This window comes from Dactylosporangium sp. NPDC000555 (assembly GCF_040300025.1).
Lineage (GTDB): Bacteria > Actinomycetota > Actinomycetes > Mycobacteriales > Micromonosporaceae > Dactylosporangium.
Map to the genome: position 1 here is coordinate 1 of NZ_JBEPDB010000055.1, position 57,671 is coordinate 57,671.

The 57,671-nt window shown below is 70.3% G+C and carries 49 protein-coding genes, 1 tRNA gene and 1 pseudogene (1 of these 51 running past the window's edge); 20 read left to right on the plus strand and 31 right to left on the minus strand.

Annotated features, from left to right (window positions below; genetic code table 11):
• A partial coding sequence (locus ABT297_RS28025) for a carboxypeptidase-like regulatory domain-containing protein (protein WP_350554931.1) occupies window positions 1-1,755 on the minus strand: 1,755 nt, incomplete at its 3' end.
• 298 nt (window positions 1,756-2,053) lie between these two features.
• Between ABT297_RS28025 and ABT297_RS28030 the strand changes: the two genes are divergently transcribed.
• The 5 genes from ABT297_RS28030 to amcA all read left to right on the plus strand — a co-directional run bounded on the left by ABT297_RS28030 (window position 2,054) and on the right by amcA (window position 6,909).
• Window positions 2,054-2,407: a sterol carrier family protein gene (locus tag ABT297_RS28030; RefSeq protein ID WP_350554933.1), complete on the plus strand. Its 354-nt coding sequence runs from the start codon at window positions 2,054-2,056 to the stop codon at window positions 2,405-2,407.
• 220 nt (window positions 2,408-2,627) lie between these two features.
• Complete coding sequence (purF, locus tag ABT297_RS28035; RefSeq protein ID WP_350554935.1) at window positions 2,628-4,193, plus strand: amidophosphoribosyltransferase; 1,566 nt, start codon at window positions 2,628-2,630, stop codon at window positions 4,191-4,193.
• A 60-nt stretch (window positions 4,194-4,253) separates the two neighbouring features.
• Window positions 4,254-5,408: a phosphoribosylformylglycinamidine cyclo-ligase gene (purM, locus tag ABT297_RS28040; protein WP_350554937.1), complete on the plus strand. Its 1,155-nt coding sequence runs from the start codon at window positions 4,254-4,256 to the stop codon at window positions 5,406-5,408.
• A gap of 228 nt (window positions 5,409-5,636) precedes the next feature.
• Window positions 5,637-6,728, plus strand: a complete 1,092-nt coding sequence (gene amcB / locus ABT297_RS28045) for a cyclophane-forming radical SAM peptide maturase AmcB (protein WP_350555027.1) — start codon at window positions 5,637-5,639, stop codon at window positions 6,726-6,728.
• A complete protein-coding gene (gene amcA, locus ABT297_RS28050; protein ID WP_350554939.1) occupies window positions 6,712-6,909 on the plus strand; it encodes a multiple cyclophane-containing RiPP AmcA in 198 nt (65 codons plus the stop codon). Before amcB ends, amcA begins: the two co-directional genes overlap by 17 nt.
• 227 nt (window positions 6,910-7,136) lie before the next feature.
• Here amcA and ABT297_RS28055 read toward each other — a convergent pair whose 3' ends face one another.
• A complete protein-coding gene (locus ABT297_RS28055; RefSeq protein ID WP_350554942.1) occupies window positions 7,137-7,364 on the minus strand; it encodes a DUF3073 domain-containing protein in 228 nt (75 codons plus the stop codon).
• 220 nt (window positions 7,365-7,584) lie between these two features.
• The gene (locus ABT297_RS28060; protein ID WP_350554944.1) at window positions 7,585-8,643 is read right to left on the minus strand and encodes a Glu/Leu/Phe/Val dehydrogenase dimerization domain-containing protein; all 1,059 of its coding nucleotides are present in this window, start codon (window positions 8,641-8,643) and stop codon (window positions 7,585-7,587) included.
• A gap of 144 nt (window positions 8,644-8,787) precedes the next feature.
• On the opposite strand from ABT297_RS28060, the gene ABT297_RS28065 reads away from it, so the two are divergent.
• Both ABT297_RS28065 and ABT297_RS28070 read left to right on the plus strand, forming a co-directional pair.
• Window positions 8,788-9,627: a DUF8083 family protein gene (locus ABT297_RS28065; protein WP_350554946.1), complete on the plus strand. Its 840-nt coding sequence runs from the start codon at window positions 8,788-8,790 to the stop codon at window positions 9,625-9,627.
• A 580-nt stretch (window positions 9,628-10,207) separates the two neighbouring features.
• A complete protein-coding gene (locus ABT297_RS28070) occupies window positions 10,208-10,417 on the plus strand; it encodes a BldC family transcriptional regulator (RefSeq protein ID WP_033365012.1) in 210 nt (69 codons plus the stop codon).
• 117 nt (window positions 10,418-10,534) lie between these two features.
• Here the strand turns inward: ABT297_RS28070 and ABT297_RS28075 are convergent, their stop codons facing one another.
• Window positions 10,535-10,924: a PPOX class F420-dependent oxidoreductase gene (locus ABT297_RS28075; protein ID WP_350554948.1), complete on the minus strand. Its 390-nt coding sequence runs from the start codon at window positions 10,922-10,924 to the stop codon at window positions 10,535-10,537.
• A gap of 111 nt (window positions 10,925-11,035) precedes the next feature.
• Here ABT297_RS28075 and ABT297_RS28080 point away from each other — a divergent pair, with 111 nt between their 5' ends.
• Both ABT297_RS28080 and soxR read left to right on the plus strand, forming a co-directional pair.
• Entirely contained in the window at window positions 11,036-11,734 is a 699-nt protein-coding gene (locus ABT297_RS28080) for a glycosyltransferase family 2 protein (protein WP_350554950.1), read from the plus strand.
• 14 nt (window positions 11,735-11,748) lie between these two features.
• Window positions 11,749-12,177, plus strand: coding sequence for a redox-sensitive transcriptional activator SoxR (soxR, locus tag ABT297_RS28085; protein ID WP_350554952.1), 429 nt, complete (start codon window positions 11,749-11,751; stop codon window positions 12,175-12,177).
• On the opposite strand, the gene ABT297_RS28090 is transcribed toward soxR, so the two are convergent.
• Window positions 12,178-13,137 carry an NAD(P)H-quinone oxidoreductase gene (locus tag ABT297_RS28090; protein ID WP_350554954.1) on the minus strand — a complete coding sequence of 320 codons (960 nt, stop codon included), beginning with the start codon at window positions 13,135-13,137 and terminating at the stop codon, window positions 12,178-12,180.
• Between the two features lie 834 nt (window positions 13,138-13,971).
• On the opposite strand from ABT297_RS28090, the gene ABT297_RS28095 reads away from it, so the two are divergent.
• A tRNA-Ser gene (locus tag ABT297_RS28095) sits at window positions 13,972-14,059 on the plus strand.
• Window positions 14,060-14,224: 165 nt separating this feature from the next.
• On the opposite strand, the gene ABT297_RS28100 is transcribed toward ABT297_RS28095, so the two are convergent.
• The 7 genes and pseudogenes from ABT297_RS28100 to ABT297_RS28135 all read right to left on the minus strand — a co-directional run bounded on the left by ABT297_RS28100 (window position 14,225) and on the right by ABT297_RS28135 (window position 19,489).
• Window positions 14,225-15,751, minus strand: coding sequence for a hypothetical protein (locus ABT297_RS28100; protein ID WP_350554956.1), 1,527 nt, complete (start codon window positions 15,749-15,751; stop codon window positions 14,225-14,227).
• A pseudogene (locus tag ABT297_RS28105) lies at window positions 15,741-16,121 on the minus strand (hypothetical protein); the annotation flags it as partial. The gene ABT297_RS28100 and the pseudogene ABT297_RS28105, both read right to left, overlap by 11 nt.
• Before the next feature lie 270 nt (window positions 16,122-16,391).
• Window positions 16,392-16,688, minus strand: a complete 297-nt coding sequence (locus ABT297_RS28110) for a ribbon-helix-helix domain-containing protein (RefSeq protein ID WP_260725846.1) — start codon at window positions 16,686-16,688, stop codon at window positions 16,392-16,394.
• Window positions 16,685-16,975: a hypothetical protein gene (locus ABT297_RS28115; RefSeq protein ID WP_259860220.1), complete on the minus strand. Its 291-nt coding sequence runs from the start codon at window positions 16,973-16,975 to the stop codon at window positions 16,685-16,687. The genes ABT297_RS28110 and ABT297_RS28115 overlap by 4 nt, the downstream gene beginning before the upstream one ends.
• Window positions 16,976-17,351: 376 nt before the next feature.
• Complete coding sequence (locus ABT297_RS28120) at window positions 17,352-17,684, minus strand: type II toxin-antitoxin system death-on-curing family toxin (RefSeq protein WP_350554959.1); 333 nt, start codon at window positions 17,682-17,684, stop codon at window positions 17,352-17,354.
• Window positions 17,681-17,887, minus strand: a complete 207-nt coding sequence (locus tag ABT297_RS28125; protein ID WP_350554961.1) for an Arc family DNA-binding protein — start codon at window positions 17,885-17,887, stop codon at window positions 17,681-17,683. Before ABT297_RS28125 ends, ABT297_RS28120 begins: the two co-directional genes overlap by 4 nt.
• 540 nt (window positions 17,888-18,427) lie before the next feature.
• Window positions 18,428-19,489 (minus strand): FAD-dependent oxidoreductase, encoded by a 1,062-nt coding sequence (locus ABT297_RS28135; protein ID WP_350554963.1) that lies wholly within the window; start codon window positions 19,487-19,489, stop codon window positions 18,428-18,430.
• A 54-nt stretch (window positions 19,490-19,543) separates the two neighbouring features.
• Between ABT297_RS28135 and ABT297_RS28140 the strand changes: the two genes are divergently transcribed.
• Window positions 19,544-20,110 carry a TetR/AcrR family transcriptional regulator gene (locus ABT297_RS28140; RefSeq protein ID WP_350554965.1) on the plus strand — a complete coding sequence of 189 codons (567 nt, stop codon included), beginning with the start codon at window positions 19,544-19,546 and terminating at the stop codon, window positions 20,108-20,110.
• 371 nt (window positions 20,111-20,481) lie between these two features.
• Here ABT297_RS28140 and ABT297_RS28145 read toward each other — a convergent pair whose 3' ends face one another.
• The 7 genes from ABT297_RS28145 to ABT297_RS28175 all read right to left on the minus strand — a co-directional run bounded on the left by ABT297_RS28145 (window position 20,482) and on the right by ABT297_RS28175 (window position 29,451).
• A complete protein-coding gene (locus ABT297_RS28145) occupies window positions 20,482-21,240 on the minus strand; it encodes a 2-phosphosulfolactate phosphatase (protein WP_350554967.1) in 759 nt (252 codons plus the stop codon).
• Between the two features lie 4 nt (window positions 21,241-21,244).
• Entirely contained in the window at window positions 21,245-23,665 is a 2,421-nt protein-coding gene (gene purL, locus ABT297_RS28150) for a phosphoribosylformylglycinamidine synthase subunit PurL (RefSeq protein ID WP_350554969.1), read from the minus strand.
• A complete protein-coding gene (gene purQ / locus ABT297_RS28155) occupies window positions 23,662-24,342 on the minus strand; it encodes a phosphoribosylformylglycinamidine synthase subunit PurQ (RefSeq protein ID WP_350554971.1) in 681 nt (226 codons plus the stop codon). The genes purL and purQ overlap by 4 nt, the downstream gene beginning before the upstream one ends.
• Window positions 24,339-24,596, minus strand: a complete 258-nt coding sequence (purS, locus tag ABT297_RS28160) for a phosphoribosylformylglycinamidine synthase subunit PurS (protein WP_350554973.1) — start codon at window positions 24,594-24,596, stop codon at window positions 24,339-24,341. The genes purQ and purS overlap by 4 nt, the downstream gene beginning before the upstream one ends.
• Window positions 24,597-24,791: 195 nt before the next feature.
• On the minus strand, window positions 24,792-26,222 hold the full coding sequence (purB, locus tag ABT297_RS28165) for an adenylosuccinate lyase (protein WP_350554975.1): 1,431 nt from the start codon (window positions 26,220-26,222) through the stop codon (window positions 24,792-24,794).
• Between the two features lie 18 nt (window positions 26,223-26,240).
• A complete protein-coding gene (locus ABT297_RS28170; RefSeq protein WP_350554977.1) occupies window positions 26,241-27,842 on the minus strand; it encodes a hypothetical protein in 1,602 nt (533 codons plus the stop codon).
• A gap of 307 nt (window positions 27,843-28,149) precedes the next feature.
• Window positions 28,150-29,451 carry an acetyl-CoA C-acetyltransferase gene (locus ABT297_RS28175; protein WP_350554979.1) on the minus strand — a complete coding sequence of 434 codons (1,302 nt, stop codon included), beginning with the start codon at window positions 29,449-29,451 and terminating at the stop codon, window positions 28,150-28,152.
• A gap of 92 nt (window positions 29,452-29,543) precedes the next feature.
• Between ABT297_RS28175 and ABT297_RS28180 the strand changes: the two genes are divergently transcribed.
• Genes ABT297_RS28180 through ABT297_RS28200 form a run of 5 tightly spaced genes read left to right on the plus strand, consistent with a single transcriptional unit; the run spans window position 29,544 to window position 35,688 of the window.
• Window positions 29,544-30,857, plus strand: coding sequence for a 3-oxoacyl-ACP reductase (locus tag ABT297_RS28180; protein ID WP_350554981.1), 1,314 nt, complete (start codon window positions 29,544-29,546; stop codon window positions 30,855-30,857).
• Complete coding sequence (locus ABT297_RS28185; protein WP_350554983.1) at window positions 30,857-31,750, plus strand: MaoC family dehydratase; 894 nt, start codon at window positions 30,857-30,859, stop codon at window positions 31,748-31,750. Before ABT297_RS28180 ends, ABT297_RS28185 begins: the two co-directional genes overlap by 1 nt.
• The gene (locus ABT297_RS28190; protein WP_350554985.1) at window positions 31,704-34,058 is read left to right on the plus strand and encodes a hypothetical protein; all 2,355 of its coding nucleotides are present in this window, start codon (window positions 31,704-31,706) and stop codon (window positions 34,056-34,058) included. Before ABT297_RS28185 ends, ABT297_RS28190 begins: the two co-directional genes overlap by 47 nt.
• A gap of 32 nt (window positions 34,059-34,090) precedes the next feature.
• Entirely contained in the window at window positions 34,091-35,281 is a 1,191-nt protein-coding gene (rffA, locus tag ABT297_RS28195; protein WP_350554987.1) for a dTDP-4-amino-4,6-dideoxygalactose transaminase, read from the plus strand.
• A complete protein-coding gene (locus ABT297_RS28200) occupies window positions 35,278-35,688 on the plus strand; it encodes a GtrA family protein (protein WP_350554989.1) in 411 nt (136 codons plus the stop codon). Before rffA ends, ABT297_RS28200 begins: the two co-directional genes overlap by 4 nt.
• Here ABT297_RS28200 and ABT297_RS28205 read toward each other — a convergent pair.
• Entirely contained in the window at window positions 35,652-36,617 is a 966-nt protein-coding gene (locus ABT297_RS28205) for a glycosyltransferase family 2 protein (protein WP_350554991.1), read from the minus strand. The genes ABT297_RS28200 and ABT297_RS28205 overlap by 37 nt on opposite strands.
• Before the next feature lie 136 nt (window positions 36,618-36,753).
• Here ABT297_RS28205 and ABT297_RS28210 point away from each other — a divergent pair, with 136 nt between their 5' ends.
• Together ABT297_RS28210 and ABT297_RS28215 are read left to right on the plus strand one after the other, a co-directional pair.
• Entirely contained in the window at window positions 36,754-37,254 is a 501-nt protein-coding gene (locus ABT297_RS28210) for a GNAT family N-acetyltransferase (RefSeq protein WP_350554993.1), read from the plus strand.
• 340 nt (window positions 37,255-37,594) lie between these two features.
• Entirely contained in the window at window positions 37,595-39,196 is a 1,602-nt protein-coding gene (locus ABT297_RS28215) for an ABC-F family ATP-binding cassette domain-containing protein (protein WP_350554995.1), read from the plus strand.
• Between the two features lie 83 nt (window positions 39,197-39,279).
• Here the strand turns inward: ABT297_RS28215 and ABT297_RS28220 are convergent, their stop codons facing one another.
• The 3 genes from ABT297_RS28220 to ABT297_RS28230 all read right to left on the minus strand — a co-directional run bounded on the left by ABT297_RS28220 (window position 39,280) and on the right by ABT297_RS28230 (window position 42,539).
• Window positions 39,280-40,068, minus strand: coding sequence for a hypothetical protein (locus ABT297_RS28220; protein ID WP_350554997.1), 789 nt, complete (start codon window positions 40,066-40,068; stop codon window positions 39,280-39,282).
• An 86-nt stretch (window positions 40,069-40,154) separates the two neighbouring features.
• A complete protein-coding gene (locus tag ABT297_RS28225; RefSeq protein ID WP_350554999.1) occupies window positions 40,155-41,381 on the minus strand; it encodes an FAD-binding oxidoreductase in 1,227 nt (408 codons plus the stop codon).
• A 165-nt stretch (window positions 41,382-41,546) separates the two neighbouring features.
• On the minus strand, window positions 41,547-42,539 hold the full coding sequence (locus ABT297_RS28230; protein WP_350555001.1) for an alpha/beta hydrolase family protein: 993 nt from the start codon (window positions 42,537-42,539) through the stop codon (window positions 41,547-41,549).
• A gap of 124 nt (window positions 42,540-42,663) precedes the next feature.
• Here ABT297_RS28230 and ABT297_RS28235 point away from each other — a divergent pair, with 124 nt between their 5' ends.
• Window positions 42,664-44,742 (plus strand): S9 family peptidase, encoded by a 2,079-nt coding sequence (locus ABT297_RS28235; protein WP_350555003.1) that lies wholly within the window; start codon window positions 42,664-42,666, stop codon window positions 44,740-44,742.
• A 300-nt stretch (window positions 44,743-45,042) separates the two neighbouring features.
• On the opposite strand, the gene ABT297_RS28240 is transcribed toward ABT297_RS28235, so the two are convergent.
• The 8 genes from ABT297_RS28240 to ABT297_RS28275 form a co-directional block, all read right to left on the minus strand.
• On the minus strand, window positions 45,043-46,011 hold the full coding sequence (locus ABT297_RS28240; protein ID WP_350555005.1) for a threonine ammonia-lyase: 969 nt from the start codon (window positions 46,009-46,011) through the stop codon (window positions 45,043-45,045).
• Window positions 46,012-46,082: 71 nt separating this feature from the next.
• Window positions 46,083-47,057: a TAXI family TRAP transporter solute-binding subunit gene (locus tag ABT297_RS28245; RefSeq protein WP_350555007.1), complete on the minus strand. Its 975-nt coding sequence runs from the start codon at window positions 47,055-47,057 to the stop codon at window positions 46,083-46,085.
• A gap of 2 nt (window positions 47,058-47,059) precedes the next feature.
• Window positions 47,060-47,470 (minus strand): roadblock/LC7 domain-containing protein, encoded by a 411-nt coding sequence (locus ABT297_RS28250; RefSeq protein WP_350555009.1) that lies wholly within the window; start codon window positions 47,468-47,470, stop codon window positions 47,060-47,062.
• On the minus strand, window positions 47,470-50,208 hold the full coding sequence (locus ABT297_RS28255) for a sensor histidine kinase (RefSeq protein ID WP_350555011.1): 2,739 nt from the start codon (window positions 50,206-50,208) through the stop codon (window positions 47,470-47,472). Before ABT297_RS28255 ends, ABT297_RS28250 begins: the two co-directional genes overlap by 1 nt.
• Before the next feature lie 161 nt (window positions 50,209-50,369).
• Window positions 50,370-50,789 (minus strand): hypothetical protein, encoded by a 420-nt coding sequence (locus ABT297_RS28260; RefSeq protein WP_350555013.1) that lies wholly within the window; start codon window positions 50,787-50,789, stop codon window positions 50,370-50,372.
• 103 nt (window positions 50,790-50,892) lie between these two features.
• Complete coding sequence (locus ABT297_RS28265; RefSeq protein WP_350555015.1) at window positions 50,893-51,111, minus strand: hypothetical protein; 219 nt, start codon at window positions 51,109-51,111, stop codon at window positions 50,893-50,895.
• Window positions 51,112-51,171: 60 nt separating this feature from the next.
• Window positions 51,172-56,916, minus strand: a complete 5,745-nt coding sequence (gene pulA / locus ABT297_RS28270) for a pullulanase-type alpha-1,6-glucosidase (RefSeq protein WP_350555017.1) — start codon at window positions 56,914-56,916, stop codon at window positions 51,172-51,174.
• An 83-nt stretch (window positions 56,917-56,999) separates the two neighbouring features.
• Entirely contained in the window at window positions 57,000-57,449 is a 450-nt protein-coding gene (locus ABT297_RS28275) for a MarR family winged helix-turn-helix transcriptional regulator (RefSeq protein WP_350555019.1), read from the minus strand.
• 75 nt (window positions 57,450-57,524) lie between these two features.
• On the opposite strand from ABT297_RS28275, the gene ABT297_RS28280 reads away from it, so the two are divergent.
• A protein-coding gene (locus ABT297_RS28280) for a PadR family transcriptional regulator (RefSeq protein WP_350555021.1) crosses the window boundary here: on the plus strand, window positions 57,525-57,671 show its 5' portion. It continues 195 nt past the right edge of the window; 147 of the gene's 342 nt are visible here — the first part of the coding sequence; its start codon is at window positions 57,525-57,527; the stop codon falls past the right edge of the window.

The following is a 57,671-nucleotide window of genomic DNA, read 5'->3' on the forward strand; positions in this document are numbered from 1 at the left end:
GTAGCCGCCGGCCGACGGGCCGCCGGGGCCGTACCCGCCGCCCGCTGACGGGCCCTCGTAGCCGCCGCGCTGGTCGTAGCCGCCGGCCTGGGGGGCGCCGCCGTTGTAACCGCCGCCGGCCGACGGGCCGTCGTAGTTGTTGGCGCCATAGCCACCGCCGCCGGAGGACGGGCCATAGCCGCCGCCGGACGAGGGGGCGTCGTAGCCGCTCCCTCCGCCATAGCCACCCTGACCACCGGGACCACCCGCGCCGCCCGGGCCGCCGGAGGACGGGCCGTAGCCGCCGGCCGTCGTGGGCGCGCCCTCGTAACCACCGCGCTGGTCGTAGCCGCCGCCCTGGCCGCCACCGTTGTAGCCGCCGCCAGCAGCCGGGCCGTCGTAGTTGTTGGCGCCGTAGCCGCCGCCGTAGTTGTTGTTGGCGCCGGTGCCCGGCTCGTACCGCTGCGTCGCATCGCCGTAACCGCCACCGCCACCGGCGTAGTCGGGCGCATACGGGTCGACCGGCGGGCGCGACGACGGGCCATAGCCGGCCCCGGCGCTCCCGCCACCCGGGCCCGCGGTGCCGCCCGAGCCGCCGTAGCCGCCGCTCGCGAAGCCCGCACGGTCGTTGTAGCCGCCCGCCGACGGGTAGCCGCCGGCACCGGGCGGGGGCGCAGCGTACGGATCGGGCGGCACGTCGTCGAACACCTGCCCGGAGTGCACGATCGCGGTCGCGTCGTTGGCGCCCGCGCGGTTGACCATCGTCGGGGCGGGGCCCATGGCGCCGACCATCGTCGGGTCGGCCTGCGGGCCGCGGTAGGCGGGACGCTGCGTGGGCACGCCGCGGCGCGGCCCGGTGTCCTCGTCGTCCTCGCCATCGTCGTCGTCACCGCGGCGGCGCAGCAGCAGCACGATCGCCACGACGCCGAAGCCCACCAGGAGCACGCCGAGCGCGATGAGGATCCAAGAGGAGAACCCGCCGCCGCTAGCGTTGTTCGCGGCGTTGGTGGTCGCGCTGTTCTGGGGCATGACGCCGCCGCTGGACTGGCTGTCGGTAGTCAGGTCGCCGGCGGTCAGCGGCGGGGGCGGCGACTGGGACTCGGCGAGCGAGGGCAGCCCGAGATTCACGCTGTTGGTGGCCTTGCCGGCGGTGCCGGTGACCTGCTTGGTGAAGTTGTCGTAGCCGGTCGCCCCGGCGCTGATCTTGATCGTCCCGGGCGCGATCGGGCTGGCCTCGGAGCCGGGGAACCGGAAGGTGCCACGCTCATTGGTGGTGACCTGCTTGCTCCGGCCGGCGGAGTCCTCCAGCATGACGGTCGCGCCCTTGATCGGCTTACCGGTCGCCGAGTCCGTAATCGTCCCGGAGACCTCGGTCACAGTCGTCACCGCCGCGGCCGACGTGGGGGGCGGCGTCGTCGCCGCCTGGGCCTTGAGGGTGACGTTGAACGACTTCGTGTCGGAGCCGCCATTGGTGACGATCACCTGGCCGCCGCCCTGCTTACTCTGCCCGGCCGGAATCTGACTCTGGGCCGGCGGCGCGACGCGGAGTGGCAGATTCTTCGTGGCGCCGCTGTCGACATCGATGGTGCAGTCGAGGCGCGTCCCGCCGCCGGTGCAGCCGTCGGGTGGGTTCGAGATCGACAGGCCCAGGTCACTCGGCAGGTCAATGGCGAGCTTGGCGTTCTTTGCGTCGGCATCGCCGGTGTTCTTGACCTGAATATTGACCGTCTGCGCTCCACCCCCTACCGTCAGTGTCAGGTCTGGGGCGCCACTCACAGTGACGTTGGGACCGGCAGCGAATGCCGGTGTTGCTATGCCGACCAGAGCGCTCGCCGCCAGAACAGCCACCGCCCCCGCTCTGATCAGCAGGGTTCGTCGGTGCGCAGTCACGTCACACCCCTCCGGATCTTGACATTCACCCGAGCGTCGCTGCCGAGCATGTCCGTCTACGGTCCAACATGCGAGCGAAACTCGCCTTGCATGGTGCGCCGGAGCAAACTATGCCCTGTCGGGCGGGGTCGGCGAAACCCGTGACGTGTTGCGATCGCCCCGGAGGCGGTCGTATCGTCCCGGTATGTCCACTGCGCACCGATATTCCGCCACGGTGCAAAACGTCCTTGATGCCCTTGAAGAAGGGGTCGAGCCCGGCCGTCCCGCCCTGCGTGACGCCGTCCGGGAACTCCTCGCCGACCTGCGGACACGCGCGCCAGGACGTTCGGTGGAGGTGCGGATTCCCCCGTACGGCGCGATTCAGTGCATCGAAGGGCCGAGGCACACGAGAGGTACGCCACCCAACGTCGTCGAGACCGACCCGACCACGTGGATCGAGATCGCCACGGGTCGGAAATCGTGGCACGAAGCCGTCACCGCCGGGAAGATCAGCGCGAGCGGGGTTCGAGCCGATTTATCGGCTTATCTGCCCTTGTAACTACCTAAATCGTCAGGCAGACTGCTCACCAACGGCGCACAAATTGTGGCTCTGCGTCATGCCCGAAACCTCGCGTACACTGTTCCCCGCGAAGGCGGCGCAGCGTGCGGCGCCGAAACAGCAGCCGGCCCGAAAACCAGCTCTGCGGCCGCGTCCACCTCAAAGCCATCTTGCAGCCATCTCAACAGCCAATCGGCAACTGCGACGACAGGAGCGGCACGTGCCCCGAGGCGATGGCCGGTTGAGCCACGAGCTCGACCCCCAGCGTCCAGGTCCACAGGACAAGTGTGGAGTGTTCGGCGTCTGGGCGCCGGGCGAAGAGGTCGCGAAGATGACCTACTACGGGCTGTATGCACTGCAGCACCGTGGGCAGGAGGCGGCCGGCATCGCGGTGTCGGACGGAACCGGCGTCGTGGTCTACAAGGACCTCGGCCTGGTGTCGCAGGTCTTCGACGAGCCGACCCTGGCGAGCCTGCGCGGCCACATCGCGATCGGCCACGCGCGGTATTCCACCACCGGCGGATCGACCTGGGAGAACGCGCAGCCGACGCTGCGCTCGACGCGCGGCGGCGACGACCGGGCCGGCACCACGATCGCGCTGGCGCACAACGGCAACCTGGTCAACACCGCCGAGCTGGCCCGCCGGGTCGCGGAGCTGCCAGACGTCGAGCCCGACGCGATCAACTCCACCAACGACACCGCCCTGGTGACGGCCCTGCTCGCCGCGCGCCCCGACCTGTCCGTCGAGGCCGCCGCGCTGGAGGTGCTGCCCACCCTGCGCGGCGCGTTCAGCTTCGTCTTCATGGACGAGGACACCCTTTACGCGGCACGCGACGTCAACGGCGTGCGCCCGCTGGTGCTCGGGCGCCTCGAGCACGGCTGGGTCGTGGCGAGCGAGACCGCGGCGCTGGACATCGTCGGCGCGAGCGTGGTCCGCGAGATCGAGCCGGGCGAGCTCATCGCGATCGACGAGCACGGGCTGCGCTCCAGCCGGTTCGGCACGCCCGACCCGAAGGGGTGCCTGTTCGAGTACGTCTATCTGGCCCGCCCCGACACCACGATCTCGGGGCGCAACGTGCACGCGGCCCGCGTCGCGATCGGGCGCACGCTGGCACGGGAGCACCCGGTCGCGGCCGACATGGTCATCCCCGTGCCGGAGTCCGGCACCCCCGCCGCGATCGGCTACGCGGCCGAGTCCGGCCTCCCGTTCGGTCACGGCCTCATCAAGAACGCCTACGTGGGACGCACCTTCATCCAGCCGTCCCAGACGATCCGCCAGCTGGGCATCCGGCTCAAGCTCAACCCGCTGCGCGACAACGTGCGGGGCAAGCGGCTCGTCGTCGTCGACGACTCCATCGTGCGCGGCAACACCCAGCGCGCGATCGTGCGCATGCTGCGCGAGGCGGGCGCGATCGAGGTACACGTGCGAATCTCCTCACCGCCGGTCAAGTGGCCGTGCTTTTATGGCATCGACTTCGCAACCCGCGCGGAGCTGCTGGCCAACGGGCTCGACCTGGACGGCATCCGCCGCTCGATCGGCGCGGACTCGCTCGGCTACGTGTCGCTCGCCGGGCTGGTCGCGGCGACCGAGCAGCCCGCGTCGCGGCTGTGCAGCGCGTGCTTCGACGGGCAGTATCCGATCGAGCTACCGGCCGACAACGTGATCGGCAAGCACGTCCTGGAAAGCGTCGCGCGCGCCGCGGGGGCCGCGCCGACCACGACGGACGGTGGCGCGGTCAGCGTCGCCGCCAGTTTGGGCGGCTCCGGCGCGCTGCTGCGACCGTGACCGCCCACCCGAGACATACCGCGGTGGCCGCCGCCGCAGAAGGCAATCAAAGGGGAGAAAGTGACGCACGTGGATGAGCTCGCCGACAAGGCCGGTCAGACCGGTCAGGGCAGCACCCCCGAGCGGCAGCTGTGGACGGCCGGCAACGGCCGGGGCCGCCGTAAGACCGTGACCTATGCGGACGCGGGTGTGTCGATCCACGCCGGCGAGCAGGCCGTCGAGCTGCTACGCACCAAGGTGCACCGGACGCACCGGCCTGAGGTCATGGGCGACATCGGCGGGTTCGCCGGGCTGTTCCGGCTCGACCTGAAGAAGTACAAGAGCCCGATCCTCGCCTCCTCGACCGACGGCGTCGGCACGAAGCTGGCCATCGCCCAGGCCCTGGGCATCCACGACACGGTCGGCATCGACCTGGTCGCCATGGTCGTCGACGACCTGGTCGCCTGCGGCGCCGAGCCGCTGTTCCTGCTCGACTACATCGCCTGCGGCGAGGTCGTGCCCGACCGGGTCGCCGAGATCGGCGCCGGCATCGCGGACGGCTGCCGCTATGCCGGCTGCGCGCTGCTGGGCGGCGAGACCGCCGAGCACCCCGGCGTGATGCGCCCCGACGAGTACGACATCTCCGGCACCGGCGTCGGCGTCGTGGAGGAGGACGCGATCCTCGGCCGCGACCGGGTCGAGGTCGGCGACGCCGTCATCGCGCTGCGGTCCACGGGACTGCACTCCAACGGCTACTCGCTGGTCCGGCACGTGCTGCTGGGCGCCGGCCGGATGCGGCTGGACAGCGTCATCGACGAGTTCGGCCGCCAGCGCACGCTGGGCGAGGAACTGCTCACCCCGACGCGGATCTACGCCAAGGACTGCCTTGACCTGATCAAGGAGGCCGACATCCACGCGTATGCGCACGTCACGGGCGGTGGCATCCCCGGCAACCTGGTCCGGGTGCTGCCCGAGCACCTCGACGCGGTCGTGGACCGTGCGACGTGGCGGCCGCAGCCGATCTTCGAGCTGGTGCGCACCAAGGGGCGCATCGAGGACTCGGAGATGGAGAGCACCTTCAACATGGGCATCGGCATGATGGCCGTGGTCTCCGCCGAGGACGCCGACCGCACGCTGGCCTTCCTGGCCGGCCGCGGCCTGGACGCCTGGCAGGTGGGCGAGGTCATCGAGGGCACCGGCACGGTGCAGATGGTCGGATCGCACACCCGCGGCTGAGGCCGCGCACGCACGGCACACGACTGAACGAAACGGGGGCGGCTGCCGGGACAACCGGCACCGCCCCTTTGTGCGTCATTGAAGAAGAACGCTGTCGAAATGCGTGGGAACGGAGAAGTCTCTCGCTTATTCGATCAACTGGGGCTTACCGCGGCGTAGGGATGGACCTAGGCTGAAGCGACACGTCCCTACACCCAAAAGGAGGATGGGGCGGTGTCGTGGAGCGGCATGCGGGGGATCTCGCCGATCCCGAGTTATGTTGTGCTGCAGCCCACAACCCTGTGCAATCTGGACTGCACGTACTGCTACCTTCCCTTCCGGGCGCGCAATGACCGCATGAGCCCCGCCGTGGCCGCGGCCGTGGCCGCCTCGGTCAACCCATGGGCGGCGGCCGACGAGCGCTTCTCGGTCGTCTGGCACGGCGGGGAGCCGCTGGCCGCGGGGCGGGATGCCCTCGCCGAGCTCATGGCGCCGTTCGAAAGCGTCGAGCACCACGTGCAGACGAACGCGACCCTGATCGACGACGCGTGGTGCGAGTTCTTCGCCGAGCGCGGCGTGCGGGTCAGCGTGAGCGTCGACGGGCCGGAGCCCCTCAACCGGGAGCGGGTCAACCGGGCGGGCGCCCCGGCGTACCGAACGATCTTGCGCGGCATCGAGGCGCTCCAGCGGCATGGCGTGCCGTTCTCGGCGCTCTGCGTGGTCGCCCAGCCCAGGCCGGGGCTGGCGGCACAACTCTACGAGTACTTCCTCGACCTCGGCTGCGACGTCCTCGGGGTAAACATCGAGGAGCAGGAGGGCGTCAACGCGCGCGCCAACGACTTCGCCGACGACGCCGTGCGGACGTTCTGGGCGGAGCTGGTGGCCGCGTGGCGGCTCGAGCCGCGCATCCACGTGCGCGAGATCGAGTGGACGCTGCGGTACGCCGGAGCGGTGCTCGCCGGCACGGCCGACGGCATCCTCCCGGGCGCGCTCGACCCGATCCCGACGATCGCCGCGGACGGGCGGGTCTTCCTGCTCTCGCCGGAGCTCGCCGGGTTCACCGACGCGCGCTACGGCGACTTCTCCTCCGGCAGCGTCCTGCGCACCCCGCTCTCGACGATCCTGGCCGGCGCGGCCACCTCGGCGGGGTGGGTGCCGGAGTACCTGCGGGGCGTCGAGGCGTGCCGCACGAGCTGCCCGTACTTCGGGTTCTGCGGCGGCGCGCACGCGGCCAACCGCTACTTCGAGCACGGCAGGTTCGACGGCACCGAGACGAACCACTGCCGGAACAGCAAGATTCGCCTTCTGGAGGGAGTGCTGGACCATGCCGAAGCATGCTGACCCGGTCACCGAGCGCGTCAACGAGGCCGCGGACGGACTTCGTGTGTTGCTCGAGGAGGCTGCCATGGCACGGGCCGCCCGCGCGGAGGCGAGCGAACAGGACGGCACGAGCGCCGTCTGCGCCTGGAACCACTTCGAGAACATCCCGACGTTCTACAACTGGAACAACCGTCCCCGTTGAGGGCTATTCGCGTCGTAGTGGCCGCCCGGTCCGATTCGGTCCGCATGAAGCCGACCGAGCCGGGCTGGGCATGGCGGCCCCGCGGTGGTTGGGAACCACCCCGGGGCGATGCCTACGCCGAGACACCCGCATGGCGGTCCGTCGAGAGAACGGCTGCCGTGCGGGTGCTGTGAACACGACTCGGGCACGTGGTTGTCCACGTGCCCGTGAGCCGGGTTGACCGATGGTCAACGACCCCGTGAGCGCCAATCACTGTCGCTAGAGGGGTCGTCGTAGTCGTCCTCGTCGTCAGCCTCATCATCGACTTCGCCACCATACTCTGCGTAGTCGTCGCGTGACTTAGGGCCGCCCGCCGCGAGCTCGCGCTGCAACGCTTCGAGGTCGGTGTTGGGGGAGTGATACTTCAGCTCCCTGGCCACCCTAGTCTGCTTGGCCTTCGCACGGCCGCGCCCCATGGCTCGACCCCCTCGCACAGAATTACGGGGCAGCCATTACCGGCAGGCCCCGACAACGTCAGGCATCTCTCGTGGCTCTTACGGTACATGTCGCGGGCACCTTTCGGCATCTCGCCCCTACCGACCATTTCGGTGGCGTTGCTTACCCGACCGGACCGGTCGGGTAAGCACCATCTGTCGGGTGGGGTCGTCACGCCCGCTCTGCGCCTCGGTGCATGGTTTACACCAAGATGGTACGAAGCCTTCCGACTTCGGCCATTCGCTGTTCGGCGAGCCGGTCCGCGGCCAGCACCGGCGGCACGTCCTCGGCCTCCGCGAGCTGCAGAATCTGCCGGGTGGTGTCGTAGATCCGCCCCGCCCGTTCCTTCGCCCGGGCGAAGTTGAAGCCCTCGATCTCGTCCGCCACCTGGATCACCCCGCCCGAGTTGACCACGTAGTCGGGCACGTAGAGCACGTCACGCTCGGCGAGGAGCTTTTCCACCCCCGGGTGGGCCAGTTGGTTGTTGGCCGCGCCGGCGACGATCTTCGCCCGCAGAACGGGGACGGTCTCGTCGTTGAGGGCGCCGCCCAGCGCGCAGGGCGCGTAGACGTCGATCGCCGAGGCGATCAGGTCCTCGCTGCTGTCGACCAGGTCGACCTGGGGGTACGTCGAGCTCACCCAGTCCCGGGCCCGCTCGGAGACGTCGGTGGCGACCACGGCGGCGCCGTCCTCGAGCAGGTGGCGGGTCAGGTGCTTGCCGACCTTGCCGAGGCCGGCGATGCCGACCCGGCGGCCGGCCAGCGACGGGACGCCCCAGCGGTGCTCGGCGGCGGCGCGCATGCCCTGGAAGACGCCGTAGGCGGTCAGCACGGAGGAGTCCCCCGCGCCGCCGTGCGACTCGGAGCGGCCGGTGACGTACTTCGTCTCCTTGGCCACGACGTCCATGTCCTGCACGTACGTGCCGACGTCGCAGGCGGTGTAGTAGCGGCCGCCGAGCGACTGCACGAACCGCCCGTAGGCGCGCAGCAGGGCCTCGCTCTTGTCCTTCTCCGGGTCGCCCCAGATCACCGCCTTGCCGCCGCCGAGGTCGAGGCCGGCGAGGGCGTTCTTGTAGGCCATGCCGCGCGACAGCTCCAGCACGTCGTGCAGCGCCTCTTCCTCGGTGGCATACGGGTAGAACCGCGTCCCGCCGAGCGACGGCCCGAGGGCGGTCGAGTACACGGCGATGATGGCCCGCAGGCCGGAATGCGGGTCGTGGCAGAACACGACCTGTTCGTGGTTGCTGGCGAAGACGCCCATGCATGCTCCCGAAGCGAAGCGCGGCCCGTCCTCATGAGACGGCACCGCAGACGGAGTGCGGTGATCCGACCCTAACCCCGACACGTGGCGGTCGGGTCGAGGGCGGCTTCGCGCCGCCAGGTCGTTTCGTGCGACGATCGGGCCGTGCCGTCGCTCTTCGCGTCATACCTGCGGGTGTACGAGCCGCTGGCCGCCTTCGACCGCGACTACCAGTTGTACTGGCGTCGCTATGTCAAAGAGGGGCGAGCGGTTGCGCTGTCCGACGGCCCCGGCCGGCAACGGACCGCGGTGCTCGAGGCGCTCGGCGCCGGCTGGACCCGGCTGCCGGCGCTGCCGGACGAGGCGTATGTCCTGGAGGCCGACGACACACTGCTCGTCTGCCCGTGGAACCTGCGCATCCGGGTCGCCGAGGCGGCGCTGACGGCGCGGGACGGGGTGCCCAGCGTCATCGCGGACGCGTTCGTACCTCCCGTGCTCGCCGGGCTCGCGCAGACCATCGTGGACGACTGGCGCAGCGGCGACCACGTGCTCGAGCGCGGGCTGCCTCGCGTCCACGAGCAGGTGGCAACCTGGGGCGTGCCGCTGCGCTGGTTCGTCTTCGTCGACCTCGAGGAGCGCGAGCTGTCGCTGCGCCCGGGACGGCGGGTCCTGCGCTACCGGACGGAGATCTCGAAGGCCCGCCGGCGGGCGCATCGGGCGTACGCCGTTCTTCGGCGAGCCATCGGAGACGCGCCGATCACGGTCGCCGTCGAGGAGACGGCCCGGTGGCTCGAGGAGTTCCACTCGCGATCGATCGTCGAGCTGGACTACGGCGGCCTCGTGAACCTCATGTCGGACGATGCCCTCGCCGCGGACGACTCCCCCGGGCTGGTCTCGGCCGGCTTGTCCGACGTCGCGCGCGGAGACGCGGACGCGGCCACCGAGGTCTACGAGCGGCTCGTCGACCGGTGGCGGGCCGTGCAGCTGCTGGAGCGGTGCAACTAAACCTGGCTTCCCACGTCGCAGGTCCGAACGTTTGACCTGCGGCGGCAAGTAGCCGGAACCGGTCGGGCGCGCGGGCGAAATTCGCCGACGAACGGGTCTTCGGGGTCTTGTCGCGGCCGGAGGTCGCGGGTCCTTGGCACCGCGGGCGTGGCAGGGAGGCGCCCCGGCGCCGACCGCTCTCTCACGGGAGGAACGGTCGTGCGTTGCGCGGACCGGAGCCCTGATTTGACGAAATTGAATGTCCGGTTCGTCACTCACCCAATCGGGTGTCACTCTCAGCAACCGAGTCGCACCCGACCGGTGTCCGTTATGCCTAATTGAATGAGGTTTATGAGCTACCCATCACCCCAGAGGGTGAGCTAGATTCGTGGTTAACCACTCACCCTCCGTCGCCACCGGTCACCTTTTATCCCATTTTGGACCGCCAAATTGGGAAAATTCACTTATTCATCATCCGTCCATACAGGGACCTTCAGCCGTTCGGCCCATGTCGGACATCGGGGACTAGCCGGACCATAGGAAACGCGTCGGCCGGCGGGACCCCGTCCGACGTTCCTGGGTACCTGTGGAGGAGTGACCGATGCCATCTCGCACGCATGAACCTGAGCCGTTGCTAACGCCGGCTGAGGTCGCGTCGATGTTCCGCGTCGACCCGAAGACCGTCACCCGTTGGGCGAAGGCGGGCAAGCTGAGCGCTATTCGCACGCTCGGCGGTCACCGACGCTACCGCGAGTCCGAGGTGCGAGCCCTGCTCCAGGGCCAGATTCCCCAGCAACGCCAGGGCGACTGACGCAGACAGTACCTCGCGTCACCGCCAGGCGCCAAACGCCACGCTCGTCTCCGCGACGCGCCCGGATCGTCACCCCCCGGTGATCCGAGCGCGTCGTTTCGTTTGAGGAGTACGCGTTCACACCAGCGTGATGCGGATGCCGACCGTGGCGTCGGCGCCGCGACGGCGGATGCTGGCCCAGACGAACAAGCGGCCGCTGAGGCCGTATTTCTTCTTGATCATCTCGCGGACGGCGGCACCGCCATCCGGGCCGAGCAGCGTCGCCCGGGCCGGGACCGGCTCGCCCTTCGCCACGCCCCGCACGTTGCACGGCGCGACGGTCACGGCGCCGTCGCGGCGGATGCGCTTGACCTTGCCGGAGTCGCCCACGGTCCACACCAGCAGTGCGTCCCCGTCGCGTGCGGCCCAGACGGGGGTGGGTACGGGCGTTCCGTCCCGGCGGAACGTCGTCACCAGGAGATACCGTTCCTCACCCAACTGCTCAACGGTGGCGGGAGTGTTCGTCATACGACACACGGTACGAGCAGCACAACTGCTAACGGCCGGCACGCGCCCGAGGTGACGGGGAGCTAGTCTGATGCTGCCCGAAGTTCAGCGCCAGCTGCCCCGGAGATCACAATGAAATTGTCGATCCTGATGCCGGTCTACAACGAGGAGGAACGCGTCGCCAACGCCGTGAAGCAGGCGCTCGACGTGAACTACCCGACGGAGACCGAGCTCGTGATCGTCGACGACGGCAGCCGTGACCGCACGGCCGAGATCCTCGGTGGGCTGAGCGACGACCGGCTTCGCGTGATCGTCCACCCACGCAACAAGGGCAAGGGCGCGGCAATCCGCACGGCGGTGGAGCACGCGACCGGGGACTACATGGTCATCCTCGACGCCGATCTCGAGTACGACCCGCAGGACATCCCGAAGCTGCTCGAGCCCGCGCTGGACGGCCGGGCCACCGTGGTCTACGGCAATCGGACGTTCGGGAGCCACAGCTCCTTCTCGTTCTGGTACGTCATGGGCAACAAGGCCGTCACGACCGCGGCCAATATGCTGTTCAACTGCTACCTCGGCGACCTTGAGACCTGCTTCAAGCTCATGCCGATCTCGCTGTACCGGTCGCTGCAGGTGCGCTCGGCCGGCTTCGGCATGGAGGCCGAGGTGACGGGCAAGCTGCTGCGAAACCGGCACCGGCCGTATGAGGTTCCGATCTCGTACCGCGCCCGCACCCGCGAAGAAGGCAAGAAGATCACTTGGAAGGACGGCGTCGAGGCGCTGTGGATCCTGTCTCGCGAACGCGTCCGCAAGCCGTACCGCCCCGTTTGAGCCGGCCGCCCGAGTTGCTGAGCATCGGAGAGCTCTCCGCGCGCAGCGGTGTCGCGCCGTCCGCCCTGCGGTTCTACGAGAAGCTCGGCCTCATCCGGTCCACGCGCACCAGCGGCAACCAGCGCCGGTACGAGCGCGCCGAGCTGCGCCGGGTCGCCTTCATCCGCATCTCCGCACAGGTCGGCGTACCGCTGGAAACCATCAAGGAGGCGCTCGCCTCGCTGCCCGCCAACCGCACGCCGACCAAGGCGGACTGGGCCCGGCTCTCGGCCGGCTGGCGCGGCCACCTCGACGAGCAGATCAAGCTCCTCGAGCGGCTCCGAGACACGCTCACCGGTTGCATCGGCTGCGGCTGCCTGTCGCTCAAGACGTGCGGCATCGTCAACACCGACGACGGCCTCTCGGCCAAGGGCTCGGGCCCGGTCATCCTCACCCGGCCCTGATCAGCGCGAAACCGTCAGCAGGATCTTGCCGAAGTGCTCGCTCGACTCGAGCAGCCGGTGCGCCTCGGCGGCCTCCCCCATCGGGAACCGATCGTGGATCAGCGGGCGCACGATGCCCTCCTCCACCAGCGGCCACACCTCTTCGCGCACCCCGCGGACGATCGCGGCCTTCTCCGCCGCCGGGCGTGAGCGCAGCGTCGTACCCGCCACCGTGGCCCGCTTGGCCAGCAACTGGCCCAGGTCCAGCTCACTGCGGCGCCCGCCCTGCAGCCCGATCACCACCAGCCGCCCGCCGACCTTGAGCGCGTCGACGTTCTGCTTCAGGTAGCTCCCGCCCATGATGTCGAGGATGACGTCGGCCCGCACCGACTGGCTGAAGTCCTCGACCGTGTAGTCGATCACGCGCTCCGCGCCCAGCTCCAGCAGCCGCTCCCGCTTGACCGCCCGAGCGGTGGTTACGACCGTCGCCCCAAGGGCCTTTCCCAGCTGTACCGCGAACGTCCCGACCCCGCTGCCGCCACCGTGCACGAGCAGCGTCTCCCCCGGCTTGAGCCGCGCCACGTCCACAACGTTGGAGAACACGGTCGCCGCGACCTCGGGCAGCCCCGCCGCGTCCACGACCGAGACCCCCTTCGGCACCGGCAGAACCTGGCCGGCGGCCGCGACGGCGAGCTCCGCATATCCGCCCCCGCCGATCAGCGCACACACCTCCTGACCCACGTGCCACCCGTGGACGCCCTCGCCGAGCTCACGGATGCGCCCGGAGACCTCCATCCCCGGGTACGGCGGCGCATCCTTGGGCGGCGGATAGTTCCCCTGCCGCTGCAGCGCGTCGGCGCGGTTGACGCCGGCCGCCGCCACCTCGATCAGTACCTCGCCCGCGGCGGGTGCCGGGTCCGGCACCTCAGTCCACCGCAGCACCTCGGGTCCACCTGGCCGTTCGATCGTGATCGCATGCACGGCTCCATCATCGTCTGTCCCACCACGGACGCCACCCGTGGTGGTCCCATCCCGCACGATCCCCGCCCCGATGTCGCCCCGCGCCCCGACCCCAGTCATGGGCCGTACCCTGGTCTGCGCTCGGCTCTTCCGTCGGGTCTTCGGTCGGGTCTTCGATCGGCGGCCCCGTCGGGTCCAGGCTCGTCATCGCGGTCGGTTCCACAGTCGGCGCGATGGTGCCCTGCGCGGCTCCGGGCCGCCGCGACTCCACGACGGCGCTTCGCGTCCGATTTGGGGTATTGCTTTCGCTGCCGTTGGCGCCTATTTCGCTACCGTTCGCGCCTGTTTCGCTACCGTTGGCGCCTGCGAGGTCCAGCAGCGGGACGGGCGCGGCCGGCAACGTCCCGAACGCGAGCGGCCCGCCGGTGCGGATCGGAGGTGTCGGCAGCGCGGCAACGGGCATGGCCACGCCCCCGTCCCCGCTCGCCGGTGGCGAGGTCCCAACGCCTTGGTCGTACACGGCAGCCCCGACCATCACCCCGATCGCAGCGACGCCGACCCCACCGGCGACGAGCCCGGCCAACGAGGGCCATACCGTCCGGTGGCGCCTGGTGACGTACGCCGCGCGAGGATCGTTGAAGAAGAGGTGCACAGTCCCGGTCCCCCGTCCGATCTGCCGTAGGCTCCGAGTCTGCGCAGATAACCCTTGGCAAGTGGGACATTTACGACATCATGCCCGAGAAGTCATCAGCCCGAGTTCCCCCACCTGGCCACCCAAGCGCCACGAACGACGTCCCTCACGTGGGTGACGAGGCCGGGCGGTCGGGGATCTGGCACACTTAGCGTCGTTCCACTGGAGGGCTCGCCTAGTGGCCGATGGCGCCGGTCTTGAAAACCGGTGAGGCGTTCCGCGTCTCCGTGGGTTCGAATCCCACGCCCTCCGCACAGCACAAGCAAGAACGCCCGCTGAGCAGCAGAAACACTGCCCAGCGGGCGTTCTGGTCTATCGGCCGGCTGTCCCGCTCGATCTCACCGAAACCCGCTTCGGCCCACTGGTTGTGTCATCACCGTGTCATCGGATGCCCTGAGGGCGAGGCCATGGCGCCAGTTAGGACGTGCTTGCCATGAGGCGCCTCCGCAGGTCCTGCGGCCGAGACATGAAGTCCAGCAGATACAGGTAGCCCAGGAGTGGTAGGTCGTGCGAAATCGTGCCGTCGTGATTCGCAAGAAGAGCGTTCGTCTCGGCTACTCGGCCGGCGTTCTTTGCGCCGTGGCCGTGAGTGGCGTCACGTAGTAGCTTGACGTATTTGGCAGCGGCGTTGACCTTAGAAAGCCCAAAAATCTTCATCTCGTCAGACTTGGTTGAGCTAGATCGGATGAAGAAGCCATCCTGGACAGACTTCAAGGCGGCAACGGCGCGTTCTGCGAGCGGCAATAGCACTTCGGCCGCAGTGGGGCTCATGGTGCCCCGAAGCCGAGTTAGTGCCCGCTCCGCTGTTACAAGATGAGCCGACTTCTCCACGCTTTGCTGACTGATTCGGTCGAGGATGTCGAGTACCGTGAACAGCAGGACCTGCTGTGCTTCTGCATCTCGATATGACGTGAGGATCGATCCGGTGCGCCGGAACAATTGCTCGGCTGTAAGTAGCTTCTGGTGGTGTCTAACTGGGTCATATGTGTTGGTCTTGTCGGCGAACACGACCGGATCGCTGAGAACCGAAAAGATCTCATTGAGCTGCTTGGTCCACCAAGCAATCGCATCGGAGCATGCTGCGGGGCTAAGCGTAGGGCTCGTCCACGTTCGCGACGTTTCGGTCGTTCGCGGAACGAGGTGTAACAGTTCGGCGGCTCCGGGGTTGAGCCCGGCAAGATGGCGCCCAAAGCTGTAGACGACTGCACCGAAGGTCCGGTGCGCCGAAAAGGCCCAGATCTGCGGCGTCATGCAGCCGATGAGGGGCGCAAGGTAGGCGTCGAAGGTGTAAATACCGTGTAGAAGTCCGTCTCCGCTAGAGAACGGTCGATCACCTTTGGCAAGACTGTTCTTTATATAGGTAACATCACCCGCTCTGAGTTGGTCATCGTGCGCGATGCGAAGAAGCACCGCAGGGAACTTCACTCTTCTCACTAGTGCTTCAGATCGGGTAACTACGTGCACGGCAGAATTTTCAAGAAGGTGCTCATTCGAATCGCCTTCGAGGGCCATGATGCGAAGCCCACGGTAAACGCCTTCGGCGGTTCCGGCGAGATCCTGCGGCCCTGCAACCATGGTTTGCAGAATCCACAGGTAGAACACGTCGACGATGGAATTTGACTTTAGAATGCGCTGCTCGATGTTATGTATCTGCTTCTGGGTGAACTGATCCAGGCTACTGCTTTCGCCCGCTCTTGTTGAGATTTGCGAAAGTGTGGGGAAGGTGCTGGATTGCTGGCGCGGCCCGGCAATGTTCTGGCTGGCGACGAGTGCTGGACGGTTGCGGTAATAGGATTCCTTAGTCTGAATCGAGAAGAAGCCGCTTTGCCGAGAGCTGCGTCGGACATGCAGATCTGCGCCGTTGAAGAACTCCAGCGGCATTCCACCCCAAAGCCATGCTGGCACTGCCACGTTGACGCACGGGATTGGTCGACTACTGCTCACAAAAGCAGCGTACTCCCGAGCTGTTATCGGGGCGACGCCTTATCGCACGCTGATCGTTGAGCGACCGGCCCGGTGAACTGGCTGCTAATTCCGGCAACGCGGTGCCGTGATTGCTTGCTGTCAGCAGAGCTGCTTCGATTCGGTGGCGGGCTGCTTCGTCTTGACCGTCGATGCACTTGGCGTAGACCTTGAGCAGGACATTTACGCTGTGCCCAGCCCCTTCGGCAACCTGGGTTGCCGGGACGCCTGCGTTAAGCCACAACGACACAGCCGCGTGCCGCAGATGATAAGGCACCTTCGCCAAAGGCGAACGCTGCTGAGACTCAGTGAGAGCGAGAAGGCGAGCCTGCCGCCACACTCGACTGTAGGTCTCTTTCGAGAAGCGAACGAACTTCGCGGCCTTTTCGAGGGCTTCTTCCCTGGTTGACCGATTCCGCCATTTAGGCGGCCTTTGTCGGTGCTATTGGCGCCCTGAGCGAGACGCGATCCTGAACTCTGTCCTCTCGTCCATCAACGTCCGGCGGCGACCTCGATACCCCATCGTGCGGTTGACGTCCAGTTCACAGGCGCTGCAGGTCCTTCCGAGCATCGTGGACTGGACTCGAAGGGACGGGCGGATTTCTGCCCACGCGGTCTGGGCCTACGCCGCTTCTCCTTGGTGCCGTTCCAGATATTCCTCGACCGCTGCCCGGATGATTCCGGATCGGCCGGCCCTGTCGCGGCCGGCAGCGCTGTCCAGTCTGGCGACCATGTCGCTTGGCATCTTCACTGTTACGACTCGTTCGACTGCTTCGCCGGCCGGGTCGACCTGGACGAAGGTTCCTGTTGGGCTTGTGGGCTTTGCCCACTCGCGCCAAGGAGTGATGTCGTCGGCCTCCAGCAGCCAGTTGGCGATCTCGTCCCTGCTCATACGGTCGAAGTCCGGTGTCCCGGTCATCGCTGATCTCCTCTCTGCATCCACTGCTGACCATCGGTGGCGCCAGCCGCACGAGCGCTGTGCACCCGCCAGACGAACGAGTCGTCATTGCGCACGAGGAGCACCCGTACGAGCACGCACGCGTCTGTCTCGGCCACGACGAGGAGCAACAGGTCGTTGTACGCCCGAAGCTGCGACCGCTCGTCACGATCCAGTACCTCGGCAACGTCGGCCACGTTCAGCCCATCCCGCAGGGTCGCCTGCGGGAGTTCGTCCGGCTGCGGCATCCGCCACTGCAACTCACTCATGGGGTATCAGTATTACCGGTAATACCGGCGATCGGTAGCCGATCGGCGGGATCGCCGCCCGGTGGCTCTGCGGAACGGTCCGGATCAAGGTCGCCTGGCCCGTGGCGGTGCCGCCTGCATCCGCGGTGGTCCCGTGCCTGAGGAGTGTCATCGATCTCCCAGTTCGGTCTATCGGCGCAGGTCAAGCCAGGCGCACGCTCTGGTCTTGAAAACCGGTGAGGCGTTCCGCGTCTCCGTGGGTTCGAATCCCACGCCCTCCGCCAAAGCTCAGCAAGACGCCTTGCCGCGCCACCGCCGAGGATCGTCGACGCCAGCGATGCGTGCGAGTAGCGCCCAGGGCAGCACGCCATGGGGTGCTACTCATCCCACCTATCCGTCAGGCGATGACACCGAGCCGACGCAGTTCAGCGGCGATGTCGGCCACTTCGACGAGTGTGCCCTGTGCAACAGCAAGCATCACAATGAAGGTGATCGTCGCAGCCCATGCCAGCCGCTTGTTCCCGTCGATGAGCGCATGGTTCGCGCACAGCGAGTGCAGCAGGGCGGCGGCTTTCTCGGCGAGATCCGGGTATGCCTCCTGGCCGAAGAGGTTCGTTTGCGGCCAGGCGGCAGCCGACGACAGCAGCCCGTAATCTCGGACTTTTGCAGGGCTTCCGATAACCGCCGCGGCGAAGTTGAGCAGGTCGTCGACGTGACGGTAGACCGTCACTTGGCGAGCCGGTCCAGCAACTCCCGGTGTCGTTCGGCGATTTCAGCGGCGATGGCCCCGACTGCGGCCTTCTTGTCGTGGTTCTGGACGTACTGGGCTACTGCGACGACGATGGTGGCGTTGGCCGAGCGGTGCTCAGCCGCGGCTACCTGCTTGAGGCTGTCGTGCAGCTCGCCGGGCAGGGTCACGGTCGTGGTCACCATACGAGAATAGTAGGACTTTCTTACTGCCTCGTCCGGATGGTCGTCAAACAGTCGCCACCAACCGACGGCACACCAGTCAGTCAGCCGCCAGTCGAAGATGTCCCCGCCAGACTACTGGTACTCCACCGTTGTCGCCCGCTTCCCGGCCGGTGCCACGAACGTCACCCAGCCCCACACAACGGCCCGGCTTCAGCGCCCGATCCGCCACCGGATAGCCGGCGCTGTCGAACTGCTGGTAGGTGATGTTCGACGGCTCGGCGACGGTCCCATCGGCGTACACGAGTGACCGCGGCCGTGTGTCCACGTAGATCAAGTCGTAGTCGGGGCCGGGGCTGTCGACACATACCTGCACGTCGGCGGATGCCCGTTCGGTGCCGGGCCGCAGACGGTAGGCGCGTCGGCTGAGCCAGCACGACGGCATGTGGTCCCCGCCGGGACCGCCGCCGAGTGCCAAGCCAAACTCGGGCCGCTGGGACTTGGCTGTGTGCTCGTCGTACCAACGGCTGACCTCGATACGACGTGGCGCTTCCTACGGGAGTCCTAACTCGGCGGGCCACCGAGCATGGCGGCCCGCAGCAGCGTGTCTCGCAGCCACCATGGTCGCAGGCTGGTCAGTCCGGCTGCTACGCCGGCGATGCTCGTCAGCCGTTGTACGGGACGGCGGCGCTGCCGGTCGTACCGCTGGAGCCCGTCCGCGACGGTCGGCGTCCCGCCCAACGCCTCGGCGAGTGCGACGGCGTCGATGAGCGCTTCGCAGGCGCCTCTGCCCAGATCGGGCGGCATGCCGTGTGCCGCGTCACCGATCAGCGCGACGTTGTGCCGCACGAAAGACGCCAGGCGCGGCACCGCGTACAGGTCGTGGCGCAGGATGCCGTCCTCATTGATCGCATCGAGAACCGGTCGTACCGGGGCCGCCCAATCCCCGAAACGGGAACGCAGCTCGGTGAGCTCGGCCCCGGGCGAGAACGCGCCCTCCGGTGCCGTGGTGCTGGCGTACCAATTCGTCCGGCCGCCTTCCTGCGGCGTCACGCCGAACTTCGCCCCCGCACCCCAGGTTTCGGTGAACGTGTCGGTCGGCATGCCGTCGAGCCAGCCACGCCAGGCGGTTCTTCCTGTATAGCGCGCACGCCAGTCGGTGCCGAACAGTCCGACCCTGACCCGGCTGAAGATCCCGTCCGCCGCGACGACGAGGTCATGCTTCCGACGCAGCGGATCGAGGTCGTGCACCGGTACGGCGAACTGCAGCACCGACGGATCGACCGCCTCGCACAACAGGCCGAGCAGCGCTGGCCGGGACAACAGGATGACCGGGTCACCGGTGCGCCGCTCAAGGCCGGCAACGTCGATGGCGGCGATGCGCCCGCCGTCGGGCCGCTGAAACGCGCCGGCTCGCTGGGGCTGGCCCAGCGCACGGACCCGGTCACCGAGGCCGATTCCGTCCAGCGCGCGTAGCGCCGCGGGCCAGATCCCCAACGCGGTGCCGGCACCCGACAGGTCGGGCTCCCGCTCGTACACAGTGGGGCGCCAGCCACGCCGGCCCAACGCGACGGCGGCAGCGAGCCCCCCGATGCCGCCTCCGATGATCGCCACGGTTCCCTTCATGCCCCGAATCTACAACAGATGTAGTTCACAAACTACTGATGTAGTGTAAGCAACATGCCGACCCGTCAAGAGCAACTGCTCGACGCCGCCATCGCGATCCTCGGCGCCCAGGGCGTCCGCCACCTCACGCACCGCGCCGTTGACGCCGCGGCCGGGCTGCCGGTCGGCTCCGCCTCGAACTACTTCAAGACGCGCGACGCGCTCGTCGAGGCCATCGTCGACCGCTTCGCCGCGCGCGAACAGGCCGCGTGGGAAACGATCGCCGGCGTGGTGCGCCCCAACACGCCGGATGAGCTCGCCAGCGCGCTCGCCGCGTTCGTGCACCGGGCCACCAACCAGGAACGGGCGACGACGCTGGCGCGGTACAGCTTGTTCGTGGAGGCCGCACTCCGCCCGACGCTGCGCGGGAAGCTCGCCGAGACCTCCGACGCCATTCGGGATTGGGCAGCGCAGTGGCTGCGGGATCTGGGCTCGGCCGATCCGCACGCAGACTGCCGGCTGATCCTCGACCAGCTCGACGGGATCATGCTGCACCGCCTCGCATTCCCGGACCCGGCGGCGGACCCGACCCAGCAAATCACCAAACTGGTACGCGCGGTGCTCGGCCCCACAGCTTCCTGACCGAGGCGGTCGCTCGGTCCGAAGCCCGGCCCGGCAACGGGTCCGCAGTCTGGTGATGGTGCCGTTTACGAACACAGCCTGGTCGAGGTGCAGGAGTCATTTAAAGAGCGAATTCGCAAGTCCACCCTGCGGGCAGACACGGCCCACACTCTCGCCGACTATGCGATTGCCAGCACCACATTCACCGTCCGAGCGGTGCAGAAGGACCTCGGAATCTCGTACGGCCGGGCCAACTCGCTCGTTTCCCAGCTGGTTCAACTAGAGATTCTGGCGCCGCTGAATTCCCCGGGGGGCTCCTACCGGCGATTCTATGCGCCAGAGGTGCTGGACGTAGTGGCGGGCCGCCGGTAAGCGATCAGAGAAGGTGGCTGTCAGGCGGCGGTGAAGGACTCGCCGTCGGTCATTACCGGGACCGTGTGGGAGGTGCCGGACTCGACGGCCAGGCGGACGTCCTCGGCGAAGCCCCGTTGGATCAGCTCCTGGCCGCTCACGCAGCGGCGGACCGCGGCCTCGACGTTGTGTACCGCGGCCAGGGCGGCCAGGGCGACGGCGGCCTCCACGGAAAGGGGTGCGCCGAGCATCGAGAGGCCGTCCAGGACCGCGGCCGCGCCCAGGAGATCCTCGACGCACGGGCGCAGGGTGCCGTCCTGCCACAGTTCGCCGGCGGCGATGACGCCTACGGCGTTCGTGGGGGTGCCGTAGCCGCTGGTGTGCAGCCAGCGGGCCACGGCCGGGGCGTTGCGCAGGCAGGCGGCGACCACCGGGACGCCCGTCGAGGCGGCCGCCGAGCAGATTGTCGCGCCGTTCGGGGATGGCAGGACCAGCTGGTCGACCAGGGGGGCGGACCGGAGGACGGCCGGGGACAGGCTCCACGGCTGTTCGGCGTTGACCTGATGGCGGCCCACGGCCACCGCGGCGCCCAGGCGCGTCGCATACGCGCGCGCCTGGTCGTTCCACGGGAACGGGTGCACGCGGATGCCCCGGCCCACGGCGATGTCGACGGCCGTCGAGAACGACAGTACGTCCACGACCACCAGGATCGAGCACACGCGTGCGAGCTCGGCGGCGCCCGCCGGGCCCCAGTCGAAGCGGGCGCCGGAGCCGGGCTGGCTGTGGACACCCTCCGCCATCGTGTCAGGCTTTGTCGTCGAGCGGGGCGTGCGGTACCTCCGGGGCCTCCACGGGCGCGAAGAAGGTCGGCGCGGGGGACGCCGGATCCGACGAGGACGCGGTGGGCGTGGCAGGGGTCTGGTAGGCGGGCGCCTCCGTCGAGACCTTGCCGAACAGGGCCGGCATCGTGCCCGTCCACGCGGCGCGCAGCTCGTCCAGCGCGATGGTGAACTGGCCGCGGACGTCCAGCGCGCGGCTGCGGCCGTCGACGGTGCCGATGACGGTGACCGGGAGGCCGTGCTGGGCGCAGAGGGCGGTGAACGCCTTCTCGTGGCCCCGGGGGACGGAGACGAGGGCCCGGGCCGTGGACTCCGAGAAGAGCGCCACGAACGGGTTCGTGTCCTCCGGCAGGGTGATGTTGGCCCCGCAGTCGTACCGCAGCGTCGCCTCGACGAGCGCCTGGGCCAGGCCGCCGTCGGAGAGGTCGTGCGCCGAGGAGAGGTGGCCGCGCTCGCCGGCCTCGGTGAGGACGGAGGCCAGGATGCGCTCGCGGGTGAGGTTGACGCGCGGGGGCTGGCCGCCGAGGTGCTGGTGGGTCACCCACGCCCACTCGGACCCGGAGAGCTCGTCGGTGGTCTCGCCGAGCAGCATGATGAGGTCGCTGTCGCCGCCGAAGCCCATTGGGACGCGGCTGCCGACGTTGCCCATGATGCCGAGGACACCGACGACCGGGGTCGGGTGGATGGCCTGCGAGCCGGTCGAGTTGTAGAAGCTGACGTTGCCGCCGGTGACCGGGATGCCGAGCTCCGCGCAGCCGTCGGCCAGGCCGCGGACGGCCTCGGCGAACTGCCACATGACCTGCGGGTCCTCGGGGGAGCCGAAGTTGAGGCAGTTGGTGACGGCGAGCGGGGTGGCGCCGGAGGCGGCCACGTTGCGGTACGCCTCGGCGAGGGCGAGCTTGGCGCCGTTGTACGGGTCGAGGCGTGCGTAGCGGGCGTTGCCGTCGACGGAGAGCGCGATACCGAGCCCGGTCTGCTCGTCGATGCGCACGACGCCGGAGTTCTCCGGCTGGGCGAGGATCGTGTTGCCCTGCACATACCGGTCGTACTGCTCGGTGACCCAGCTCTTGTCGCACAGGTTGGGGCTGGCGGCGAGGCGCAGGATGGTCTCGCGCAGCTCGACGCCGGAGCGCGGGCGGGGCAGGGTCTCGGCGCGGTCGGCCTGCAGCAGGATCAGGTCGGCCGGCTCGCGCATGGGCCGGGCGTACACCGGGCCGTCGTCGGCGAGCGAGCCAGGCGGCACGTCCACGACGGCCTCGCCGTGCCACGTGATGATGAGCCGGCCGGTGTCGGTGACGTTGCCGATCGCGGTGGCGATCACGCCCCAGCGCTCGGCGACGTGGAGCACCTCGTCGAGCTTGTCCGGGTCGACGATGAGCAGCATCCGCTCCTGCGACTCGCTGGCGAGGACCTCCTGCGGGTCCATCGAGGCCTCGCGCAGCGGCACCAGGTCGAGGTTGACGTCCATGCCGGTGCCGGCGGCGGCGCTGGTCTCGGTGAGGGCGCAGGTGAGGCCGGCGCCGCCGAGGTCCTGGACGCCGACGATGAGGTCCCGCTCGTACAGCTCGAGGCAGCTCTCGATGAGCAGCTTCTCGATGAACGGGTCGCCGACCTGCACGGACGGGCGGCGGGCCGGGCCGTCGCTGTCGAAGGTGGCGCTGGCCAGGACCGAGACGCCGCCGATGCCGTCGCGGCCGGTCTTGGCGCCGAGGAGCACGACCACGTTGCCGGGGCCGTGTGCCTCCTTGTTCTGCAGCCGGTTGACCGGCAGCACGCCGACGCACAGCGCGTTGACCAGCGGGTTGCCCTGGTAGCACGGGTCGAAGACGACCTCGCCGCCGATGTTGGGCAGGCCGAGGCAGTTGCCGTAGCCGCCGACGCCGGCGACGACGCCGGGCAGGACGCGCTTGGTGTCCTCGTGGTCGGCGGCGCCGAAGCGCAGCGGGTCCATGACCGCGACCGGGCGCGCGCCCATCGCGAGGATGTCCCGGACGATGCCGCCGACGCCGGTCGCCGCGCCCTGGTACGGCTCGACGAAGCTCGGGTGGTTGTGCGACTCGACCTTGAACGTGACGGCGATCTCGTCGGAGATCCGGATCACGCCGGCGTTCTCGCCGATGCCGGCCAGCATCAGGTCGGACTTGGGCGCCTTCTCGCTGAACTGGCGCAGGTGGACCTTGCTGCTCTTGTACGAGCAGTGCTCGCTCCACATGATCGAGTACATGGCGAGCTCGGACGTGGTCGGGCGCCGGCCCAGGATCTGGCGGATCCGCTGATACTCGTCCTCGCGAAGGCCCAGCTCCTCGTAGGGCTGTTCCTCGTCAGCCGTCTTGGCGGCCTGCTCGACGGTGTCGAACGGTCGGTCCTCGGCGGGGATGGCGGTCATACACGGGCTCCCAGGTGTGCGAGCACGGACGTGAAGATGCCCAGGCCGTCGATGGACGGGCCGGTGAGCACCTCGACGGCGTGCTCGGGGTGGGGCATGATCCCGACGACATTGCCGGCTGCGTTGGTGATCGCCGCGATGTCGTGCAGCGAACCGTTGGGGTTTCCGCGGATGTACCGCGCGACGACCCGGCCCTCGGCCTCGAGCTCGTCGAGCGTCCGCGCGTCGGCCATGTAGCAGCCCTCGCCGTTCTTCACCGGGATCACGATCTCCTGGCGCGGCTGGTAGCCGACGGTCCAGGCGGTGGCGTTGTTCTCGATGCGCAGGCCCTGGTCGCGGTTGCGGAAGTGCAGGTGCTGGTTGCGGGTGAGCGCCCCGGGCAGCAGGTGGGCCTCGCAGAGCACCTGGAAGCCGTTGCAGATGCCGAGCACGGGCAGCCCGTCGCCGGCGGCCTTGACGATGGAGTCCATGACGGCGGAGAACCGGGCGATCGCGCCGGCACGCAGGTAGTCACCATACGAGAAGCCACCGGGCAGGATCACGGCGTCGACGCCGTAGAGCTCGGCGTCGGCGTGCCACAGCGGGATCGCCGCGGCGCCGGCGAGGTGCACGGCCCGGGCGGCGTCGCGGTCGTCGAGCGAACCGGGGAACGTCACGACCCCAATGCGGGCGGTCACTGCTGCTCGACCTCCGGCCGCTCCTCGACCCGCAGGGTGAAGTCCTCGATCACCGGGTTGGCGAGCAGCTTGTCGGCGATATCGCGGGCGCGCTCGAGGTCGGCAGCGCCCTCGAACTCGATCTCGATGCGCTTGCCGATGCGTACCGAAGCGACGTCGACCACGCCCAGGCGCGGCAGCGCGTTCACGACGGCCTGACCCTGGGGGTCCAGGATCTCCGGTTTGAGCATGACGTCCACCACGACGCGGGCCACGGGGCACTCCTGACGTTGAGTCGGGCGCTCGAGGGCGAGCGACACGAGCCTACCGGGCGGGGCAGCGCCGCAGATCACCGGCCGTGTCACGGTTGGGTCGACAGGTCCGGCTGGTCGGCGGCGAGGCCCGAAAACATCGCCCAACGCGCATCTTACCGGGCCGCGGTGGAGCCAAGATCCGCCGCGGCCCGGTGCTCAGAGGATCGGCGGCGGGACGTACGCGCCGGCCGCCGGGTGCGCCGCCACCACCGCGCCGATCTCGTCGACCACGGCGCTGACCTGCGCCGACGCGGCACCGACAAAGGTCGACGGCGCTCCGGTCAGGGCCTGGACCTCGTCCGGCGAGAGCCGCAGGCGCTCGTCGCCGGCCAGCCGCTGCAGCAGATCGTTGTCCTGGATGCCCTTTTCGCGCATGGCGAGTGCCACAGCAACGGCGTGCTCCTTGATGGCTTCGTGAGCATCCTCACGGCCCACGCCCCGCCCGACGGCGGCGACGAGCACCCGGGTGGTGGCGAGGAAGGGCAGGTACCGGTCGAGCTCCCGGGCCACGACCGCCGGATATGCGCCGAACTCGTCCAGTACCGTCAGGAAGGTGGCAAACAGCCCGTCGACGGCGAAGAACGCGTCCGGCAGGGCCACCCGGCGCACGACCGAGCACGACACGTCGCCCTCGTTCCACTGGTCGCCGGCCAGCTCGCCGACCATCGACAGGTAGCCGCGGACGATCACGGCGAGGCCGTTGACCCGCTCGCAGGAGCGCGTATTCATCTTGTGCGGCATCGCCGACGACCCGACCTGGCCCGCCTTGAAACCCTCGGTGACCAGCTCGTACCCGGCCATCAGGCGGATCGTCGTGGCGAGGCTCGACGGGCCGGCCACCGCCTGGGCGAGCGCGGACACCACGTCGAGGTCCAGCGAGCGGGGGTACACCTGGCCGACGCTCCTCAGCACGTGGTGGAAGCCGAGGTGCTCGGCGACCTTCCGCTCCAGCTCCGCGACCTTGCCCGCGTCGCCGCCGAAGAGGTCCAGCTGGTCCGCGGCGGTCCCGACCGGGCCCTTGATCCCGCGCAGCGGGTAGCGCTCGAGCAGGTTCTCGATCCGGCGGTACGCGATGAGCAGCTCCTCGGCGGCGCTCGCGAACCGCTTGCCGAGGGTGGTCGCCTGCGCCGGCACGTTGTGCGACCGGCCCACCATGACCAGCTCGTCGTACTGCCGGGCGCGGGCGGCGAGCCGGGCCAGCGCGGCCACCATGCGGTCGCGCACCAGCTCCAGGGAGAGGCGGATCTGCAGCTGCTCGACGTTCTCGGTCAGGTCGCGCGAGGTCATCCCCTTGTGGATGTGCTCGTGCCCGGCCAGCGCGGAGAACTCCTCGATGCGGGCCTTCACGTCGTGCCGGGTGACCCGCTCCCGCTCGGCGATGGAGACCAGGTCGACGTCGTCGACGACCCGCTCGTACGCCTCCACGACACCGTCGGGCACCGGCACGCCGAGGTCGCGCTGCGCCTTGAGCACGGCCAGCCAGAGCCGGCGCTCGAGGCGCACCTTCTCCTCCGGCGACCAGATGCCCACCAGCTCGGGCGAGGCGTAACGGGCGGCGAGCACATCGGGAATCCGCGGTTTGTTCACGCCGCCCATTCTGCCTGCCTACGTCGCGGGCGGATGGTCGCGCTCGGCCGGCCCGTGGTGCAGGGCGATCTTGTCCAGGTAGAACAGCTGGGCGGCCACGCCGGCGAGCAGAAGTAGCACCAGCAACGGGATCGGGAGCAGCCGGCCGTACGGCAGGTGGTCGAGGTCGTTGTACTGCAGGATCTGCAGCATCACGGACTGGGCCGTCGGGTGCTGCGTCGAGGATGTGATCAGCGGCCAGATGAGGTCCTGGGTCTGCACGAACCACGTGGCCACGTACGCCAGCGCCACCATCGGCAGGGCGGGCAGCACGACCGGCCACCAGGACGCCGGCCGGTCCTGGCGCGGCAGCGTGTCGCGGCGCAGGGCCTGGCCGCGGAAGAGCAGCGCCAGCACGAACAGCGCGGGAATCGCCAGGCGCGACGGCGGGATCAGGGCCAGAAACGTGTCGAGCCGGCCGGCGGTGGCGCCGGCGGCGAAGGCGCGCAGCGCGAGCGGGACGCCGCCGACGAACAGGAACAGGCCGAACGGCAGCAGGAGCCACTCGCTGTGCCGGCCCAGCGGGCGCAGGCCGCTGATGCCGAAGGCGGCCAGCGCGGCGGCGGTGACGCCGACCAGGGTGGAGATCACCGGCGGGAGCCAGGTGTTCGCCCAGGTGGACGGCACCTCGACGCGCGGGGAGTCACCGAGGTGCGCCAGCCAGGGCCAGAGGCCGACGCCGGTGACGACGAGCACCACGACCAGCAGCGCCGCGGCGCCCGGCCGGGCGAGCCCGCGCCCGGCGCGCGCGGCGTCCGAGCTGTCCGAGGTGTCCGAGACATCCGAGACATCCGGGCGCGCCTCCAGCCGCAGGCCGGTCATGATCACCAGCAGCGTCGCGAACAGGCCGAGCAGCAGCAGCGGCACCAGCAGGACCGTCGAGATCGCCGCGGCGGCGCCGAGGTCGAACCGCATCAGCGCGCTCTCGTACAGCAGGGTCGCTGGGGTGTCGTGACCGTTCGCGACATAGCCGTACGACCACCCGAACGTGAAGTCCTGCAGGACCACGGCGACCACGCCGAGCACGGCGAACACCCCGCCGATGATCACCCCGCGCCAACCGGGCCGGGGACCGCGGTTGGTGCGCAACGCGGCGAGGTAGATCAGCACCGCGACGGCCGCGACGACGCCGAAGGTGCCCGCCCAGTAGCCCCAGGGCTGCCCGCGCTCGGACGAGGCGCTCGCGAGCGCGATGCCGAACGGCGCGAAGGCGGCCAGCGGGATCACCAGCGCGCCGCGGGTGACCCGGCGCATCGCCCCGGACCCGTGCGCGGCCCAGGCGAGCGCCGGCGCCAGCAGCAGCACGATCAGCAGCGGCACCACGGCCAGGGTCAGGACGTATCCGAGCGCCCCGCCGAGGCCGCCGTCGAAGGCGCGGTCGTAGTTGTCGAGGCCGGCCGACGGGGCGTCGCCGGCCCCGGCCAGCCCCCGGATGCCGGTGAAGCGCTCGAACGACGTGCGGATCGTCCAGATCGCGGGCTCGACGTAGGTGGTGATGAGCAGGATCAGGGCGGGCAGTGGCAGCAGGAGGCCGACGACCACCTGCCAAGTGGGTCGCGGGGTGGCCGGCTGGACGGTCATGTCGTTCCCTCCGCTTCGCTCCGGCCGCGACACGACCTGAACCTGCGTTTCCTGATGACCGGCCCCTCCGCTTCGCTCCGGACCGATCACGTCGTTCCCTCCGCTTCGCTCCGGCCGCGACACGACCTGAACCTGAGCCTATGGTGACCGGCCCCTCCGCTTCGCTCCGGACCGATCACGTCGTTCCCTCCGCTTCGCTCCGGCCGCGACACGACCTGAACCTGCGTTTCCTGGTGACCGGCCCCTCCGCTTCGCTCCGGACCGGTCATGCACACAGGATATTGGTCCTGATCAGCCCTGGCCGTTCTCAGCGCGACAGGATGGCCGCCGCGCCCTGGCCGCCAGCCGCGCAGATCGAGATCAGGCCGCGCCCGGAGCCCTTCTCGGCCAGCAGCTTCGCCATGGTCGCGAGGATCCGGCCGCCGGTCGCGGCGAACGGGTGACCGGCCGCCAGGGACCCGCCGTTGACGTTGAGGCGGTCCCGGTCGATCGCGCCGAGCGGCTCGTCCGTCCAGTTCGGCAGGCCCAGGCGCTCCTTGCAGAACGTCGGGTCCTCCCACGCCTGCAGCGTGGCCAGCACCTGCGAGGCGAATGCCTCGTGGATCTCGTAGAAGTCGAAGTCCTGCAGGGCCAGGCCCTCGCGGGCGAGCATCCGGGGCACCGCGTAGGCCGGGGCCATGAGCAGGCCGTCCCCGCCGTGCACGAAGTCCACCGCGGCGGTCTCGGCGGTCTCGAAGTACGCCAGGATCGGCAGGCTGCGCGCCTTGGCCCAGGCCTCCGAGGCCAGCAGCACGACCGCGGCCCCGTCGGTGAGCGGGGTGGAGTTGCCGGCCGTCATCGTCGCCTGCGGGCGGCCGCGGCCGTAGACCGGCTCGAGCGCGGCGAGCCGCTCCGGCGACGTGTCCGGGCGCATGTTCTGGTCGCGGGACAGCCCGAGGTACGGCGTGACGAGATCGTCGAAGAAGCCTCGCTCGTAGGCGGCGGCCAGGCGCCGGTGCGAGGCCAGCGCGAGCGCGTCCTGCTCCTCGCGGCCGATGCCGAACTCCAGCGCGGTGAGCGCCGCCGACTCGCCCATGGACAGGCCGGTGCGCGGTTCCGAATTGCGCGGGATATCCGGCTTGATCTGGGTAGGCCTAAATTTGCTCACCGCGCGCAGCCGGGCGCCGAACGAGCGAGCCCGATTGAGTTCCATCATGATCCGCCGGGCGTCCTCGTTCACGCCCAGGGGCGCGTCCGAGGTGGTGTCGACCCCGCCCGCGATGCCTGCCTCGATTTGACCGAGGGCGATCTTGTTGGCGACCAGGATGGCCGTCTCGAGACCGGTTCCGCAGGCCTGCTGGACGTCGTACGCCGGAGTACATGGGTCGAGGCGGGATCCGAGCACGGATTCACGCGTGAGGTTGAAATCGCGGCTGTGCTTGAGCACCGCACCGGCGGCGACCTCGCCGAGGCGCTCCCCGGCGAGGCCGAAACGCGCCACGAGTCCATCTATGGCGGCGGTCAGCATGTCCTGGTTTGATGCAGTGGCATAGGCGCTGCCCGAGCGTGCGAAAGGGATGCGGTTACCGCCGACGACCGCTACCCGGACCAGGGCTTTCGAGGGGGCCATCGGTGTCTCCTTCTCGACGCGTCAGGGCATCCTGGGCGTTACCCTACTCACGGGTAGGGTAACGCGCTTGTTGTGACTGGGGAGGCACCGCAATGACCGATCGCTACGCGACCTTCGCCCACTCGGGGGCCGGCCGGTTCCTCGTCAAACGACTGGGCCTGCCGGATCCACCAAAGCTGCGCAGATACGAGAAGGAGGCCGAGTTCGGGCCGGTCACCCTCGGTGGGTCGGGCCGGCTGGCCGAAGCCACCCGCCACATCCTCGACAAGCTGCCCATGGCCGCGGGCGCCGACGGGCGCTGCGCGGCGCTGATCTTCGACGCCAGCGGCATCACCGACAGCGAGGCGTTGCGGGCGCTGTACGGCTTCTTTCACCCCGTGATTCGCTCGCTGCGCCCATTCGGCCGGGTGATCGTGCTCGGCAGCCCGCCGGAGCTGTGCACCAGCGCCCGCGAGGCCACCGCGCAGCGAGCGCTCGAGGGCTTCGTACGCTCGGTCGGCAAGGAGGTCGGCCGCGGCTCGACCGCCCAACTCGTCTATGTCGCGCCGGGCGCCGAGGAGGCCACCGAGTCGACGCTGCGGTTCCTGCTGTCGGGGCGCTCGGCGTACGTCTCCGGGCAGGTGGTCCGCATCGGGCCGGCCGCCGTGGAGGTGCCGGACGACTGGGACCAGCCGCTGGAGGGCAGGACCGCGATCGTCACCGGCGCCGCCCGCGGCATCGGCGAGTCGATCACCCACGTGCTGGCCCGCGAGGGCGCGCACGTGGTCTGCCTCGACGTGCCGGACGCCGGCGAGGATCTGTCGAGGGTCGCCAACGACGTCAAGGGCACCGCGCTGCAGCTCGACCTGACCGCCGAGGACGCGCCGCGCCGGCTGGCCGACTTCATCGCGACCCGCCACGTGCACGCCGACATCTTCGTGCACAACGCCGGGATCACCCGGGACAAGACCCTCGGGCGCATGGACGAGGGGCAGTGGAGCTCCGTGCTCGACATCAACCTCTCCAGCCAGGAACGGATCAACGACGTGCTGCTCGCCGAGAACCTGCTCGGCGGCAACGGACGGATCGTCGCGGTCTCCTCCGTCTCGGGCATCGCCGGCAACCGCGGCCAGACCAACTACGCCACGTCGAAGGCCGGCGTGATCGGGCTGGTGGAGGCCAGCGCCGGGGCGGTCGCCGAGCACGGGCTCACGATCAACGCGGTGGCGCCCGGGTTCATCGAGACGAGGATGACCGCCGCGATGCCGATGTTCGCGCGCGAGGGCGGCCGGCGGCTCAACAGCATGGCCCAGGGCGGGCTGCCGGTGGACGTGGCCGAGACGATCGCCTGGCTGGCCCACCCGGCCTCGGGCGGGGTCAACGGCAACGTCATCCGGGTCTGCGGACAGAGCCTGCTGGGGGCCTGATGGGCACGACCGTGCTCGAGCGGCCGCCGCGGCTCGGGCCGCTGTACCGCGCCGCCGCGCTGCGCCGCTCCACCGGCACGACGCTGCCCGAGCGCGGGCTGCGCCTCGACGGCGTGCGGGTGGACCTGGCGCACCTGGCCGAGTACGACCGGGTGTGCGGGTTCCGGCTCGGCGACGAGCTGCCCGCAACCTACCCGCACGTGCTCGCGTTTCCGCTGGCCATGGCGCTGATGACGGCATCGGACTTCCCGTTTCCGCTGCTCGGGCTGGTCCACGTGCGAAACCGCGTCGAGATGCTCCGCCCACTGCGGTCCTCGGACACGTTCTCGCTGTCGGCACGCGCGGAGGCGCTGCGCCCGCACGAGCGCGGCACCCAGCTGGACGTGGTCGCGACCGCGGCGATCGACGGCGAGGTCGTGTGGACCGGCCGCTCCACCTATCTGCGCAAAACGAGCAAATCCAGTAAATCCGAAAAATCGAAAGAATCCGAAAAGTCCGATAAATCGCAAGCGTTCGAAGCACCCAACGCCACCTGGCGCGTCCCGAGACGCACCGGGAACGACTACGCCCGCGTGTCCGGCGACCGCAACCCCATCCACACCAGCCGCCTCCTGGCCCGGGCGTTCGGCTTCCGGGCCACGATCGCGCACGGCATGTGGATGAAGGCGCGCTGCCTCGCCGCGCTCGAGGGGCGCCTGCCGGACGCGTACGCGGTCGAGGTCGCGTTCAAGCTCCCGGTCCTGCTGCCCGCCACGGTGGGGTTCTCCGCGAGCCCCGGCGGCACCGGGTGGCGGTTCGCGGTACACGATCGGAGGACAGGCAGGCCCCACCTGGCCGGCGCGATCGTTGACCACGACTGTGCGGACCCCGACGCGGGCGGCGCCGCTGGGTGAGCCCACGCCGGCGGCGCCCGCGGGTGCCGTCCGGCTTCTCCGATACCGATACGAATGCCGGTACACCGGCCCGGCGCTGCTGCTGGCCGCCGCCTTCCCGCTGCTGTGGTACTACCGGGTGCCGCCGGCGACCACCGCGATCTTCGTGCTCTACGTCGCTCTCGGCGTCGCGCTGCCGGGCACGCTCTGGTGGCGATTCCTGCGCGGCGGGGCGGGCTGGTTCGCCGCCGACGCCGCCGCCGGGCTGGTGGTCGGGTATGTCGGCGAGGTCCTCACCTACGTCGCCGCCCGCCTGATCGGCGCGCCCCTGCTCGTGCTGGCCTGGCCGTTGGGCACCGCGGCGGCCTTCCTCACGATCAAGAGCCTGCGCCGGTACCTCCGCGGCGCGCCCGACGCCGAGCGCCCGCCCGCACCGTGGCGGTGGGCGATGACCGCGCTCGCCGGGCTGACGCTGGTCTGGAGCGTCAAGTTCTACCGGGTGTACGGCCTGAGCTACCCCGCCAACGCCTCCCCCGACACCGACTCGACGTTCCACCTGGCGCTGGTCGGCGAGGCCCGACACCACATGCCGAGGCGAGTGCCCTGGATCGAGGGTGAGCCGCTGCTGTACCACTGGTTCGTCTACCCCGAGCTCGCCGCGACGAGCTGGGTCACCGGCATCGAGGCCAACGTCCTGCTGCTGCGCCTGTCCATGCTGCCGATGCTGATGGCGTTCACCGTGCTCGTGGCGGTGCTCGCCCAGCGGGTCATCGGCGGCTGGTGGACCGGCGTCGCGGCGAGCGCGGTGACGCTGCTGGTGCTCGCGCCCAACCCCTACCAGTGGCAGCTCAACGCCTTCTACCGCGATCTCGCCTTCAGTGGCCTCGACGACGGCTCCGCGCTGCGCCTGACGGTGTGGAGCGGCCCGACGCAGACCTTCGGCGCGCTGCTCTTCGTGCCGGCGATGGTGGTCCTCGCCGACCTGCTGCGCGGCGGGGCCGGCCGGCGCGCCTGGGCGCTCTTCGCGCTGCTGCTCGCGGGTGTGATGGGCGGCAAGGCCACGTACCTGCCGCTGCTGGGCGCCGGGCTCGCGCTGCTGGTCGCGGTGGAGCTGATACGCCGCCGTCGCTGGCACCGCCCGGCGCTGACCGCGCTGGCGTTCACCGCGGCCGCGATGGCCGCCGCGCAGCTGGTGCTGTTCGGCGGCAGCAGCCAGGGCACCCGGCTCGCCCCGCTGACCGGCGTGGCCACCAGTGGCCTCGGCGTGACCAGCGGCTTCAGCGGCGAGCGGGTGCCGTGGCGGCTGCTCGTGCTCGCCGCGCTGACCGTGCTCTGCTGGGCCGCCATCTGGGCGGGCACCGCCGGCCTGGCCCGCCGCCGCCCGCTCGCCCCCGAGCTCGTGGTCATGCTGGGCATCGGGCTGGCCGGCGGCGCGGCGACCCTTCTGCTGGGCCAGGACGGCGACGGCCAGCGGTACTTCCTGGAGTCCGCCCGCCCGTACCTGAGCGTCGCCGCGGTGGCGGGCCTGGCCGTCCTGCTGCCGGGCCCGATGACGCGGCGCCGCGCGGTCGCCCTCGGCGCCGCGGCGGCCTTCGGCGTGGTCGCGATCCAGGCAGTGCAGTCGCTGGGCCGCCACGACATCCCGAGGCCGTCCAACACCGGCAGCCTGACCGGCGAGCTCGTCCTGCCCTACGTGTCCCTGGCGCTCGTCGCCGCCATCGCCTACGTGGTGTTCCACCGGATTCGCCGGCCGTTTCGCGATGTGACGGCGGCCGCACTGCTCATCGCGCTGCTCGCGGGCTTCGGGCTCAACACCACCGCGCAGCACTTCCTCCTCGTCGCCCGGGAGTCGCGGCAGAGCGGCTGGCGCGATGTGGTCCGCGAGCCCCGGTACGTGTCCGAGGGGACCCTGGAGGCGGGCCGCTGGCTGCGCGATCACTCCGGCCCCGGCGACCTGGTCGCGACCAACGCGCACTGCCTGTCCTACCAGGACCGGTGCAGCAACCTGCACTTCTCGATGACGGCGTACTCCGAACGAAGGATGCTCGTCGAGGGCTGGGGCTTCACCACGACCGCACACAGGGAGGCAGCCCGCCTCGGAACCTGGGTCGGCGCGGTCCCCTACTGGCGGCCCGAGGTGCTCGCGGCCAACGACGCCGTGTTCGCCGACCCGTCCGAGGCGAACGTACGGCTGCTTCGCGACCGCTACCGAGTCCGGTGGCTGTTCGTTGATGAGACGCAGAGCACCGTTTCACCACACCTTGCGACCTTTGCCCAGTTTCGTTACCGGTCCGGGGTCTGCGTGGTGTACGAGCTGCCCAGCTTTTGAAAGTTCGGCCTGACGTTAGGTAGGCGCCGCCAGTGAAAGCGACGAAGCAACTCACCGTCCCGTTCAACAAGGGGTACCTCACCGGTACCGAGGCCGGGTACATGCAGCAGGCGATGGCCAACGGCCCGATGACCGGCGACGGCCCGTTCACGAAGCGCGCGAACCAGCTGCTCAGCCAGATCATCGGCGCCCGGCACAGCATGCTGACCACGTCGTGCACGCACGCGCTGGACATGACCGCGCTGCTGCTGGACCTGGGCCCCGGCGACGAGGTCATCGTGCCGTCGTTCACGTTCTGCTCGACCGCCAACGCCTACGCGCTGCGCGGGGCCTCCCCGGTCTTCGTCGACTGCCGGCCGGACACGCTGAACATCGACGAGCGGCTGGTCGCGGCGGCGGTCACCGAGCGCACCCGGGCGATCGTGGTCGTGCACTACGCCGGCGTGGCCGTGGAGATGGACGCGATCATCGGGATCGCCCGCGAGCACGACCTGGTCGTCATCGAGGACAACGCGCACGGGCTCGGCGGCACGTACCGCGGCCGCGGCCTCGGCTCGATCGGTGAGCTCGCGACGCAGAGCTTCCACGAGACCAAGAACGTGCACTGCGGCGAGGGCGGCGCGCTGGTGCTCAACAACGACCGGTTCCACGACCGCGCCGAGATCATCCGGGAGAAGGGCACCAACCGCGGCCAGTTCTTCCGGGGCATGGTCGACAAGTACCGCTGGATGGACCTCGGCTCCTCGTACCTGCCCTCGGACCTGCTCGCCGCCTTCCTGACCGCGCAGCTGGAGCACTTCGCGGAGATCCAGCGCCGGCGCATGCACGTGTGGAACAGCTACCACAACCGGCTGGCCACCTGGGCCGTCGAGCACGGCGTGATCCAGCCGACCGTGCCCGAGGACCGCACCCACCCGGCGCACCTGTACTACCTGCTGCTGCCCGACCTGGCGAGCCGCTCGGCGATGCTGTCGCACCTGCGGGAGCAGGGGGTCCTGGGCACGTTCCACTACCAGCCGCTGCACCTGGCGCCGGCCGGGCGGAAATACGGGCGGACGCGGCCCGAGGGCTGCCCCGTGACCGAGGACGTGGCCGAACGGCTGCTGCGGCTGCCGCTCTACGCGGGCATGGACGACGACGACATCGACCTGGTGATCCGGGCGGTCGAGTCCTACCGGCCGATGCGCCAGGCGCCGCGGCCGCCGCTGGCCTGCCCGTCGTGACGGCCACCGCCGAGAAGCTCGGGAAGCTGCTCACCGACCGCCGCGTGCGCTACGTGGCGGTCGGCGGCGTCTCTTCCGCCGTCTACTACGCGCTCTTCGCCGCGATCTACCTGACGACCCGGCACCACCTGCACTATCTGGCCGTGCCGGTGCTGGCCAACCTGGGCTGCGCGATCGTCACGTACCCGCTGCAGCGCCGCTGGGTCTTCCGGGCCACGGGGCCGGTCGTGGCCGGCTTCCTGAAGTTCTACGTGATCTGCCTGTGGGCGCTGGTCTTCACGTACGCCGGCCTGCCGCTGCTGGTCGAGCTCGCCGGCGTGCCGGTCCTGGCGGCCCAGGCGTTGCTCATCGTCGCCGCTCCGCTGATCAACTACCAGCTGAGCAAGTTCTGGGCCTTCCGGCGCTGAGCCGGGTCGGGGCGCGCGACCCGCTCACGGATCACGTAGGTGGGTCGGCCCATGCCGTGGGCGTGCACGCGGCCGAGATACTCGCCGAGCACGCCGATGCCGATGAGCTGCGCCGACGAGAAGACGGCCACCAGGGACGCGAGCGTGGTGAAGCCGGCGACCTTGGTGTCGCCGATGAAGTACAGCCAGACCAGCCGGGCGGTGAGCAGCAGCCCGCCGACGCCGATGAGCAGGCCGAGGTACGTCACCAGCCGCAGCGGCTTCGTGGAGTACCCGAGGATCATGTTGATCGCGTGCCTGTTCAGCGAGCGCAGCGTGAACCCGGACCGGCCCTCGGCGCGCCGGTCCATCCGCACCGTCACCGACCCGACCCGCGTCGTCGTCCACGACAGCACGATGTCCACGGACACGTGCGGCCCGCTGACCTGGCCGAACCCGGCTCGCAGGAAGGTGCGGAAGATGCGCAGGGCGCCGAGCACATCGGCGTTCGGGATGCCCATCGTGCGGCCCATCACGAGGCTCTTGGCACCCCACGAGGTGAGGTTGCGCAGCAGCCCGTGCTCGTCGGTCTCCGGCACGGCGTAGACCACGTCGAGGTCGTCGGTGAGCGCGGCGACCAGCTTCGGCAGCTCCTCCGGCGGGTGCTGCAGGTCGTCGTCCATCGTGATGATCCGCTCGCCCGACGCGGCGCGGATGCCGGCAATGAGCGCGTTGTGCTGACCGTAGTTGCGCGCCATCCGGATCGCCTGCACGTGGCCGAACTCGGCGGCGAGGCGGCGGGCGGCGTCCCACGTCTCGTCCGTGCTGTCGACCACCAGGATCACCTCGTGCTCCGGGTGGATGTCCGGGAGCACGGCGTTGAGCCGCTCGACGAGCGTGGGCAGGATCACGGCCGAGCGGTAGCAGGGGACGACGACGGAGACTGACACCTCGCGGTACTCCTCAGGCAGCGATCGTGATGATGCGGGTGAACTCGTGCGGCGGGGTCGGTCGTGGCGCATCCCGTTCCGTTGTGCGCGAGTTGTACGGATCGTCACGTCGTTCAACGACCTAGGAGGTCCCGAGGTGCTGCGCGAGGCCCGCGAGTCCGACGTGGAGACCATCCGGCGCTGGCGCAACCACCCGAAGACGCGGGGCGCGAGCATCTGGACGGCGTACATCACGCCGGAGGGACATCTGCAGTGGTGGGCGAAGGTGCGCTGCGACCCGGCGCGGCGGGTGCTCATCTTCGCGTACGGCGGGCACGACTGCGGCGTCGTGACCTTCAACGACCACGATCCGGCCGCCGGTACCGCCGAGTGGGGCTTCTTCCTCGACGTGGACGGACTGCGGGAGCGCGGCGAACTCCTGCCGGCCTGGATGGAGCTGGAGCGGTCCGCCGTCGACTACGCGTTCGGCGAGATGGGCCTGCGCTCGTTCGGCGGCCGGACCCTGGCGTGGAACAAGCCGGTGCTCGCGCTGCACAAGCGCTTCGGCTTCGTCGAGGTGACGGCCCGGCGGTACACCACACAGATCGACGGCCGCGAACAGCTCGTGGTGTGGACGGAGAAGTCGCGTACGACCTGAGCGCCGCTCGGTAGAACCGCGGGCTGATAGGATGGCCGGCATGGAGATTGAGGTCGACAGAATCTAGCCACCGAACTGCCGGTGGCTTTACCCGTGTGGGCAGCGCCCGCACCGGTGTATGACCGTTCTCCTAACGCAGCAGCGTGCGTCCACCTGTCCTGGGCGTTGACACCTCTGCTTCAGCCTCGCCGGCACGTTCGCACCGCACCGACCTCGGTCCAGAGGCATGCCCGCGAACGCGCGACTTCGACCCTCCCCGTGCGGACCCACCTATCTCGATCGGTCCCGCACCCGTCACCGTCGCGCCCATTTGGAAGAAGAGAAAACACCACCAATGTCTATGAAGTCCGCCATCACACTCCGCGACCTGACCTTCGAATGGCCAGACGGCACCGTCGCGCTCTCAGGCGTCAACGGCACGTTCAACACGGGCCGCACCGGCCTGATCGGACGCAACGGCGCCGGCAAGTCGACACTGCTTCGGCTGATCGCAGGCATCCTGCGGCCGGCCGCCGGGCAGATCGACACCATCGGCGAAGTCGGCTACCTGCCGCAGACGCTCACACTCCGCCACGAGGCGACGATCGCCGAACTTCTCGGCATCGGCGGTGTCCTCGCCGCGATGCGGGCCATCGAGTCCGGCGACGCCGACGCGCGCCACTTCGACACCATCGGCGACGACTGGGACATCGAGGCCCGCGCCGATGAAGCGCTCCACCAGATCGGATTCGCCGCCGCCGACCTCGACCGTCGCGTGGCCGAGGTCAGCGGTGGGGAGGCGATGCTCATCGCCATCACGGGGCTGCGTATCCGCCGCACGCCGATCACCCTCCTCGACGAGCCGACCAACAACCTCGACCGGCCTACGCGCGCCAAGCTCGCCGAGTTCGTCGACCAGTGGCCAGGGACGCTCCTGGTGGTCACCCACGACCTCGAGCTGCTGGAGCACATGGACAACACCACCGAGCTCTACGGCGGCACCCTCGACACCTTCGGCGGCCCCTACAGCGCATGGAAGGAACAGCAGGAGCAGGAGCAGGCGGCGGCGCTCCAGGCCGCGCGGTCGGCTCAGCAGGCGCTCAAGGTCGAGAAGCGGCAGCGTATCGAGGCCGAGACGAAACTGGCGCGCAGGGAGCGCACCGCGAAGAAGACCCAGAAGGACGGTGGCATCCCGAAGATCCTCGCGGGCAATCGCGCCAGCAAGGCTCAGGCATCGGCGGGCGCGCTGCGCTCCACGCTCGACGACAAGGTCGAGGCGGCCCAAGCCGCCGTCGACGCCGCGGATGCCCGCGTCCGCGACGAGGAACACATCCGGCTCGTCCTGCCCGATCCCGACGTCCCGCGCGGACGGCGCCTCGCGCAGCTGCGGGACCAGGACCGCACCATCGTGATCCAAGGGCCGGAGCGGGTCGCGCTCGTCGGGCCCAACGGCACCGGAAAGTCGGCCCTGATCGAACAGCTCGTGCAGGGCACGGCTCCCAAGCCCGATCGGCCGCACGGGAGTCTCGTGACAGGACTCGTCGGATACCTCCCGCAGCGCCTCGACGGACTCGACGACGACGCCAGCGCGATGGCGAACGTGCGGGCGGTAGCGCCCGGGACCCCGGCGGGCACGATCCGCAACCAGCTCGCCCGCCTGCTCCTGCGTGGCGACAGCGTCGATCGTCCGGTGAGCACCCTCTCCGGCGGCGAGCGATTCCGCGTCTCCCTGGCACGGCTGCTCCTGGCGGAGCCGCCGGCTCAACTGCTGGTTTTGGACGAGCCCACGAACAATCTCGACATCGCAAGCGTCGAACAACTCGCGGAAGCCCTCGACGCTTACCGCGGAGCCCTCCTCATCGTCAGCCACGACTTCGCGTTCCTCGAGCGGATCGGCATCGACACCGTCATCGAACTCGACAGGGACGGGCGTATGCATCGACGTCGAGACCTGAACATCTGACGGTCTTGGATCGCGACAAGGCGTCGACGAGCGGGCGGGTCACCGTGCGGCTGACCCGCCCGCTCCTTCGCCGAGACTCGCTCTCATCCGGGCTCGGCTATGTCGCAGTAGACGGACACCTGGGTCCGGGTCAGGTCGGTGCCCGCCGGGACCGCGAAGGTGCCCAGACCCTCCTCGAAGTGCGAGCCCGCGCAGTAGCTCCCGTCCCGCACGCCGCCGCTCGCGCCCCCGACGATCGCGCCGTCGGCGCCGCGGAACACGATGCCGGCGCCCTTCTGCGAGAGGCCCCCGCAGTGGGACTCGTTGTCGCCGTTCGGGGAAAGCCAGAGATACGTGTCCGCCGGGTTCGTCGTGTTCGCGGGCTTCGATTGCGCCCGGGTGTCGAACGTCTGGAACAGCATGTTGCCGTGGTCGACCGCGACCCAGTGGGTCTCGCCCAGCTCCACCGACATCCGGGCCACGGGAAAGGGGCCCTCGGCGGGGACGTCCACGCCCGCCCCGACGGCCAGTCGCTGCCCGGGCATGATCAGCGGGATCTCCCGGGGCTCCCCGGACCAGAGCGGCAATCCGTCGGCGTCGAGCATCCGCAGCGTGAACCTGGTCCGGTAGGCGGCCCGCGGCGAGTTGTTGGCCACGACCGCCCCGAGACTGTGCGACCACGGATGGAACTTGCTGAAGCCCTGCTCGGCGACGACGAGGCCGCCTTCGGCCGACACGGCGGGCCCTGTCGTCGGTGCGCGGGCCGGGAGGCAGGCCGAGGCGGCGGCGCCGCGCTTGAGCTCGGTCAGCCCCAGGGCCGCAAGCAGCACGCAGGCGACGACGGCCGCCCCCGCGAGCACATTGCGGAGCCGCCGTTTCCCGGGTCTCGCCATCGAAATCTCTCCCCCCGAAGCCTTGGCGCCAAGCCTTCCGCCTCGGCCGGGCGCGGACTAGACCCGATCGGAGCCTGTGGATAACTTCAGGCGAAGTCGGGCACGCGGCCCGGCGCCAGGCGCTCCTCGGGGTCGAGCGCCAGCTTGAGGCGGGCCGCGGTGGGCGGGAGCGGCGCCGGGCCGTCGCTCTCCACCAGCTCGCGCAGGTCCAGCGGGGCCCGCAGCAGGGTGCAGCCCCCGCCGCCGCGGGCCCGCAGCACCGTGCGCGCGGCGATCAGCATGCCGTCCAGGCGCTCGGGCGAGATCGTGCCGGGCACGGTCGCGTGCGCCACACCGAGGCCGACCGAGCCCCGCACCGGCACCGGCAGGCCTGCCGCGTCGCGCAGGGCGTAGACGACCGCGAACAGCTCGCTCGGCCGGCCCCAGATCTTCAGCGCCACGTCGTGGGCGTCGAAGGGCGACCGGCCCCACCAGGCGGGTGGCAGCCGGTCGACCGTCGCGCCGCCGCCGAGCAGCTTCGCGGCCGACTCGGCGCGCTGGGTCGCGGTGGCGCGGTCGCCCTCGAAGAGCGCGGCGAGCTCGGCCGGGCGGCCGCCGGCGCCGCCGGGCAGGTCGGCCTCGATCGCGACCGGCTCGAGCGGCGAGGCCACGAGGGCCTCGGTCAGCCGCCGGACCTCCCGCGGGGTCGACACCGGGCGGATCACCCAGGACCGGGTGGGTGGCAGCGGCTCGAGCCGGACGGTGGCCTCGGTGATCACACCCAGCGTGCCGTAGGAGCCGCAGACGTGCCGGGCGAGGTCGTAGCCGTGGACGTCGTGCTCCAGGCTGCCCTCGTCCAGCGCCACCCGCACGCCGACGACCAGGTCGCGCGGGGCGCCGAACCGGTGCCGCAGCGGGCCGGCCTCGTTGGTGGCCAGCACGCCGCCGAGCGTGGCGGCCGGGGAGCCGACGTCCAGCGGCAGCCGGCGGTTCTCCTTGAGCAGATACGCACGCAGCGCTCGCAGCGGAGTGCCGGCCGCGACGGTCGCGGTCATCGCGTCGGGCGCGTAGTCGAGCACGCCCGTGATCCGGCTTAGGTCGAGCAGCACGTCCACGTGGGTGGGCGGCGGCCCCCAGTCGAGCTTCGTCCCCGCGCCCGAGGGCACGACGGAGAGACCCTCGGCGGCGGCGAACCGCAGCACCTCCGCCACCTCGCCGGAACTGCCCGGGGCGGCCACCCAGCCGACGGGCACCCCGTCGACGGTGTCGGCAGGCCCCGCCTCCCAGACGTGCTCCGGGCCGCACGCGTCGGCCAACACCTCGATCACCGTCACCGCAGCTCCCGCTTCCCTGGACACCAGCCGACATCGTTGCCGTGGGGAAGATCGGTCGATGGGAATCGCGGTAGCCGGGAGAACACGATCCGGGCTTTCCCAATGACGCGCGCGGAGGTGGCGCGTCAACCGATTGGAACATACGTTCGAAAGCCTAGGCCCTCGCTACTTCAGCCGCAAGACCTGCTTGAGGAATGCCTTGCGGTCGGCGGTGGCGCCGGCGAAGCGGGCGAGGTCGTGGCCGGTGTCGTAGTCCTTGCGCTGCTTCGCTCCGGCGACGGCGTTGGCGAGCTCGGTGCGCTCTGCCTCCGGCACCACGGCGTCCTGCCCGCCGAACTGCAGCAGGACGGAGCGCTTGCCCCCCACCGCCACGTAGGGGCCGGCGTCGAACCGGGCCAGCGAGTCGAGGTACGCGTGCCAGTCCTGCGGCACCTTCTGCTTGACCATCCAGCGCGAGAAGCGGCTCGTCCCACCGGCCAGGACGGCGGCGGTGATGCGGGACTCCAGGCCGAGCAGGACCGCGCCGAGGGCCGCGCCCGAGTGGTGCCCGGCGTAGCCGACCCGGGAGCCGTCGCAGTCGCTGCGCCGGATCAGCAGGTCGAACGCGCGCCGCTGGGCGACGACCGCGTTGGCGAGCACCTTGGCGTCGGCGGACGGGTCGCCGGTGGGCTTGATCGGCAGGCTCGTCACCATGACCAGCGCACCCATCCGGGCCAGCGCCGAGGCCTCGTCCAGCAGCGTGTCGCGGTTGCCGTCGGGCCCGGTGCCGAACACGACGGCGGGCATCCGCAGCGTGTCGCCGGGAACGTCGGCGCTGACCACGTACGCCGGGATCTCGTCGTTGCCGCGCGTGTCGGAGTACGTGATGTCCTCGAGGATGACCCCGTCACCGCTGCGCTTGTCGGTGAGCTGCGCGTTGAGCGTGGAGCCCTTGTCGTAGCCGTAGAGCTTCTTGAGCTCCGCGATCGGCACCGCCGGGGGGACGTACCCCGAGGGGTCGAACGTCGACCCGGCCTGTGGATCGGCCCTCGGCGACGCGGAACCGCGCGCCGAGGGGCCGCTCCCCGCCCCTGGTGTCGTCGCCCCCTCGGAGCACGCTTGGGCCAGCATCGCTGCCAGCCCGGTCACCCCGATGTGCAACACCCCACGACGCCGCACCGGCATCCCTCCGTGGTCTCGCCCGAACTACGAGACATGACGGTACCGGCGTCGCTCTCTCCTGATGGACAGACGACCGAACGACGCGCGTGGTTGCGTCCCGATGAGGGTAACGTCTGGACGTGTGACAACCGAGCAGCCGCCCGCCGCGAAGCGGGTCCCGCACGAGCGGGTCCACCACGGCGACACCGTGGTCGACGAGTACTTCTGGCTCCAGAACAAGGACGATCCGGACACGGTCGCCTATCTGGAGGCCGAAAACGCGTTCACCACAGCGGCCACGGCCCATCTCGAGTCGCTGCGCGAGACCCTGTTCGGCGAGATCAAGACGCGGACGAAAGAGACCGACCTCTCGGTGCCGACCCGCAAGGGCGGCTACTGGTACTACACGCGCACGGAGGCCGGTAAGCAGTACGGCATCCACTGCCGCGTCGCGGCCGAGGCCGGGCGGGCCGCACCGCCGGAGATCGGTGACGGCGACGCGCTGCCGGGCGAGGAGATCCTGCTCGACGGCAACGAACTGGCCGGGGACTCCGAGTTCTTCGCCCTCGGCACGTTCGACCTCAGCGTCGACGGAAACCTGCTGGCGTACAGCACCGACTTCTCCGGCGACGAGCGCTTCACGCTGCGGGTCAAGGACCTGCGCACGGGCGAGGTGCTGCCCGACGTCATCGAGGACGTCTTCTACGGGTCGGCCTGGCCGGCGGACGGCTCGACGCTGTTCTACGTCACGGTCGACGAGGCGTGGCGGCCCTACCGCGTGTGGCGGCACACGATCGGCGCGCCGGCCGCCGACGACGTGATCGTGCACGAGGAGCCCGACGAGCGGTTCTGGGTCGGCGTGGAGCTGACCCGCTCGGAGCGGTTCCTGCTCATCGACATCAACAGCAAGCTCACCAGCGAGGTGCTGGTGATCCCGGCCGACGCGCCCGCCACCGCGCCGCGCTCGATCGCGCCGCGCCGGCAGGGCGTCGAGTACTCGGTCGAGCACCACGGGCACCGGTTCCTGATCCTGCACAACGACGGCGCCGAGGACTTCGCGCTGTCGTACACCTCGGTCGACAACCCCGGCGACTGGACCACGCTGATCGAGCACCGGCCGGGCACCCGGCTGCTGGGGGTCGACGCGTTCTCCGGGCACCTGGTCGTCTCGCTGCGCCGCGACGGGCTGACCGGCCTGCGGGTGGTGCCGCTGCACGGTGCCGCGCCGTATGACATCGCCTTCCCCGAGCCCCTGTACTCCGTCGGCCCCGAGGCCAACCTGGAGTACGACACCACGTCGTTCCGCCTGCACTACGTGTCGATGGTGACGCCCGACTCGGTGTACGACTGCAACCTGGACAGCGGCGAGCTCACGCTGCGCAAGCAGAAGCCGGTGCTCGGCGACTTCGACGCGTCCCGCTACGAGCAGCACCGCGAGTGGGCGATCGCCGACGACGGCACCCGGGTGCCGATCTCGATCGTGGCCAGGGCCGGCACCCCGCGGGACGGCTCGGCGCCCGCGGTGCTCTACGGCTACGGTTCGTACGAGTCGTCGATGGACCCGTGGTTCTCAATCCCGCGCCTGTCGCTGCTGGACCGCGGCGTGGTCTTCGCGATCGCGCACATCCGCGGCGGCGGCGAGATGGGCCGGCGCTGGTATGACGAGGGCAAGCTGCTGGCCAAGAAGAACACGTTCACCGACTTCATCGCCTGCGCCGAGCACCTGGTCAAGGCCGGCTGGACCGCGGCGGAGCGACTGGTGGCCCGTGGCGGCTCGGCCGGTGGCCTGCTGATGGGCGCGGTGGCCAACCTGGCGCCGGCGGCGTTCGGCGGGATCGTGGCGCAGGTGCCGTTCGTCGACGCGCTCAACACGATCCTCGACCCGTCGCTGCCGCTGACGGTCACCGAGTGGGAGGAGTGGGGCAACCCGCTCGAGGACCCGGAGGTGTACGTCTACATGAAGTCGTACACCCCGTATGAGAACCTCACCGCCGTGCCGTATCCGGCGATCCTCGCGGTGACCAGCATCAACGACACGCGGGTGCTCTTCCACGAGCCGGCGAAGTGGGTGGCCCGGTTGCGCGCGGTCTCGCCGTCGTCGCCCGTGCTGCTCAAGACCGAGATGGGCGCCGGGCACGGCGGGCCGAGCGGGCGCTACGACGCCTGGCGCGAGGAAGCCTTCATCACGGCCTGGCTGCTCGACCGGGTCGGCAAGGCCTAGCGCCTATTTCATGACTGAGGCGGGGCTGCGGCGGGCCCAGATTCCGCCTGGCGGCGTCCCACGCAAGCCCGGTTACAACATCGGTAGCCTGGCTCCCGCGGGCCACCACCAGACGAAATCTGGACTCCGCCTCGCTCCCACCCCAGCCATGAAACAGGCGCTAGCTATCCACAGCGTTGTCCACAGGCGGCCGCGCCTGCCTGTGGACAACGCGCCGACGGCCTGTGGATAACCGCCCGGGGCAGGGCGTGACGGTCCCTATCCACACAGGCATTACCCACAGGCTGTGGATAAAGTGCCTCAGGCCCCGAAGAGGCGGGCCGCCAGCTCAGGCGCGATGTTGCCACCGCTGATCACCGCGACGGTGCGCCCGGCGGGCAGCTCGTCGCGGTGGTGCAGCACCGCCGCGGTGGCGACCGCACCGCTGGGCTCGACGATCAGCCGGGCCTTGCGGGCGAGCGTGCGGACCGTTTCGAGGATCTCCTCCTCGCTCACGGTCACGATGGCGTCGAGGTAGGTCGACAGGTGTGCCAGCGTCAGCTCGGACAGCGCGGTGCGCAGCCCGTCGGCGATGGTGCTGAGCATCCGCTCCTCGGGCCACACCCGGACCATGCCGGCGGCGAGGCTCTCGGCCGCGTCGGCGGCGAGCGCCGGCTCCACGCCGATCACGGCGACGTGCGGGGCGAGCGACTTGACCGCGGTCGCGACACCGGAGGAGAGCCCGCCCCCGCCGACCGGCACCACGACCACGTCGACGCTGGAGAGGTCCTCGAAGATCTCCAGGCCGACGGTGCCCTGCCCGGCGATGATGTCGGGGTGGTCGTACGGCGGGATCAGCGTCAGCCCGCGCTCGGCCATCAGCTGCTTCGCCACCACCTCGCGCTGCGACTGGGGCACCAGGATGACCTCGGCGCCGTAGCCACGGGTCGCCTCGATCTTCAGCGGGGTGGAGACGTCGGGCATGACCACGGTTACCGGCACGCCCAGCGCCCGGCCCGCGTAGGCGAGGGCCTGGCCGTGGTTGCCCGACGAATGGGTCACCACGCCCGCGCGGCGGTGTTCCAGGTCGAGGCGGTGCAGCGCGTTGGTGGCGCCGCGGAGCTTGAAGGCGCCGATCGGCTGCAGGCTCTCGGGTTTGAGCCACAGGTCCTCGGCCCACGGGCTGGGTAGCAGCGGGGTGCGCACCACGAGACCCGAGACACGCGCGGCCGCGTCTCGGATGTCGTCCAGGCGAACGAGGCTTTGCTTGGTGGCGGTCACATCGCTCATCCTGACATCACCTGAGCTGGTCTGCTCCCTGCGCCGACGCCGAATGAGAGATCCATAACGCGGGCGCCGCACTAGCCACCGCGGTAGTAGCGGGCCGCGCCGGGATGCAGCGGTATCGGATCGGTCTGCGGCGCGGTGACCTTGTCGTAGTTGTTCCCCTCGGGGTGCACTTTGCCGAGTTCGGACTGGTACTCGAACAGGATCTTGGTCAGGTCGTGGGCGAGCTGATCGGGCATGTCGGGCGAGACGACGATGAGGTTGCCGATGGCGATCGTGTCGATGTCGGTGGGGGTGTCATACGCCGCCTTCGGGATCTTCGCGCCGCCGTAGACCGCGCCGTAGCGATTCGTCAGCGGCTGCAGCAGCGAGTTGAGCGGGAGCAGGATGAAGCCGCCCGGCGAGCTGTGGATCAGGTCGCTGATGCCCGGCGTGGGGAGGCCGCCGGTGAAGAAGAAGGCGTCGGTGGTGCCGTTCTGCATGCCCTTGGTCGTCTCGGGCAGCGAGAGGCGCTGGCGGACGATGTCGGCGTCGGGGTTGAGGCCACCGGCCGAGAGGACCCGGCCGGCCACGATGTCCACGCCGGAGCCCACCGAGCCGGTGGAGACGCGCTTGCCGTGCAGATCGGAAAACTTGTTGATGTTGGCGGACTTGCGCACGACGAGGTGGATATAGCTCTTGTACACCCGGGCCAGCGTGACGATCTTCTGCGGCTCGCCCTCGAACGGACCCTTGCCGGCGTAGGCGTCGGCGGCGACGTCGGCCAGGGTCAGCGCGATGTCCATGTCGCCGCCCGCGACGCGCTGGACGTTCTCCCCGGACGCGCCGGTCGGCTCGGCGCGGGCCTCGTAACCGGGCAGGTGTTTGGAGATCAGGTCGGCGTAGCCGCCGCCGATCGAGTAATACACGCCGGTGCTGTTGCCGGTGGCGATGAACAGCCGGCCGCTGTGCCAGAGCCCGGCGCCGGGGCGCTGAGGCAGGCTGGAGCAGGCGGCGAGCACCAGCGCCGCCGCCAGCACCAGCGCCAGGTTCCTGACCTTCGAGCGCATCGTCACCTGGACAGCGCGTCGCGCGGGAGCGGGTCGAGGGCATCGGCGACGCGGTGGACCAGCATGGCGGTCTCGTAGCCGACCTGGCCCAGGTCGCAGCCCGGCGCGGCCAGGACACCCAGCAGGGCCCGGTCACCGACGGACATGACGATCATGACGCCACCGTCCATGTCGACGATGGTCTGACGCACGTTGCCGGCCTGCATGACGCGGGCGGCGCCGAAGACCAGGCTCGCCAGCCCGCTGATCACCGCGGCGAGGTGATCGGCCTGATCAACTGGCAGGTCGGCGGAGGCGGCCAGACGCAGCCCGTCGCCGGAGACGGTGATGGCGTGCGCCACGTCGGGGACCTGCCGCGCGAAGCTCACCATCAGCCAGTCGAGCTGCCCGGCGCCGTGCGGTTGCTGAGACATCATGAAACCTCTTGTCCTGGGGCTGTGCTGTTACGTCGTGCGGCGGCCGAGACGCCCTCGGCGAACGCGGACAGTCGCGACCGGATCAGCTCCGGGTCGACCGGCGCGCCGCGGGAATCGGCACGTGCTTCGATGGTTTCCGGCACAAGCTGTGCGCCGGGACGACGGCGAGGAAGATGTTCTTGCTCCGACATGGAGCCACCTCCGGCGCTGGACGGGTCCCCGGGCCGTGGCGGCCACGTGCCGGGGGGTCCCCAGGTGGGTTGAGCGCTGTTTTGCGGCGACGCGGGCCGATCGGCCGGCAGCGGGGCGACGGCGGCCACCTTGGCCACACCGCGCGGCGGGGTGTGGCCGCCCGGCTGGACCGTCTGGGGCGCGGGAGGCGGGGTCCAGCCGCCGCTCGCGGGAGATCTGGAGCCACCGGCCGATCCACCGGAGGCGAACCCGGAACCGGCGCTGTTGCCGGTGCTGCTCAGGTACGGGCGGAACCAGGGCGCCGTGCCGGTGGGCGCGGCACCGCTCCCCTGCGCGGCGGCGGGCTGGATGGCCGGCTCGGGCCGGCGCTGCTGCGGCACCTGGGGCTGGGTCTGGGTCTGGGTGCGGCCGATCGGCGCGCCGACCGTCGAGGGGACCTGCACCGGCCGGGACGGCACCTGCACCGCCGGGATCGTCTCCACGGGCGCGCCCCGGCCCGCCGGCAACGCGCTGATCTGCTCCAGCAGCCGGTGCGGCAGCGCGACATACGCGACGGTGCCGCTGCCGGTGCTGTGCAACTGCACCCGGATGCCGTGCCTGGCGGCGAGGTGGGAGACCACGTGCAGGCCCATGGTGCCGGCCGCGGCACTGCTCAGCACGCTCGGCACGGCCAGTCGCGAGTTGATCTCGGCGAGGCGGGCCGGGACGATGCCGATACCGCGGTCGTGGACGCGGATCAGCGCGCCCTCGATGGTCGGCCGCGCGTCGACGACGACCGGCTCGGTCGGCGGCGAGAAGGCCGTGGCGTTTTCCAGCAGCTCGGCGAGCAGGTGCACGAGGTCGCCGACGACCGGGCCGGCGATGGCCAGGTCGGCGGGCTCGAACTCGACCCGGACGAAGTCCTCGATCTCCGACGCGGCGGCCGAGATGACGGCGCCGAGCTGCACGGCCGAGGTCTGCGGGCGGCCGGGCTCGCCGCCGGAGAGGACCAGCAGGTTCTCCCCGTTGCGGCGCAGGCGGGCGGCGAGGTGGTCGAGGGCGAAGAGCCGGGCCAGGATGTCCGGGTCGGTCTCGTCGCGCTCGAACTCGTCGAGCAGGCGCAGCTGGCGGGTGATGAGGGTGCGGATGCGGCGGGCCAGCACCTCGGCCATCCGGGCCACGTCGACGCGCAGCTCGGCCTGCTCGCCGGCCAGGCGTAGGGCGGTGCGGTGCACCGTGCCGAACGCCTCGGCCACCTGGCCGACCTCGTCGTTGAGGGCCGCGATGCCGCGGGTGACCACGGCCGCGGTCTGGCCGCCCTCCATCACCGACGGCGCGGGCGCGGCCGAGCCGGCGATGACCGAGTTGATCGCGTCGGGCAGGTCACGGCGGGCCACCTGCAGGGCCGCGCCGCGCAGCAGGTTGAGCCGGCGGGCGGTGCGCACCGCGAGCACGATCGCGATCGCCAGGGCGGCCAGGCCCAGCAGGGCGGCGCCGACGCCGGTGGCCCAGGCCTGCCGCACAGCGTTGACGGCGATCTGCTCGGCGCGGGCGTCGAGCTCGTCGACCAGCTCGACGCTGACGACGTTGACCCGGCGGATCACACCGCTCTGCGCCACGAACCAGGCATCGGGGTCGTTCTTCACGCCGGACGCGTCGCGCTCGGCGTTGCGGGCCGCGGCGCTCATGCTGTCGGCGGTGTTGACGTCGATGCCGCGCACCTGCGCCGCGTACAGCGCGAGCTGCTCCGGCGTGGCCACCCGCCGGAACTGCGCCATACGCTGCGCCCGCGCGCCCTGGACCTGCGAGAGGCTGCCGAGGTCGCCCGGCTGCAGGTTGCCGCGGCCGAAGACGGTGCGCAGCAGGTCGCGCTCGACCGACGAGTAATGCTCCATCGCGGCCGTGGCGGCCAGCGCGCGGGCCGTGTTGGCCAGCTCGATGTTCTCGATCTGGCCCGGAACGGAGTCGGCGACGGCCAGCAGGGCGTCGGAGAGCCCGCCGTAGACGATGTCGACGACGATCACCATCGTGGCGGTGCCCTTGTCGACGGACTGCCGGGTGAACGGCAGCTGCGCGAAGTTGTTGCGGGCGACGCGCACGGGCGTGGCGAGGGCGGGCACCGCGTCGACGGCCTTGGCGGCGTCGGTGAAGAACCGCGCCGCGGCGTCGTCGGTGCGGGCACGCTGGGCGGCGACGAGCGGCGAGACGGGCTTGCCGCTGCGCTGGCCGGCCGCCATGGTCTCGGCGAGTTCGCGCTCGAGCTCGTGCACGAAGAGGACGGCGCCGCCCGCGGTGAGCGTCAGGGCGCGGGCGTTGCCGGCGTCCTGGGCCGCGGAGACGGCGCCGGTCGTCTGAATGGTGGCGAGGACGACGAGGCCGACCATCGCGATGACGATCGGCGCCAGCAGCTGGGTGCGCACGGAGCGCAGACGGCTGGGGCGGGGGCCACCACTGCGGCGGTGCCCGGCCACCGACGTGTCGGTGCCCGCAGCCCGGCGCGTCCGGCCGCCGGAGCCGGCGCCGTGACGCGGCACGGGGGCGCGGGAGGGGCCGCTGCCTGCCAACGCCTAGCCTCCTAACAGTAGCGACTCCAGAACGGAGAGTGTCTGCGAGAGCGCTCTAACGAAGAGACGTCATCGGATCCACTACGGAACACGATCAGGCACGCTACTGGAAGAGGTCAGATCCCTAAAGAGTCCTTAGCCGAACGGCCGAGTCATTCTGACTATGTGTGACGCCGCCGTCGCGCGTAGACCCATACGGCCGCCCCGACGAGCACTATTACGACGCCGAGGCCGATCCACGACCCGGCACCGAGTGACGCTCGGGCGGTCGGCGAGGGGCTGACCGAGGGCCCGCCGGCCTCCGGACCCGGCACGGACGCGGACGCACCCGCGGACGGCGCCCCAGGGGCCGCCGCGGATGCCGAGAGGGGCCGGCCGGAGGGCTCCGGCAGCGTCGCCAGCGGCGAAATCGCGCTCGGCCCGGCCGGCGTCGCGGTAATCCCGGGCAGCGTCGGCGGAGGACCCAGCGGCTCCATGATCGGTGGCGGGCCGGGCAGCGGCGGGCTGGGCGGCGGCGTCGGGCCGGGTGCGGCACCGGGCGCGAGGCCGCCGATCAGCAGCGCGATCAGGAGCGGCTTCACGCCGGTCCCAACGGCATCGGCGGGGCCGGCTTGAGCCTTTTGCGACTATTAAGTCCGCCTTTGCTGAGGTTCTACCGAAATCCTTAAGCCCGGCTTTGCCCGATCAGCGGCGCCGATCGACCCGGACCGGCACCGGCTCGCGCTCGGGGAGGCTCCGCACGAACCTGCCGAGCAGCGCGGCGGAGATGACCACACAGACGACCAGGACCGTGGCGGCGGTCAGGGCGGCGCGCGAGGTCGCCACCCAGCCGACGTCGACGAGCAGGACGAGCAGCCACATGGCGGCCGTCGCCTTCATGACGCGGTTGCGGTATCGACTCATGCAGGGGTGGTTACCCCGGTCGCGCCGCCCTCACGCCTCCGCAGCGATCCGAACGAGGACTCAAGCGGCCTGGACGAAGACCGCTACCGTGCGTGCTGGAACTGTGAACGATCCGTGGGTGGTGTCGAATGTGGACTGCCGGGCCACCGGGTCCACCGAGGCGGCCTGGACGGGGTGTAGCGCCATGTGCGCCCCGCGGTACGACGCGACCGTCTGCGTCGTGGCCGTGGCGCCCGCGTTGAACACGACCACCACGGACTTCAAGCGCCCGTCCAGCCCGCGCGCGTCGAGCACCATGGTGATGACGCCGGGGGTGACCTGCGCGCCGGCGAGCGGGAAGCTCAGCCGCTGCTGGACCTGTGCCGCGCTGCTCAGCGCGAACACCGGCGAACTGGCCCGGATGCTCAGCAGCTCCTGGAAGCGCGCCGAGGCCAGGTCGATCGCGGCGCAGTCCGGCACCAGCGCCGGGTCGGCCAGCAGCGGCTGGGCGTACTGCCACTTGTCCCGGTTGTCGGCGGCCGGCGGCAGTCCGGCGCCGAAGCCGTTGCCGTCGGCACAGTCCCACCGGATCTGGTTGAACCAGTCGCCGGAGTTGAACGAGTTGCGGTCCAGGGACTTCGAGCGCAGCCGGTCCGAGCCCGCGGTGACGAACCCGGCGCCCTGCCCGAACACCGTCGTGGACAGCGCCAGGACCTGCAGCCGGGCGCGCTGATCGGCGGTCGTGCCGGCGGGCAGCTTGTACGCCATCGCGTCGTACAGGATCTCGTTGTCGTGCGCGTCGACGTACGTCACCGCCTCGCTCGGCGAGCGCGTGTAGCCGGCCGGTGAGCCGTTGTAGTCCACCTGCGCGCCGGTGACCCGGTGCCCGGCGGAGTCGGTGAACTCGTACGCGGCCAGGTTGCCGGTCAGCCCCACCTGGATCAGGTCCTGGTAGTGCAGCAGCCGGGCCCGCTGCTCGGCGGCGGTGCCGTTGGCCGGGTCGCCGTTGGGGTCGGTGTACAGGCCCGTGGCGAAGCCCTGGACGCGCGGGTTGCCGTCGAACGGCGCGCCGCCGCGCACGGCGTCACGGAGCCGGTCGTTGAACGTCGCGACGCCGGTGCCGGCCATGTTGGCCTGCGTGGCCTGCACGAACCGGGCGTTGTCGGCCACCTCGCCGAAGTTCCAGCCCTCGCCGTACAGCAGGATCTTCTTGCCGTCGACCCCGTCTCTGGGCGCCGTGAGCTGGTCCAGGGCGGCCCGCACGGCCAGGATGTTGGCCTTCGGGTGGTGCCCCATCAGGTCGAAGCGGAAGCCGTCGACCTTGTACTGCTTGGCCCACTGCACGATCGAGTCGACGACGAGCTTGCCCATCATCGCGTTCTCGGGCGCGGTGTTGGCGCAGCAGGTGGAGTTGGCCACGGTGCCGTCGTCCAGCAGGCGCTGGTAGTACCCGGGCACGATCTGGTCGAGCACCGAGTACTGGTCGGTGCCGGCCGCGGTGGTGTGGTTGTAGACGACGTCCATCACCACGCGCAGGCCGGCGTTGTTGAGCCCGGCGACCATCTGCCGGAACTGCGTGATCCGCGGGGTGCCCTGCGGATCGGTCGCGTACGAGCCCTCGGGCGCGTTGTAGTGGAACGGGTCGTATCCCCAGTTGTACCCGTCACGGTCGGCCACCTGCGCGACGCACGCCTGCTGCTGCGACGAGTCCGGCGGCAGCGCGGCCAGGTCGCACGGCGGCTGTGCCTGGTCGGAGCGCACCTCGGGGATCGTGGCGACGTCGAAGACCGGCAGCAGGTGCACGTAGGAGGTGCCGGCCTGCGCCAGCTGCCGCAGGTGCCGCATGCCGGCCGACCCGGACTGGGTGAAGGCCAGGTAGGTGCCGCGCTGCTCGGCCGGCACCGTGGTGTCGGCGATCGAGAAGTCGCGCACCGACAGCTCCTGGATCTGCGGTCGCGACGGGACCGGCGGCTTGCGCAGGTCGCTCCAGCCGGACGGGCGCAGCCCCGGGTCGGACAGGTCGGCGATCTGGCTGTGCGTGCCGTTGGCCGACAGCGACACGCTGTAGGGGTCCGTGACGCTGGCCGTGGTGACGGCGCGGACGGCGGGCTGATAGGCGGTGACGCGGAACTTGTAGAAGCGGCCCTTCCAGGACTTGTCGCCGGTGACGCTCCAGACGCCCGTGCGGTCGTCGCGGGTCATCGCCACGACGTCCGGGTTCTTGGCGATGTCCTGGTAGAGCTCCAGGGTGAGTTGCTGCGCGGTGGGCGCCCAGACGCTGATCGTGGGGCGCTGACCGTCGAACGCGGGGCCGAGCTTCGCGCTCAGCGCCGCGCTGTAGAGGTCGTCGAGCGCGCCGGCCAGCTGTACCCCGGTCGCCTCGGTGACCTGCCCGGAGGCGTCCCGCTCGACCGCCACGACCTGCCCGCGCAGGGCCGCGGTGAGCGCCGCGCGGTCGCCGTCGAGACGGAACGTCCGGTACGCCCACAGGTGCGGGAACTTCGCCCGCTGCGCCTCGGTCAGGCCGCCCGGGACGGCGCTCATCGCGAGCTTCGTGCCGTTGCCCACGACCTGGCCGTCGACGACCTGAAGCCCGCCGGCGGGCGCGGACCACAGTTCGTAGCTGTGCCCGTCGGTCGGGCCGGCGCGCCACGCCACGGTGCCGCGGTCGATCCAGACCGCCTTCGCCTTGTTCACATCGGTGTCCGGCGTGCCCTGGGCCGGGATCGGCAGCAGGTACTTCTCCTGGCCCGACAGGATCCACACCTCATGGCCGATGGTGACCAGGTCGAGCGTCTGGTCGGTCGGCAGGTCCTTGGTGTCGCCCTTGTGCATGATGTAGTTGAGCAGCGGTGCGTTGCCGGCCAGCGGCACGGTGAATCTCACGCCGAACGCGTCCGTGCCCGACGGCATCAGCGGGCTGCCCCAGTCCGTGCCGGTCGCGGCGCCGGTCCACACATGCAGGCCCCAGCCGTCGTAGTCGCCGCCGGGGCGGCGATAGTGCAGCACGGCGGTGTGCTCGGCCGCGGCCCGCGTCGGGTGCACGGCCGCCTCCCCGGAGCGGATCCACGCCTCGCCCTGGGTGCGGGGCAGGACCGACTGATCCGGGCCGGGGTCCTTGACGTCGCCCTTGTGCGCGATGAAGTTCACCGGCTTCGCGGGGTCGCTCACCGGCACGTGCCAGTACGCGCCGAAATCGTCGACGCCGTCCGGCGGGCGGGGGCTCGCCCAGTCGGTCGCGCTGCCGGGGGCAAGGCCGTCTCCCCAAAGGTGCAGACCCCAGCCGGTGTAGTCGCCGTCCGGCCGTCCATAGTGGACAGAAACGCTGCCGGTGGCGGCTGCCTGGGAGGTATAGATGGTCGCGTCTCCTTGTTTGAGCCAGATCTCCGGATGCTTCGTCGGGTCGAGGGAGCGGTCCGCGGCGACGTCCTTCACGCCGTTCGCGTCCACCACCAGGAAGCCGACGTTCGCGGCCCCCGGCTTCAGCTTGACCCATGCGAAGCGTCCGTACGAGTCCTCGCCGGCGAACGGCGCACCGGCGGGCCAGCTCATCGGCTCCTGGATGTCGCCCCAGGCGTACAGGCCCCAGTCGCTGTAGTCGCCGGCCGGGCGCTGGTAGTGCACGATGGCGTAGTCCACGGGCGCGGCGCTCGGCGGCGTGCCGACCCTCGTTTCGATCTTTGCTTCGGCCGTACGCCCGGATCCGTCCCGGACCACCGCCTTGTACTCGAGCTTCGTGCCGGCCGCGAGCCCGTCGAGATCGTGGTAGGCGGCGTACGGGCCGGCGTGGTCGGTGCCGAGCAGTTTCCAGGCGCCGTTGCCGACCCGGGCCGCGAAGGTGACGGTGGACAGCGGGTCTCCGGTGACGTTCGCGCGCACCTCGGCGGTCGTGGCCGGGGCCGGGTCGACCCGCAACGAGATCGCCGGGCGGGCCGCCGCCCGCTTGATCGCGCCGCGCGCCTTGAGGACCACGGTGGTCAGCGGCGGGATGCTCAGCTGCAGCGAGCCGTCGCCGGCGGTCGCGGCGATGGGCCCGGACGACGGGTAGATCTGGTCGAACGTCGTGGTCGCCATATACGTCGGGACCGTGATCGTCTTCGTGCCGGCCCCGTTGTTGCTCGCCACGACGTATTCGACGCGCTGGTCGGGGTCGATGCGCGAGAACGCGAAGACATTCTGGTCGGCGTACCGCGTGATCTGGACGCCCTGGCGCAGCGCGGGGTTCTTCGCGCGCAGCCGCGCGAGGCTCGCGATGGTGCGGTAGATCGGGTGACTCGTGTCGTAGTGGGAGACGGCGTGCGTGCTGTCGGTGCCGAGCAGATCGTCGTCGAGGTAGTCGGCCGTACGGCTGGCGAACATGTCCTGCCGCGCGTCCTTGTCCCCGCCGGAGCCGGTGAAGCCCTGCTCGTCGCCGGAGTACACGACCGGCTGGCCGCGGGTCAGGAACATCAGCTCGTGGCCGAGCTCGTCGCGGCGCAGGTGGGTGGCCGGGTCGGTGCCGCCGGCGGCCACGAAGTAGCCGATGCGGCCCATGTCGTGGTTGCCGAGGAACGTCGGCAGGTACTGCGCGCTGGTGCCGGCGGACGTGTACAGGTCGTCCTGGGCGTACAGGTCGGCGAGCTCCTGGCCCGATCCGCCCCGCGCGACGAAGTCGGCGGCCGCCTGCTGGAACGGGAAGTCCAGGGTGGCCGGCAGGCGCCCCTTGCGCACGTACGTCGAGTCGAAGGCCGGGTTCGCGTCGTACACCTCGCCGAACATGAAGAAGCCGGGCTTCTTCGCCTTGTCGGCGGCGGCCTGCACGCCTTGCGTGAACTGCGGCCAGAACTGCATGTCGACGTGCCTGGCCGTGTCGATGCGGTATCCGTCGATGTCGCTGTCCTTGACCCAGTCCGAGTAGATCTTCGTCATGCCCTGGACGACCTCGGGCCGTTCGGTCCACAGGTCGTCGAGGCCGAAGAAGTCGCCGTACTCGGCGTTCTCGCCGCTGAACGTGGAGTCGCCGCGGTTGTGGTACATCGTGGGGTCGTTCAGCCACGCCGGCTGCTTGACCTTCTTGTCCGCCTCGCTGGCGAACACCGGCGTGTAGGGGAACGACTGCGCGTTGACCGGCGGGAATCCGCGGGTACCGTCGGCGTAGTCGCGGTCGTCGAACTTGTTGCCGTTCGCGTCCTTGTACGGATAGTCGGCCTTGCTGCGGTACGAGTACTGGTTCTGCGCGTACCGGATGACGTCCGCGGTGTGGTTCGTGATGACGTCGAGGTAGATCTTGATCCCGCGCTGGTGCGCCAGCTTCGTCAGCCGCTTGAGGTCGTCCCTGGTGCCGAAGTGCGGGTCGATCTGCGTGAAGTCGGTGATCCAGTACCCGTGGTAGCCGGCCGAGATGTCGTTGCCGCTGCCCTGCACCGGCCGGTTCTTGAACACCGGCGCCAGCCAGATCGCGGTCGTGCCGAGGCCCTGGATGTAGTCGAGCTTGTCGATGACGCCCTTGAGATCACCGCCGTGGTAGAACCCCTTGTCGGTAGGGTCGTAGCCGGTGCTCAGCCGGTTGCCGGACAGCCCGCCGGTATTGTTGGTGGGGTCGCCGTCGGCGAAACGGTCGGCGAGCACGAAGTAGAACTGCTCGGCGTGCTGCGGCCGCGGCCCGTCGAGGATGCTGGCGACCGACGGCTCTTTGACCCACTCGGGCACGCCCTCGGAGTAGCCGGTCGGCCGCTGCGGGACGTCCGGCGTCCGCGGGTTTTCACCCGGCGCCGCGGTGAACACGGCGAGGGCGGTCAGGATGCCAAGCGCGATCTTGGTCGATGTGACGGATCTGGCGGAGGGCATGGCGGGGCCTCCTCGAGGACAACGAGGTCTCTGGCGAGGCTGGCACCGTATCGACCGACAAAGATCGTTACAAGGCTTGACTTCTACGTTTTCAGGGTTTCGGAGATCGCCTGGCTGATCTGCTTCAGCTGGTCGATCTGCTCGGGCGTCAGCGGGTCGAACAGGTGGGTGCGGACCGTCTCGACGTGCCCGGGGGCCGCCGCGACCAGCGCCGCGAAGCCCTGGTCGGTCAGGTCGGCGAACTGGCCGCGCTTGTCGTCGTCACAGTCGCGTCGACGCACCCACCCGCGCGCCTCGAGTTTGGTCACGGCGTGAGAGAGGCGGCTGCGCGAGGAGCGGGTCTGCAGGGCGAGCTCGCTCATGCGCAGCGACCGGCCCTCCGACTCCGACAAGACGACGAGGATCTCGTAGTAGGCGTGTGGCATCCCCGCGTCGTGCTGAAGTTCCCGGTCGAGCCGGTCGATCAGGAGCGTGGTCGCGCTGTAGAAGGCGCGCCAGGCGGCCTGCTCTTCCTCGTCGAGCCAGCGGGTCATGCCCCGTATTTTTGCACGTTCGGAAACAAATCCGGCCGTTGTTAGTACCTTGCGCCGCAAGGTACTATGCCAGACATGGATACACCCGGCTCGCTGTCCACGGCCCTGCGCCGCGGCACATTGGAGTTCTGTGTGCTCGCCCTGATGGAGCAGGGCGAGCAGTATGGGGTGGAGCTCGTCCGGCGCCTGGGCGCCGAGCGCACCCTGACCACCAGCGAGGGG

What these genes read in the sequence shown, in the direction of transcription:
- ABT297_RS28145 (WP_350554967.1), bottom strand. Translation starts at nt 21,240, where the DNA reads ATGGCGGAGGGTGTCCACAGCCAGCCCGGCTCCGGCGCCCGCTTCGAC.
- ABT297_RS28110 (WP_260725846.1), bottom strand. Translation starts at nt 16,688, where the DNA reads ATGACCGGGACACCGGACTTCGACCGTATGAGCAGGGACGAGATCGCC.
- ABT297_RS28220 (WP_350554997.1), bottom strand. Translation starts at nt 40,068, where the DNA reads ATGGCGAGACCCGGGAAACGGCGGCTCCGCAATGTGCTCGCGGGGGCG.
- ABT297_RS28115 (WP_259860220.1), bottom strand. Translation starts at nt 16,975, where the DNA reads ATGAGTGAGTTGCAGTGGCGGATGCCGCAGCCGGACGAACTCCCGCAG.
- ABT297_RS28215 (WP_350554995.1), top strand. Translation starts at nt 37,595, where the DNA reads ATGAAGTCCGCCATCACACTCCGCGACCTGACCTTCGAATGGCCAGAC.
- ABT297_RS28275 (WP_350555019.1), bottom strand. Translation starts at nt 57,449, where the DNA reads ATGACCCGCTGGCTCGACGAGGAAGAGCAGGCCGCCTGGCGCGCCTTC.
- ABT297_RS28170 (WP_350554977.1), bottom strand. Translation starts at nt 27,842, where the DNA reads ATGACCGTCCAGCCGGCCACCCCGCGACCCACTTGGCAGGTGGTCGTC.
- ABT297_RS28075 (WP_350554948.1), bottom strand. Translation starts at nt 10,924, where the DNA reads ATGACGAACACTCCCGCCACCGTTGAGCAGTTGGGTGAGGAACGGTAT.
- ABT297_RS28030 (WP_350554933.1), top strand. Translation starts at nt 2,054, where the DNA reads ATGTCCACTGCGCACCGATATTCCGCCACGGTGCAAAACGTCCTTGAT.
- ABT297_RS28125 (WP_350554961.1), bottom strand. Translation starts at nt 17,887, where the DNA reads ATGGTGACCACGACCGTGACCCTGCCCGGCGAGCTGCACGACAGCCTC.
- amcB (WP_350555027.1), top strand. Translation starts at nt 5,637, where the DNA reads ATGCGGGGGATCTCGCCGATCCCGAGTTATGTTGTGCTGCAGCCCACA.
- purL (WP_350554969.1), bottom strand. Translation starts at nt 23,665, where the DNA reads ATGACCGCCATCCCCGCCGAGGACCGACCGTTCGACACCGTCGAGCAG.
- ABT297_RS28135 (WP_350554963.1), bottom strand. Translation starts at nt 19,489, where the DNA reads ATGAAGGGAACCGTGGCGATCATCGGAGGCGGCATCGGGGGGCTCGCT.
- ABT297_RS28240 (WP_350555005.1), bottom strand. Translation starts at nt 46,011, where the DNA reads ATGAGCGATGTGACCGCCACCAAGCAAAGCCTCGTTCGCCTGGACGAC.
- ABT297_RS28245 (WP_350555007.1), bottom strand. Translation starts at nt 47,057, where the DNA reads ATGCGCTCGAAGGTCAGGAACCTGGCGCTGGTGCTGGCGGCGGCGCTG.
- ABT297_RS28180 (WP_350554981.1), top strand. Translation starts at nt 29,544, where the DNA reads ATGACCGATCGCTACGCGACCTTCGCCCACTCGGGGGCCGGCCGGTTC.
- pulA (WP_350555017.1), bottom strand. Translation starts at nt 56,916, where the DNA reads ATGCCCTCCGCCAGATCCGTCACATCGACCAAGATCGCGCTTGGCATC.
- ABT297_RS28055 (WP_350554942.1), bottom strand. Translation starts at nt 7,364, where the DNA reads ATGGGGCGCGGCCGTGCGAAGGCCAAGCAGACTAGGGTGGCCAGGGAG.
- ABT297_RS28070 (WP_033365012.1), top strand. Translation starts at nt 10,208, where the DNA reads ATGCCATCTCGCACGCATGAACCTGAGCCGTTGCTAACGCCGGCTGAG.
- ABT297_RS28175 (WP_350554979.1), bottom strand. Translation starts at nt 29,451, where the DNA reads ATGGCCCCCTCGAAAGCCCTGGTCCGGGTAGCGGTCGTCGGCGGTAAC.
- ABT297_RS28250 (WP_350555009.1), bottom strand. Translation starts at nt 47,470, where the DNA reads ATGTCTCAGCAACCGCACGGCGCCGGGCAGCTCGACTGGCTGATGGTG.
- amcA (WP_350554939.1), top strand. Translation starts at nt 6,712, where the DNA reads ATGCCGAAGCATGCTGACCCGGTCACCGAGCGCGTCAACGAGGCCGCG.
- ABT297_RS28080 (WP_350554950.1), top strand. Translation starts at nt 11,036, where the DNA reads ATGAAATTGTCGATCCTGATGCCGGTCTACAACGAGGAGGAACGCGTC.
- ABT297_RS28185 (WP_350554983.1), top strand. Translation starts at nt 30,857, where the DNA reads ATGGGCACGACCGTGCTCGAGCGGCCGCCGCGGCTCGGGCCGCTGTAC.
- ABT297_RS28060 (WP_350554944.1), bottom strand. Translation starts at nt 8,643, where the DNA reads ATGGGCGTCTTCGCCAGCAACCACGAACAGGTCGTGTTCTGCCACGAC.
- ABT297_RS28140 (WP_350554965.1), top strand. Translation starts at nt 19,544, where the DNA reads ATGCCGACCCGTCAAGAGCAACTGCTCGACGCCGCCATCGCGATCCTC.
- ABT297_RS28265 (WP_350555015.1), bottom strand. Translation starts at nt 51,111, where the DNA reads ATGAGTCGATACCGCAACCGCGTCATGAAGGCGACGGCCGCCATGTGG.